Source organism: Congzhengia minquanensis (genome assembly GCF_014384785.1).
GTDB classification, from domain to species: domain Bacteria; phylum Bacillota; class Clostridia; order UBA1381; family UBA9506; genus Congzhengia; species Congzhengia minquanensis.
This window is the reverse complement of sequence record NZ_JACRSU010000004.1, coordinates 57,672-114,590: the sequence shown is the minus strand read 5'-3', so window position 1 is coordinate 114,590 and position 56,919 is coordinate 57,672. Positions and strand designations below refer to the sequence as shown.

Annotated in this window: 59 protein-coding genes, 2 tRNA genes, 1 other RNA gene and 1 other annotated feature (2 of these 63 running past the window's edge); of the genes, 30 read left to right on the top strand and 32 right to left on the bottom strand. The window is 47.0% G+C overall.

Going from position 1 to position 56,919, the window contains the following annotated elements:
- The 8 genes from H8698_RS10790 to H8698_RS10755 form a co-directional block, all read left to right on the top strand.
- Positions 1–234, top strand: partial view of a folate family ECF transporter S component gene (locus tag H8698_RS10790; RefSeq protein WP_249313497.1) — the 3' portion only. 276 nt of this gene lie to the left of the window's left edge; only the last 234 of its 510 coding nucleotides appear in the window; its start codon lies off the left edge, out of view; the stop codon is at positions 232–234.
- Positions 235–249: 15 nt separating this feature from the next.
- Entirely contained in the window at positions 250–1,398 is a 1,149-nt protein-coding gene (locus H8698_RS10785) for a cysteine desulfurase family protein (protein WP_249313496.1), read from the top strand.
- A gap of 11 nt (positions 1,399–1,409) precedes the next feature.
- Positions 1,410–2,192 (top strand): TIGR00282 family metallophosphoesterase, encoded by a 783-nt coding sequence (locus H8698_RS10780; RefSeq protein ID WP_249313495.1) that lies wholly within the window; start codon positions 1,410–1,412, stop codon positions 2,190–2,192.
- Entirely contained in the window at positions 2,189–2,731 is a 543-nt protein-coding gene (locus H8698_RS10775; protein ID WP_249313494.1) for a 5-formyltetrahydrofolate cyclo-ligase, read from the top strand. The genes H8698_RS10780 and H8698_RS10775 overlap by 4 nt, the downstream gene beginning before the upstream one ends.
- Before the next feature lie 27 nt (positions 2,732–2,758).
- Positions 2,759–3,259 carry a DUF6106 family protein gene (locus H8698_RS10770; RefSeq protein ID WP_249313493.1) on the top strand — a complete coding sequence of 167 codons (501 nt, stop codon included), beginning with the start codon at positions 2,759–2,761 and terminating at the stop codon, positions 3,257–3,259.
- A gap of 69 nt (positions 3,260–3,328) precedes the next feature.
- Positions 3,329–4,555: a competence/damage-inducible protein A gene (locus H8698_RS10765; RefSeq protein ID WP_249313492.1), complete on the top strand. Its 1,227-nt coding sequence runs from the start codon at positions 3,329–3,331 to the stop codon at positions 4,553–4,555.
- A gap of 125 nt (positions 4,556–4,680) precedes the next feature.
- The gene (recA, locus tag H8698_RS10760) at positions 4,681–5,691 is read left to right on the top strand and encodes a recombinase RecA (RefSeq protein ID WP_249313647.1); all 1,011 of its coding nucleotides are present in this window, start codon (positions 4,681–4,683) and stop codon (positions 5,689–5,691) included.
- Positions 5,692–5,709: 18 nt separating this feature from the next.
- Positions 5,710–8,760, top strand: a complete 3,051-nt coding sequence (locus H8698_RS10755) for an alpha-mannosidase (protein WP_249313491.1) — start codon at positions 5,710–5,712, stop codon at positions 8,758–8,760.
- Between the two features lie 48 nt (positions 8,761–8,808).
- Here the strand turns inward: H8698_RS10755 and mltG are convergent, their stop codons facing one another.
- The 4 genes from mltG to H8698_RS10735 are packed head-to-tail and all read right to left on the bottom strand — an operon-like array spanning position 8,809 to position 12,636.
- The gene (mltG, locus tag H8698_RS10750; RefSeq protein WP_249313490.1) at positions 8,809–10,137 is read right to left on the bottom strand and encodes an endolytic transglycosylase MltG; all 1,329 of its coding nucleotides are present in this window, start codon (positions 10,135–10,137) and stop codon (positions 8,809–8,811) included.
- A 29-nt stretch (positions 10,138–10,166) separates the two neighbouring features.
- Positions 10,167–11,174, bottom strand: a complete 1,008-nt coding sequence (gene tsaD / locus H8698_RS10745) for a tRNA (adenosine(37)-N6)-threonylcarbamoyltransferase complex transferase subunit TsaD (protein WP_249313489.1) — start codon at positions 11,172–11,174, stop codon at positions 10,167–10,169.
- On the bottom strand, positions 11,162–11,623 hold the full coding sequence (rimI, locus tag H8698_RS10740; protein WP_249313488.1) for a ribosomal protein S18-alanine N-acetyltransferase: 462 nt from the start codon (positions 11,621–11,623) through the stop codon (positions 11,162–11,164). The genes tsaD and rimI overlap by 13 nt, the downstream gene beginning before the upstream one ends.
- On the bottom strand, positions 11,611–12,636 hold the full coding sequence (locus H8698_RS10735) for an L-threonylcarbamoyladenylate synthase (protein ID WP_249313487.1): 1,026 nt from the start codon (positions 12,634–12,636) through the stop codon (positions 11,611–11,613). The genes rimI and H8698_RS10735 overlap by 13 nt, the downstream gene beginning before the upstream one ends.
- A 137-nt stretch (positions 12,637–12,773) precedes the next feature.
- On the opposite strand from H8698_RS10735, the gene H8698_RS10730 reads away from it, so the two are divergent.
- The 4 genes from H8698_RS10730 to H8698_RS10715 all read left to right on the top strand — a co-directional run bounded on the left by H8698_RS10730 (position 12,774) and on the right by H8698_RS10715 (position 17,407).
- Positions 12,774–13,868: a 6-phosphofructokinase gene (locus H8698_RS10730; protein ID WP_249313486.1), complete on the top strand. Its 1,095-nt coding sequence runs from the start codon at positions 12,774–12,776 to the stop codon at positions 13,866–13,868.
- Positions 13,869–13,902: 34 nt separating this feature from the next.
- Positions 13,903–15,429: a WG repeat-containing protein gene (locus H8698_RS10725; RefSeq protein WP_249313485.1), complete on the top strand. Its 1,527-nt coding sequence runs from the start codon at positions 13,903–13,905 to the stop codon at positions 15,427–15,429.
- 29 nt (positions 15,430–15,458) lie between these two features.
- Complete coding sequence (galE, locus tag H8698_RS10720) at positions 15,459–16,466, top strand: UDP-glucose 4-epimerase GalE (protein ID WP_249313484.1); 1,008 nt, start codon at positions 15,459–15,461, stop codon at positions 16,464–16,466.
- Positions 16,467–16,528: 62 nt separating this feature from the next.
- A complete protein-coding gene (locus H8698_RS10715) occupies positions 16,529–17,407 on the top strand; it encodes a choline/ethanolamine kinase family protein (RefSeq protein ID WP_249313483.1) in 879 nt (292 codons plus the stop codon).
- Between the two features lie 53 nt (positions 17,408–17,460).
- On the opposite strand, the gene H8698_RS10710 is transcribed toward H8698_RS10715, so the two are convergent.
- Both H8698_RS10710 and H8698_RS10705 read right to left on the bottom strand, forming a co-directional pair.
- Positions 17,461–18,117, bottom strand: a complete 657-nt coding sequence (locus H8698_RS10710; RefSeq protein ID WP_249313482.1) for a hypothetical protein — start codon at positions 18,115–18,117, stop codon at positions 17,461–17,463.
- 206 nt (positions 18,118–18,323) lie between these two features.
- A complete protein-coding gene (locus H8698_RS10705; RefSeq protein ID WP_249313481.1) occupies positions 18,324–20,018 on the bottom strand; it encodes a glycoside hydrolase in 1,695 nt (564 codons plus the stop codon).
- A gap of 117 nt (positions 20,019–20,135) precedes the next feature.
- Between H8698_RS10705 and H8698_RS10700 the strand changes: the two genes are divergently transcribed.
- On the top strand, positions 20,136–20,957 hold the full coding sequence (locus H8698_RS10700) for an AraC family transcriptional regulator (RefSeq protein ID WP_249313480.1): 822 nt from the start codon (positions 20,136–20,138) through the stop codon (positions 20,955–20,957).
- Positions 20,958–20,980: 23 nt separating this feature from the next.
- On the opposite strand, the gene H8698_RS10695 is transcribed toward H8698_RS10700, so the two are convergent.
- The 12 genes from H8698_RS10695 to H8698_RS10640 all read right to left on the bottom strand — a co-directional run bounded on the left by H8698_RS10695 (position 20,981) and on the right by H8698_RS10640 (position 30,377).
- Positions 20,981–21,301: a hypothetical protein gene (locus H8698_RS10695; protein ID WP_249313479.1), complete on the bottom strand. Its 321-nt coding sequence runs from the start codon at positions 21,299–21,301 to the stop codon at positions 20,981–20,983.
- Positions 21,302–21,333: 32 nt separating this feature from the next.
- Positions 21,334–22,218, bottom strand: coding sequence for a PSP1 domain-containing protein (locus H8698_RS10690; protein WP_249313478.1), 885 nt, complete (start codon positions 22,216–22,218; stop codon positions 21,334–21,336).
- Positions 22,190–23,206 carry a DNA polymerase III subunit gene (locus H8698_RS10685; RefSeq protein WP_249313477.1) on the bottom strand — a complete coding sequence of 339 codons (1,017 nt, stop codon included), beginning with the start codon at positions 23,204–23,206 and terminating at the stop codon, positions 22,190–22,192. The genes H8698_RS10690 and H8698_RS10685 overlap by 29 nt, the downstream gene beginning before the upstream one ends.
- Positions 23,207–23,208: 2 nt before the next feature.
- Entirely contained in the window at positions 23,209–23,538 is a 330-nt protein-coding gene (locus tag H8698_RS10680) for a cyclic-di-AMP receptor (protein WP_177680755.1), read from the bottom strand.
- 78 nt (positions 23,539–23,616) lie between these two features.
- The gene (locus H8698_RS10675; protein ID WP_249313476.1) at positions 23,617–24,741 is read right to left on the bottom strand and encodes an MGDG synthase family glycosyltransferase; all 1,125 of its coding nucleotides are present in this window, start codon (positions 24,739–24,741) and stop codon (positions 23,617–23,619) included.
- Positions 24,742–24,762: 21 nt separating this feature from the next.
- The gene (locus H8698_RS10670; RefSeq protein WP_177680750.1) at positions 24,763–25,107 is read right to left on the bottom strand and encodes a YbaB/EbfC family nucleoid-associated protein; all 345 of its coding nucleotides are present in this window, start codon (positions 25,105–25,107) and stop codon (positions 24,763–24,765) included.
- A gap of 21 nt (positions 25,108–25,128) precedes the next feature.
- The gene (gene dnaX / locus H8698_RS10665; protein ID WP_249313475.1) at positions 25,129–26,919 is read right to left on the bottom strand and encodes a DNA polymerase III subunit gamma/tau; all 1,791 of its coding nucleotides are present in this window, start codon (positions 26,917–26,919) and stop codon (positions 25,129–25,131) included.
- Positions 26,916–27,015: signal recognition particle sRNA small type (gene ffs / locus H8698_RS10660), an RNA gene on the bottom strand. The genes dnaX and ffs overlap by 4 nt, the downstream gene beginning before the upstream one ends.
- Before the next feature lie 139 nt (positions 27,016–27,154).
- Entirely contained in the window at positions 27,155–27,574 is a 420-nt protein-coding gene (locus H8698_RS10655; RefSeq protein WP_249313474.1) for a VOC family protein, read from the bottom strand.
- Positions 27,575–27,645: 71 nt separating this feature from the next.
- A complete protein-coding gene (gene aac(6') / locus H8698_RS10650) occupies positions 27,646–28,083 on the bottom strand; it encodes an aminoglycoside 6'-N-acetyltransferase (protein ID WP_249313473.1) in 438 nt (145 codons plus the stop codon).
- A 51-nt stretch (positions 28,084–28,134) separates the two neighbouring features.
- Positions 28,135–29,532 carry an NADPH-dependent glutamate synthase gene (gltA, locus tag H8698_RS10645; protein WP_249313472.1) on the bottom strand — a complete coding sequence of 466 codons (1,398 nt, stop codon included), beginning with the start codon at positions 29,530–29,532 and terminating at the stop codon, positions 28,135–28,137.
- Positions 29,533–29,534: 2 nt separating this feature from the next.
- The gene (locus H8698_RS10640) at positions 29,535–30,377 is read right to left on the bottom strand and encodes a sulfide/dihydroorotate dehydrogenase-like FAD/NAD-binding protein (RefSeq protein ID WP_177680740.1); all 843 of its coding nucleotides are present in this window, start codon (positions 30,375–30,377) and stop codon (positions 29,535–29,537) included.
- 230 nt (positions 30,378–30,607) lie between these two features.
- Here H8698_RS10640 and H8698_RS10635 point away from each other — a divergent pair, with 230 nt between their 5' ends.
- From H8698_RS10635 to H8698_RS10605, 7 genes are all read left to right on the top strand, one after another.
- Positions 30,608–31,345 (top strand): sugar phosphate isomerase/epimerase family protein, encoded by a 738-nt coding sequence (locus H8698_RS10635; protein WP_249313471.1) that lies wholly within the window; start codon positions 30,608–30,610, stop codon positions 31,343–31,345.
- Between the two features lie 32 nt (positions 31,346–31,377).
- On the top strand, positions 31,378–32,493 hold the full coding sequence (locus tag H8698_RS10630; RefSeq protein ID WP_249313470.1) for a Gfo/Idh/MocA family protein: 1,116 nt from the start codon (positions 31,378–31,380) through the stop codon (positions 32,491–32,493).
- Positions 32,494–32,628: 135 nt separating this feature from the next.
- Positions 32,629–33,534 carry a hypothetical protein gene (locus tag H8698_RS10625; RefSeq protein ID WP_177680734.1) on the top strand — a complete coding sequence of 302 codons (906 nt, stop codon included), beginning with the start codon at positions 32,629–32,631 and terminating at the stop codon, positions 33,532–33,534.
- Between the two features lie 125 nt (positions 33,535–33,659).
- Positions 33,660–33,736, top strand: a tRNA-Met gene (locus H8698_RS10620).
- Between the two features lie 28 nt (positions 33,737–33,764).
- Positions 33,765–33,839, top strand: a tRNA-Glu gene (locus H8698_RS10615).
- A gap of 181 nt (positions 33,840–34,020) precedes the next feature.
- Positions 34,021–34,548 carry a GNAT family N-acetyltransferase gene (locus H8698_RS10610; protein ID WP_249313469.1) on the top strand — a complete coding sequence of 176 codons (528 nt, stop codon included), beginning with the start codon at positions 34,021–34,023 and terminating at the stop codon, positions 34,546–34,548.
- Positions 34,549–34,562: 14 nt separating this feature from the next.
- Positions 34,563–35,258: a DNA alkylation repair protein gene (locus H8698_RS10605; RefSeq protein WP_249313468.1), complete on the top strand. Its 696-nt coding sequence runs from the start codon at positions 34,563–34,565 to the stop codon at positions 35,256–35,258.
- Positions 35,259–35,299: 41 nt separating this feature from the next.
- On the opposite strand, the gene H8698_RS10600 is transcribed toward H8698_RS10605, so the two are convergent.
- From H8698_RS10600 to H8698_RS10545, 12 genes are all read right to left on the bottom strand, one after another.
- The gene (locus H8698_RS10600) at positions 35,300–37,429 is read right to left on the bottom strand and encodes a right-handed parallel beta-helix repeat-containing protein (RefSeq protein WP_249313467.1); all 2,130 of its coding nucleotides are present in this window, start codon (positions 37,427–37,429) and stop codon (positions 35,300–35,302) included.
- A 103-nt stretch (positions 37,430–37,532) separates the two neighbouring features.
- Positions 37,533–38,159 (bottom strand): V-type ATP synthase subunit D, encoded by a 627-nt coding sequence (locus H8698_RS10595; RefSeq protein ID WP_249313466.1) that lies wholly within the window; start codon positions 38,157–38,159, stop codon positions 37,533–37,535.
- Positions 38,160–38,183: 24 nt separating this feature from the next.
- Positions 38,184–39,560: a V-type ATP synthase subunit B gene (locus H8698_RS10590; protein ID WP_249313465.1), complete on the bottom strand. Its 1,377-nt coding sequence runs from the start codon at positions 39,558–39,560 to the stop codon at positions 38,184–38,186.
- 13 nt (positions 39,561–39,573) lie between these two features.
- Positions 39,574–41,343 (bottom strand): V-type ATP synthase subunit A, encoded by a 1,770-nt coding sequence (locus H8698_RS10585; protein ID WP_249313464.1) that lies wholly within the window; start codon positions 41,341–41,343, stop codon positions 39,574–39,576.
- An 18-nt stretch (positions 41,344–41,361) separates the two neighbouring features.
- Entirely contained in the window at positions 41,362–41,952 is a 591-nt protein-coding gene (locus H8698_RS10580; RefSeq protein WP_249313463.1) for a V-type ATP synthase subunit E, read from the bottom strand.
- 17 nt (positions 41,953–41,969) lie between these two features.
- The gene (locus H8698_RS10575) at positions 41,970–42,278 is read right to left on the bottom strand and encodes a V-type ATP synthase subunit F (protein ID WP_177680717.1); all 309 of its coding nucleotides are present in this window, start codon (positions 42,276–42,278) and stop codon (positions 41,970–41,972) included.
- 13 nt (positions 42,279–42,291) lie between these two features.
- Positions 42,292–42,714 (bottom strand): ATP synthase subunit C, encoded by a 423-nt coding sequence (locus H8698_RS10570; protein ID WP_177680715.1) that lies wholly within the window; start codon positions 42,712–42,714, stop codon positions 42,292–42,294.
- Positions 42,715–42,743: 29 nt separating this feature from the next.
- The gene (locus H8698_RS10565) at positions 42,744–44,678 is read right to left on the bottom strand and encodes a V-type ATP synthase subunit I (RefSeq protein ID WP_249313462.1); all 1,935 of its coding nucleotides are present in this window, start codon (positions 44,676–44,678) and stop codon (positions 42,744–42,746) included.
- Between the two features lie 18 nt (positions 44,679–44,696).
- Complete coding sequence (locus H8698_RS10560) at positions 44,697–45,749, bottom strand: V-type ATPase subunit (protein WP_249313646.1); 1,053 nt, start codon at positions 45,747–45,749, stop codon at positions 44,697–44,699.
- Between the two features lie 14 nt (positions 45,750–45,763).
- Positions 45,764–46,075: a hypothetical protein gene (locus H8698_RS10555; RefSeq protein WP_249313461.1), complete on the bottom strand. Its 312-nt coding sequence runs from the start codon at positions 46,073–46,075 to the stop codon at positions 45,764–45,766.
- Between the two features lie 27 nt (positions 46,076–46,102).
- On the bottom strand, positions 46,103–47,461 hold the full coding sequence (locus H8698_RS10550; protein WP_249313460.1) for a PFL family protein: 1,359 nt from the start codon (positions 47,459–47,461) through the stop codon (positions 46,103–46,105).
- An 11-nt stretch (positions 47,462–47,472) separates the two neighbouring features.
- Positions 47,473–47,742, bottom strand: a complete 270-nt coding sequence (locus H8698_RS10545; RefSeq protein WP_177680704.1) for an ACT domain-containing protein — start codon at positions 47,740–47,742, stop codon at positions 47,473–47,475.
- Positions 47,743–48,134: 392 nt separating this feature from the next.
- Between H8698_RS10545 and hprK the strand changes: the two genes are divergently transcribed.
- From hprK to rplL, 9 genes are all read left to right on the top strand, one after another.
- On the top strand, positions 48,135–49,058 hold the full coding sequence (hprK, locus tag H8698_RS10540) for an HPr(Ser) kinase/phosphatase (protein ID WP_249313459.1): 924 nt from the start codon (positions 48,135–48,137) through the stop codon (positions 49,056–49,058).
- 27 nt (positions 49,059–49,085) lie between these two features.
- A complete protein-coding gene (gene murB / locus H8698_RS10535; RefSeq protein WP_249313458.1) occupies positions 49,086–49,994 on the top strand; it encodes a UDP-N-acetylmuramate dehydrogenase in 909 nt (302 codons plus the stop codon).
- A 252-nt stretch (positions 49,995–50,246) separates the two neighbouring features.
- Positions 50,247–50,396 (top strand): 50S ribosomal protein L33, encoded by a 150-nt coding sequence (rpmG, locus tag H8698_RS10530; RefSeq protein WP_177677587.1) that lies wholly within the window; start codon positions 50,247–50,249, stop codon positions 50,394–50,396.
- A gap of 36 nt (positions 50,397–50,432) precedes the next feature.
- Positions 50,433–50,645 (top strand): preprotein translocase subunit SecE, encoded by a 213-nt coding sequence (gene secE, locus H8698_RS10525; protein ID WP_177677585.1) that lies wholly within the window; start codon positions 50,433–50,435, stop codon positions 50,643–50,645.
- An 88-nt stretch (positions 50,646–50,733) separates the two neighbouring features.
- A complete protein-coding gene (nusG, locus tag H8698_RS10520) occupies positions 50,734–51,255 on the top strand; it encodes a transcription termination/antitermination protein NusG (RefSeq protein WP_249313645.1) in 522 nt (173 codons plus the stop codon).
- A gap of 179 nt (positions 51,256–51,434) precedes the next feature.
- The gene (rplK, locus tag H8698_RS10515; protein ID WP_249313457.1) at positions 51,435–51,860 is read left to right on the top strand and encodes a 50S ribosomal protein L11; all 426 of its coding nucleotides are present in this window, start codon (positions 51,435–51,437) and stop codon (positions 51,858–51,860) included.
- 64 nt (positions 51,861–51,924) lie between these two features.
- The gene (gene rplA, locus H8698_RS10510; RefSeq protein WP_177677581.1) at positions 51,925–52,620 is read left to right on the top strand and encodes a 50S ribosomal protein L1; all 696 of its coding nucleotides are present in this window, start codon (positions 51,925–51,927) and stop codon (positions 52,618–52,620) included.
- Positions 52,621–52,656: 36 nt separating this feature from the next.
- Positions 52,657–52,785, top strand: a sequence feature (ribosomal protein L10 leader region).
- Positions 52,786–52,804: 19 nt separating this feature from the next.
- Positions 52,805–53,305, top strand: coding sequence for a 50S ribosomal protein L10 (gene rplJ, locus H8698_RS10505; protein ID WP_177677579.1), 501 nt, complete (start codon positions 52,805–52,807; stop codon positions 53,303–53,305).
- Positions 53,306–53,359: 54 nt separating this feature from the next.
- A complete protein-coding gene (gene rplL / locus H8698_RS10500) occupies positions 53,360–53,734 on the top strand; it encodes a 50S ribosomal protein L7/L12 (protein ID WP_249313456.1) in 375 nt (124 codons plus the stop codon).
- Between the two features lie 45 nt (positions 53,735–53,779).
- Here the strand turns inward: rplL and H8698_RS10495 are convergent, their stop codons facing one another.
- Positions 53,780–54,589, bottom strand: coding sequence for a helix-turn-helix domain-containing protein (locus tag H8698_RS10495; protein WP_249313455.1), 810 nt, complete (start codon positions 54,587–54,589; stop codon positions 53,780–53,782).
- A gap of 103 nt (positions 54,590–54,692) precedes the next feature.
- Here H8698_RS10495 and H8698_RS10490 point away from each other — a divergent pair, with 103 nt between their 5' ends.
- A complete protein-coding gene (locus H8698_RS10490; protein ID WP_249313454.1) occupies positions 54,693–56,471 on the top strand; it encodes a glycoside hydrolase family 88 protein in 1,779 nt (592 codons plus the stop codon).
- Between the two features lie 42 nt (positions 56,472–56,513).
- On the opposite strand, the gene H8698_RS10485 is transcribed toward H8698_RS10490, so the two are convergent.
- On the bottom strand, positions 56,514–56,919 hold the 3' portion of the coding sequence (locus tag H8698_RS10485; RefSeq protein ID WP_249313453.1) for an aldo/keto reductase. 536 nt of this gene lie beyond the right edge of the window; the window shows 406 of its 942 coding nt (coding positions 537–942); the start codon falls outside the window, past its right edge — the gene reads right to left on this strand; it ends in the stop codon at positions 56,514–56,516.

Sequence of the window (56,919 nt, the reverse complement as noted above, 5' to 3'; positions counted from 1 at the left end):
CTGTACGGTCGGAAAAAAAGCTGCAAAAACATTGCGGCATGTGTCATTCTGCAGGCAATTGTAATTGACGCATTTCTAGGCGCGCTGTGGTATTATATTTATACCAGTATGACGTTCCCGGTTGCACTGACCGGCCGAAGCATTAATGCGCTTGTGATGATTCCGGTAAAAATTGTTATGATTCAATATCTGTGGAAATATGTCGGCGCAAGAGTTGAAAAAATTAGAAATTAACATTGGGTGAAACGAATGATTTATTTGGACAATGCGGCCACCACGCGGCCCTTTGACGAAGTGATACACGAAACAGAAGCAATAAACAAGGAATTTTTTGCCAATCCCTCCTCCATGCACACCGCAGGATACCTTGCCGAAAAGAAAATTAACGCGGCGGCCAAAACCGCTATGGAAGCTGTCGGTGCAAAGGACGGCACCTTTTTGTTCACTTCGGGAGGGACCGAGAGCAACAACTTAGCCTTTTTCGGAACGCTTCAAAACGCCATAAAGCGCAGACCGCACATCATCACCACAAAGATTGAACACCCGTCGGTTTTAGAGCCGATTCGCTTTCTGGAGGGGCTGGGTGCGGAAGTCACCTACATCGGAACGGACGAAAACGGTTTTGTTCATCCAGACGAGGTAGCCAGCGCCATTCGGGAAAACACAAAACTCGTTTCCGTTATGTATGTAAATAATGAAACCGGAGCAGTTCAGCCAATTTCAGAAATTGCAAAAAAAATAAAACAAGCAAACTCTGACATTCTTTTTCATGCGGACTGTGTGCAGGCCATGGGCAACGCGGATATCGACGTCGGCAGGCTCGGCGTGGACATGCTGTCTTTCAGCGGGCACAAAATTAACGGCCCCAAGGGCGTGGGTGGTTTTTATTGTTCCAAAAGAGTGCGTGTTAAGCCTATGATTTTAGGCGGACACCAGCAGATGGACTTGCGTTCCGGCACGCTGAACACCCCCGGTATTTGCGGTTTTGCAAAAGCACTGGAGCTGACGGTGCAGAACAGGAAAGAAAAACATGCGCACCTTGCCCGTTTAAAACACAGACTGATTGCGCAGCTTGCAGGCGATGCGGCGTTTTTTGTGAACAATGCAGAGGGAAACTATGCGCCCCATATCATCAGCCTCCGTGTGAACAATGTGCGGGCAGAGGTACTGCTGCACGCATTGGAGGCCCACGGGATATGCATTTCCGCCGGCTCCGCCTGCTCCTCTAACAGGCCGGCGCCGTCGCATGTTTTGGCGGCAATGGGGTATGATAAAAAAAGGATTGAAGAAACCATTCGGGTGAGCACAGGCGCATTCAGCACCGAGCAGGACATCGACACATTCTGCACCGTCTTGAAGGAAGAAGCGGCCGCCCTTTCCAAATTTACAAGAAATTAGGAGTTCGTTTCATGAAAATTTTAACAATCGGCGACGTGGTGGGCGACAGCGGAACAGCAGCCGTCTGTGAGCGTTTGGGCGAAATTAAGGAAAAATATGCGGCAGATTTTTGTGTTGTAAACGGAGAAAACGCCTGCAGCGCCAACGGTATTTCCAGAAGAAAGGCCGAAATGCTGCTTCACGCCGGGGCGGACGTTTTAACCCTGGGCAACCACACCTTTCGCCAAAAGGACGCGCCGGCACTTTTGCAGCACAACCAAAACATTATCCGGCCAATTAACTATCCCCCTGAAACTGTGGGGCGCGGCTTTTGCACGGTAGAAAAAAACGGTGTTCGGATTGGCGTTTTTAACGCGCTGGGCAGAATCTATTTAGAAAATGTGGACTGTCCGTTCAGAGCGCTGAACAAGGCGCTGTCGGAAATGAAAGCGGACATTAAAATTGTCGACTTTCATGCAGAGGCCACCAGCGAAAAGCGGGCCATGGGTTTTTATTTAGACGGGAAGGCCAGCGTAGTGTTCGGAACCCACACCCATGTGCAGACCTCTGACATTCAGGTGCTGCCAAGGGGTACGGGATATGTCACCGATATTGGCATGTCCGGCCCGCACCACTCCTGTTTGGGGGTAGACAAGGAAATTGTGATTGACCGGTTTGTTGGCTGCATACCCAGGCGGTTTGAGCTGGCGGACTCCCCTGCAAGAATTGACGGAGCGGTGTTTACCGTGGACGAAACCACCGGAAAATGCACGGGAGGCGAAATTTTTTCCGTTCTGCCGGGGGAAACGATATGACAAAACAGCAGCTTCGGGCGGAAAACCTGAAAAAGCGTGCGCTGATAGAAAACAAAGCGGCTTTCGATAAGGCCATTTGCCAAACGCTTTTTGCCCAGCCGTTTTACAAAAATGCAAAAACGGTGATGACCTATCTTTCCTACAACGGCGAGCCGGACACCTTGAACCTGGCTACCGTCATGCTTGCCGGGGGAAAAACCGTCTGCGCACCAGTGTGCCGGGGCGAAGGGCAAATGGACGCTTATTTGTTCCGCTCGTTTGCGGAGCTGAAGCCGTCAAAAATGGGCATTTTAGAGCCTTTTGGAACAGCGTTTGTGCCGCCGGAACAAATTGATTTAGTTCTTGTGCCCGGCTGCGGCTTTAACAGCCGCGGGCACAGGCTTGGCTACGGCGGGGGATATTACGACCGGTTTCTGCTCCGCACAGGCGCGGTTACCTGCGGGCTGTTTTATGGTCTGCTGAAAACAGACTTTCAAGAAGAACCTACAGATATTCCTCTTAACGTTATTATTACAGAAGAAGCATTGTATGCATTTTAAGGTACATAGAAAGGCGGCAAACGATAAATGGATTTGTTCTGCGAATATTTAGTGAAAAAGAAAAGCATGTCTGACAATTTAAAGCGTGCCGGACTGATTCTGGCCTGCGCAGCAGTGTGCTTTGCCATCATTTATTTCAGCCTGTTTGTAAAGCGGGCGTTTATTTCCGCCATGCCCATTTTAGTAGCGGCGGCGATTTACGGAACAGTTATTTTCGGGCGCAATTTTTCACTGGAATATGAATATATTTTTACCAACGGCGTTTTAGACATTGACGTAATTAAGGGCCGCGCCCGCCGGGCAAAGCTGATATCCGTGCCCTGCAGAAAAATTGAGTATATGGGCCCTGTGAAGGAAAAACGCGACTCGCAGAACAAGGTGGTTGACGCCGTTTATGACGAAAAACGCCCGGGAAAATATGTGGTTACGTTTTCAGACCGCGGCGAAAAAACAGACCTTTATTTTCAGCCGCCGGAAAAACTTCTTTTAAATATGAAAAAATATAATCCCAGAAACATTAATATTTAATACATACCGGACCGGCTTTTTCGTGTGCCGGTCCGGTTTATTATCCTTTTAGAATATGCAGGTGAAACCATGACGGCAGAAATTATTGCAGTGGGAACAGAGCTCCTGTTAGGAGACATTTTAAACACAAACGCCCAGTTTTTGTCAAAGGAACTGGCGCAGCTGGGAATTGGCGTATATGCGCAGACCGTGGTGGGCGACAACGCCGGGCGGTTAAAAGATGCGCTCAACGCCGCCCTGAAACGGGCAGACATCATGATTCTGTCCGGCGGATTGGGGCCGACTGACGACGATATTACCAAAGAAACAGCGGCTGAGGTTTTCGGACAAAATTTAATTTTTCATCAGGAAATTTATGATAAAATTTTGTCACGCATTTCAAAAAATGCACCAGAAACCAATAAAAAGCAGGCATATGTGCCGGAGGACGCGTATATTTTAACCAACGACAACGGAACCGCTCCCGGCATTGTAATGGAAAAAGACGAAAAAATGCTGATTTTGCTGCCCGGCCCGCCGGCGGAACTGGAGCCCATGTTTTTAAACTTTTGTCTGCCGGTGCTAAAACAAAAAACAAATTGTGTGATTGTTTCTGAAACCATTCGGCTGTTCGGCATTGGCGAGGCGCAGGTGGGTGAAACGGTGCGCGATTTGGCCGTCTGTGACAATCCCACCGTTGCCCCTTATGTGAAAAACGGCGACGTAACCCTGCGCATCACGGCCAGGGCGGAAAGCGAAGCGGCCTGCGCCGGGCTCATTGCGCCGGCGGCAGAGGAAATCCGCTCCCGGTTCGGCGATTTTGTCTACGGCACAGGCGAAACAGATTTAAAAACAAAAGTTGTGCAATATTTGATTGACAACCGCCTCACCGTTGCCACGGCGGAATCTTGCACGGCAGGTATGATTGCCGCCGCCATTGGCGACATTCCCGGCGTGTCGGACATTTTTTGCGAGGGGTTTGTAACCTACAGCAACGACGCGAAGGAAAAAAATCTGGGCGTGCCCGGTAAGATTTTAAAATCTTTCGGAGCCGTAAGCGCGGAAACCGCAAGGGCAATGGCAGAGGGCGTATGCAACAGAACCAATGCTAAAATCGGCATTTCCGCCACCGGAATTGCCGGCCCCGGCGGAGGAACAAAAGACAAACCCGTGGGGCTGGTTTACATTGGCGTTTGCGTAGACGGCGAAACCAGCGTAAGAAAATGCGAGCTGAAAGGAAACAGGGATCGCGTCCGTTTTATGACGGTGCTGAACGCCTTTGACGAACTGAGAAAAAGACTGAATATTTCGTCTTGACAAAGGAAAAAGAAACGGTTATAATGAATATCGAACAAATGTTCTTTAAGGAGGAATATCAATTGGCAAAAACAACGCAAAGCAAAGAAATTGGAATTTCAAAAGATAAGAAAGAAGCCATTGAAATGGCGCTTTTGCAAATTGAAAAAAGCTATGGCAAAGGCGCGGTGATGAAACTGGGCGACAAACAGCATTTAAATGTTGAGTCGCTGCCCACAGGGGCGTTAAGCTTAGACATTGCCTTAGGAATCGGCGGCCTGCCAAAGGGCAGAATTGTGGAGATTTACGGGCCGGAATCCTCCGGTAAAACCACCGTTGCGCTCCATGTGATTGCCGAGGCGCAGAAGCGGGGCGGCGAGGTGGCCTTTGTAGATGCGGAGCACGCGTTAGACCCGGTTTATGCACAAAAGCTGGGGGTGAATGTTGAAGACCTAATCGTTTCTCAGCCGGACACAGGAGAACAGGCTTTAGAAATTGCGGAAATGCTGGTGCGAAGCAACGCCATTGACGTTATTGTAATCGACTCAGTTGCCGCGCTGGTTCCGAAGTCGGAAATTGAAGGCGAAATGGGCGACTCCCACGTAGGCCTGCACGCGAGGCTTATGAGCCAGGCTCTCCGCAAGCTGGCAGGCGTAATCAACCGCACTAACACCATTGCGATTTTTATTAACCAGCTGCGCGAAAAAGTTGGTGTGGTCTACGGCAATCCCGAGGTGACCACCGGCGGACGGGCGCTGAAATTTTACGCCAGTGTTCGGCTCGACATCAGAAAACAAGAGCTTATAAAACAGGGCACAGAGGTGATCGGCGCCAGAACAAAGGCAAAGGTTGTGAAAAACAAGGTTGCCCCCCCGTTTAAGGAAGCGGAGTTCGACATTATGTATGGCGAGGGGATTTCCAAAGAGGGCTGTATCTTGGACATCGGCGTGGCCGCCGGCGTAATTTCCAAAAGCGGCACCTGGTATAATTACGGAGAGGACAGAATCGGCCAGGGCAGGGAAAATGCGAAAAAATATTTGCGGGATAACCCGGAGGTCCGGGATAAAGTTGAGTCTGAAATCCGCGATATTCTTTTTGATAATGACGAAACAGAATCAGATGAGGCAAAAGCAGACAGCGCCCCCATTGAGGAATAAAACAAAAGGAGATTGTTTATGGAACATTTTTCAGATGCATTGCTGGTGAAAAAAATCAATAAAATTATTTCGGTTTTAGAAGAAAAACTTGTTGTCAGTTCGCAAAAAATTAAAAATGTTACATATACCGAAAGCGGTTACACGAAAGATAATCTGCCGCCTGAAGGGGCAGAGTGGAAGCAGATGGAGGACAATACGGAATTTGTCTGCCACGACCGTCACTACTGGTTCCATTTTTCGCTGAAAACGCCTGAACTTTCGCCGGAGGAGGCGGTTTATCTCTCCTTTCAAACGGGCAGAGAGGGCCAGTGGGACGCGGTAAATCCGCAAATGCTTTTGTTTTTAAACGGCGAAATTGTTCAGGGGTTGGACACCAACCACACAGAAGTGAAGGTTGCCCCCAACACAGACTATGAAGCATATGGCTACTTTTATGCAGGTCTTTCCGGCGACACCGTTCGCTTTATTCCCAGAATTATCGTAAAAAACACCGCGGTGGAAGCGCTGTATTACGACATAAAGGTGCCCTTTGAGGCTGCAAAACTTTATGACGTTGACAGCCTGACCAACATAACCATAATGCGTGCGTTAGACAACGCCGTGCGCAAACTCGACATGCGCGATCTTGCTGCGCCGGCATTTTATCAAAGCGTTCAGGCGGCATCCGCCTATCTTGCCGACTCCTTTTATAACGGCGTTTGCGGAAAAGACGACGGCGTTACCATCTCCTGTATCGGCCACACCCACATTGACGTGGCCTGGCAGTGGAGGCTGGCGCAAACGGTGGAAAAAGCCCAGAGAAGCTTTGCCACGGTGCTGAAACTGATGGAGGAGTATCCGGAATATAAATTCATGTCTTCCCAGCCCCAGCTTTATCAATATGTGAAAGAACATGCGCCGGCGGTTTATGAAAAAATGAAACAACGCATTGCCGAGGGACGGTTTGAGCCGGAAGGCGGCATGTGGCTGGAGGCCGACTGCAACATTACCGGCGGCGAGAGCTTAGTGCGCCAGCTCCTTTTAGGAAAACGGTTTATGAAAGAGGAATTTGGAGTTGACAGCAAAATCGTCTGGCTGCCGGACGTGTTCGGCTACAGCGCAGCACTGCCGCAGATTATGAAAAAAAGCGGCATTGAAACGTTTGTCACCTCAAAAATCAGCTGGAACGACACCAACCGCATGCCCTATGACGCATTTATGTGGGAAGGCATTGACGGAACGGAAATCTTCACATACTTTATTACGGCGCAGAATACGGAACACGCAAACAGCCAACCGGAAAATTATTCAACATATGTGGGTACAATTACGCCTTCCATGGTGCTGGGCACCTGGAAACGCTTTGAACACAAGGGTTACAGCAGCGAAGCCTGCATCACCTATGGCTATGGCGACGGGGGCGGCGGCCCCACCAGGGAAATGTTAGAATATCAGCGGCGGCTTTCCTTTGGTCTGCCGGGTATTCCCAAAACCAAAACCGACACCGCCGGAGCGTTTTTAGACAGGGTGAAAAAAAGCTTTGACCAAAATGCGGAGGAAACAGGCAGAACGCCAAGATGGTGCGGCGAGCTATACTTAGAGTTTCACCGGGGAACCTACACCACCATGGCGGCCAACAAAAACTATAACCGCCGGTCGGAATTTTTATACCGCCAAACAGAGGCGCTGGCTGCGACAGCCATGAAGCTGACGGGCGCGTCTTATCCGGGAAAAGAAATTTACAACGCCTGGGAAATCATCTGCTTAAACCAGTTCCACGATATTATTCCCGGCTCCTCCATCCGCGAGGTGTATGAGGACTCGAAACAACAGTATGAAACGATTTTAAGCACGGCGAAAACCCTCTCTAGCACTGCCATGGATGCTCTTTGTGCGAACATTAACAGCACGAAAAGCGGAGTTCTTGTGTATAACCCCCACTCCTTTGCGTTCAGCGGCACGGTGGACCTTGGCGGCAGACAACAGACCGTGTACAACATTCCGCCTTTCGGCTGGAAAGTGGTTGCGGCAAAAGAGGAACCCTGCACGGTTTCCGTTACCGAAAACTCCATCAGCAACCAATATTACACCATTACCTTTGAAAACGGCGACATTATTTCGTTCGTTGACAAACGCGCCGGACGGGAGCTGGTGAAGGCAGGCTGCAAGCTAAACCGGTTTAACTTCCACGAAGATTTCCCCTTCTGCTATGACGCGTGGGAAATCAGCAAATATTATGAAGACAAAACCTATGGCGCAGATGAGGTGCTTTCGCCGGAAATTATCTGCGAGGGTGCCCGGGCAGGTTTAAAATTTACAAAACGGTTTGGAAAATCCACCATCTGCCAGACGATTTTTCTCTATAATGAGGAGGAGCGGATTGATTTTGTAACTTCTGCCGACTGGAACGAAGAACACATGATGTTAAAAGCGGAATTTCCTTTTGACCTTCACGCAAACGAGGCCACCTACGAAATTCAGTATGGCAGCGTGAAGCGCCCCACCCACACCAACACCAGCTGGGACGATGCGCGGTTTGAGGTATGCGCCCAGAAATGGATGGACGTTTCAGAAGAGAACTATGGCGTCAGCATTTTAAACGACTGCAAATATGGCTACGGCGCCAACGGTTCCGATATCACCATCACGCTGTTGCGCTCTCCCACAGAGCCCAATCCAGTGGCGGACAAGGGGCACCACGAATTTACATATTCCCTGCTTCCGCACAACTGTTCGCTTTCTGAAAGCCATACCGTGCAGGAGAGCTACAAACTCAATGCAAAACCTGTATGCCGTGAAATAACTGCCCAAAGCGGCAGTCTGCCGGAGGAATTTTCATTGGTTTCCGTAAACAGTGAAAATGTTATTATTGAAACAGTGAAAAAGGCAGAAGACGACGACGGGATCATCATTCGGCTTTACGAGCACGGCAACCGCCGTGAAACGGTTTGTCTCACCTTTGGTTTTCCTGCTGCAGAGGCTTTTGTGTGCGATTTAATGGAAACGGAACAAGGCACGTTAGCTGTAGCGGATAACACCGTTTCTTTTGAAGTGAAACCCTTTGAAATTGTAACATTAAAAATAAAATAACAAAAGACGCCCGCCGAAAATCGGCGGGCGTCTTTTGTTTGCGGCCAATCAGCCGTTTTTATTTTGCATGTGTTCTTCATAGGTCTTAGAAAAATGGTGTTTGTTGTCGCTGCCCAAAACAAAGAACAAATAATCCGTTTCTTCAGGATACAGCGCTGCCTCAATGGATTTTTCCCCCGGTGATGCAATGGGCCCTATGGGCAGGCCCTTGTTAATATAGGTGTTATAGGGGCTGTCAATTTTTGTGTCCTCAACTGAAAGCACCGGCTTGCGCTCCTTTAAAACATACTGCACTGTTGCGCAGGACTGCAGGTAAGGGTAGTTTGAGCTGTCCATCCTGTTGTGGAACACGCTTGAAACCAGCTTCCTATCCTCATCCCCCAGCGCCTCGCGCTCAATGATAGACGCCAGCGTCACCGCTTCGTCCATGGTCATGTTCATTTCTTTAGCGCGGCCTTTGTATTTTTCGTACACCTTGTCGAACTGGGCCAGCATTTCATTTATAATTCCATACTCGTCCCCTGCTGTAAACTCATAGGTGCTGGGGAACAAATACCCCTCAAGGCGGTTGTCCCGCTCCGGAATGTCCTTTACGAAATCATAGTCAAAATCGCCGTAATCCACCAAATAGTAGAACTTGTCCTTGTCGATTAATCCCTTTTCTGCCAGGGTGTCGGCAATTTTATAAATTTCATACCCCTCCGGAATGGTAATCTTCACCGCATCCACATTCACGCCGGACTGGGTCAGAGCTTTAAAAATGTCCTCATATCCTGCGTTTTTGTTTAGCTTAAATTTGCCAAAGTTATATTTTCCATCCACGCCGCGGACTTTGGACATTAGTCGGTAAAAGCCCTTTGAATTTACCAATCCATTTTTGTTTAAAATTTTTGCTATCTGTACGGTTCCTGCGCCCTCGGGGATGGTAACCACCACTTCGCCGTTCTGGCCGCCGGGCATATAGTCTGCATAAAAATATCCGCCCGCCACAACAACTGCCACAATCAGCGCCGCAAAGAATATTTTCAGCGCAAGCCGCTTGTTTTTCCGTTTTTTTGCTGCCTGTCTTTTTCGTTCTATGGCCCTTTTCTGCTGGGAGGTGGGCTTTCTCACCGTCATCAGCTCAATTTCGGCCTGATTGCTTTCAGGTTCGGCTTCGTCCTCATCTTCCGGAGCCGGCCCTGGCTGAGTTGCGGTTTCCGGTTCCGGCCTGTTTTGCGAAACGCTTTTAAAAATGTTTTCCATCTTTTCCTGGGCTTCTAATTCGCCCGGGCTGGGTGTTTCACGATTTTCTTCTGTCTGTCCTAAATCTGCATGGAACGGTTCGCCGCCTGTCAATTCTTCTTTGCGGCTATCGTATTTTTCCTTTTCGTCCAAACAAAACACTTCCTTTCCCTTGCCAAAACTTACAATTTTAAGTTCGCTACAGCGTTTAATGAGCTATCGGCAAAGTCGTTGCTTTTATATTTATAAAAACCGGCGCAACCAATCATTGCGGCATTGTCCGTGCATAAAACCGGCTGCGGGTAGAATAATTGTAACTGTTTATCGCGGGCGGCCGCTTCAAACGAGGCGCGCAGTGCGCCGTTTGCGCTGACGCCGCCGGCCAGAACAAGCTTGTCCGCCCCCATATTCTCTGCGGCACGCAATGTATGCTTTGTCAGCGCCTCCACCACCGCTTTTTGAAATCCTGCGGCAATGTCCGCCCGGTTCACTTCCTCCTGCTTTTGTTCTTTCGTGTGGAGATAGTTGATAACCGAGGTTTTCACCCCGCTGAAACTGAAATCGTAAGGGTTGTCTGAAAATTCCACCTGGGGGAATGTCACCGCGTCTATGCTGCCCTCTTTTGCTAAAGCCTCAACTTTCGGCCCGCCGGGATAGCCCAGCCCAATGACCCGGGCGATTTTATCAAATGCCTCGCCCGCCGCGTCGTCCCGCGTGCGTCCCAAAATTTCAAATTCCGTATAGGTTTTAACATGAAGAATATGGCTGTGGCCGCCGGAGGCTACCAGGCAAACAAAGGGCGGCTCTAAATCGGGGTGCGTAATATAATTTGCGGCAATGTGCCCATGAATGTGGTTTACGGCAATCAGCGGAATATTTTTTGCCGCACTGACCGCCTTTGCGTAGGAAACACCCACCAAAAGCGCACCGATAAGGCCCGGCCCGTAGGTTACAGCCACAGCGCTTAGGTCGTCATAACTTACTGCCGCTGTTTCCATTGCCTCAGCCACTACGGTGGATATATTTAAAACATGGTTGCGGGAGGCTACCTCAGGCACCACGCCGCCAAATTTTTTGTGTATGTCAATCTGCGACGAAATGATGTTAGACAGCACCTGCCTGCCGTTTTTTACCACAGCAGCGGAGGTCTCGTCGCAGGACGATTCAATCGCTAAAATTAAATTCTCCATTTTGTTCCCTCTGTTATTGAAAAATATTTTGTCATAATCAGCGCGTCTTCCGTGTTGTCGTAATAGTTTTTTCTCCGGCCCACTTCTTCAAACCCCTTTTTCTCATACAGCGCAATCGCGCCTGTATTCGATTCGCGGACCTCCAGTGTCATTAGGGTTAAAGACTGTTGTTCTGCAAGAGAGATGAAATCGTCCATCAGCGCCGAACCCAAACCACGGCAGCGAAAATTCTTTGCCACGGCAATGTTGGTTATGTGCCCCTCTCCGGCCAAAAGCCACATGCCCATGTAGCCTACGGCCCGGCCGTCTTCCACCGCTGCGCGGTAAACGGAAAACTTGCCCGATAGTTCTTCTAAAAACATTTTTTCAGTCCATGGGTGGGGAAAGGACTCCGCCTCCACCGTTAAAATATCAGCAAGGTGCTCCGCCGTCATATCTACGATTTGCACGTTATCACATTCCCTCCGCAGGATTTATAAATTCTGTTTTTTAAGGCGGTTACAATGCCGCCGGGCGCAAACGGAAGCTCTGCAAAAATTACGTCCGCCCCAAGGGCGTCTGCCTCGCGCAGTGCGCCAAACAACGCTTTTGCATATTCTACCGGCTCTTTGCCGCAGTCAATCACATCACAGTCATACAAATCCGTCTGTCCGGCAGTTAAAACGCAAACCTTTTTGTTCTTACAAGCCGTTACCTGCTTCAGGATTGCGTCCCGGCAGGTTTTGCCTTCAAACACAACCATTTCTGCCTTCGGCGCATAGTGCTTATATTTCATTCCGGGACTTTTGGGAGACGTTGTGTCCTCGTCCCGGGGCGCATAGCCCGTAACCTCTCCCAAAAGGGCCGCTAACGTCTCCTGGGATACGCCGCCGGGCCGCAAAATCCGCGGCGGGGTGACGGTTAGATCAATCACTGTGGACTCAAGCCCCACGCGGCATGACCCGCCGTCTATAATATAATCAATTTTATCTGACAAATCCTCCGCCACATGAGCTGCGGTGGTCGGGCTGGGCCGTCCTGACAGGTTCGCCGAGGGCGCTGCCACCGGCACCCCGCTTTTTTTAATGAGTTCCCGGGCAATTTCATTTTCAGGGAAGCGGATTGCGACAGTTTTTCCGCCTGCTGTGACCACATCTGGGACAAGATTGCTTTTGTTTAGTATAATCGTTATGGGACCTGGGCAAAGTATGTCCAGGATTTTTTCTGCATTCTCCGGCACGGTTTCCGCTAAACTGTACACATCTTCCTTAGAAGACACATGCACAATTAAGGGGTTGTCAGAGGGCCGCCCCTTTGCACCATAAATTTTTTTTACCGTCTGTGCATCAAGCGCATTGCCGCCCAGGCCGTAAACCGTTTCTGTGGGAAAGGCAACAAGCTTCCCTTCTGCCAGTGCCTTTGCAGGCTCGCTCAGCTTTTCAAAGTCAGCTGTTGATTCAATTTTAATCATTTTTGAGGTCATACATAGTCACCCAGTATTTCATTATACCATTGTTTTTGAAAAAAAAATAGTTTTTTTTCATATTTTATTGAAATTTACTTAAATATAGGTTAAAATAGAAGTAATTATCAGAAAATTTTTTACATCAGGGAGGCACTATGCAGAGAGAAATTAAAAAAATTGGAATTTTAACGGCGGGAGGGGACTGTCCGGGTTTAAACCCCGTTATCCGTTCCGTTGTCAGAACTGCAATTTTAAAATACGGCCTGGAGGTTGTGGGCTTTAACCACGGCTACAAGGGGCTGTATCACAACGACGTAACAGAACTAACCTTAGATTCCGTTTCGGGCATTCTGCCAATTGGCGGAACCATGCTCTATTCTTCGAACAAGGATAATCTTTTTGACTACACCGTAGAAGAAAACGGAAAAATGGTGCAGAAAGACGTGTCCGACGTTGGCGTGGAGAACATGAAGAAAAATGGCATTGACGCAATGGTAATCATCGGCGGCGACGGAACGCTGACCAGCGGGCGCGATTTTGCACGCAAGGGCGTAAAGGTTGTCGGCGTGCCAAAAACCATTGACAACGATTTAAGCTGCACAGACTATACCTTCGGGTTCGACACCGCGGTGAGCGTTGCCTGCGAAGCGGCAGACCGGCTTCATTCCACAGCGCTTTCCCACAGCAGGATTATGGTTTTGGAGGTTATGGGAAGATATGCCGGTTGGATTGCTTTGGCAGCCGGAATTTCCGGCGGCGCCGACGCGATTTTAATTCCGGAAATCCCCTACGATATTCAAAAAGTGGCCGATTCGTTAAAGGAACGCGCCAGCCGCGGCAAAAACTTTGCGGTTGTGGTGGTTGCAGAGGGCGCAAAATCTGTTTCCGGCGAGCTTCATGTGAGCAAGGTGATTGAAGGCAGCCCCGACCCCATTCGTCTGGGCGGCATCGGCAACAAAATTGCCGAAGAGCTGGAGAGCCTGGTGGGGCTTGAAGCGCGGTCCACCATTTTGGGGCACATTCAGCGGGGCGGCTCTCCTACGGCTCACGACCGCATTTTATCCACCCGATACGGCGCCGCGGCAGTTGAGCTTTTGATGCAGGGAAAATTCGGCATGATGGTGACCTTAAAGGGCGACGACATGGGATATGCCTCTTTAGAAGACGTTATCGGAAAAAATAAGGCGGTTGATCCCAGCGGCGAGCTGGTCAGCATTGCGAAAGGCATTGGCATTTCGTTCGGCGACTGATTGCGCAAAAGTAGAATACAAAGGTGTGAGGTTTATGAAAAAAACAATAACAGTATTGCTTGTGTTACTGCTGGTTTTCGCAGCAGGCCTGTCTGCGTCTGCAGCCGGCTACACGGTGGTATGCAGCCCACAATACAACATGGCGGAATCCTTTGAAAGCAGCGTTACAAAGGTTTCAAAAAATTCAAAATGGGCGTTGGCCGACACCAACGGCACCGCCATTACAGGCTACAACTGGGAGGCAATGGGAGACATCACATCTGAATATATTCCGGCAAAAAAGGGCGGCAAGTGGGGTTACATCACTCCCGCCGGAGCAGAGCTGATTCCATATCAATATACTACGGCGGGCTGTTTTAAAAACGGCGTTGCAATGGTGCAGAAATCAGACGGCAAGTATGCATATATCAATATTTACGGCGACGTGATTTTTCATTCGCCGTTTACATATTCTTTCTCACCGTCTGAGGGTGCTATCTGCGGCATGATAAACGGTCTTTATGGTTACAGCGACACGGAGGGAAACATTATTATTCATCCCCAGTTTGAAATGGCGTTCGACTTTCACGAAGGTTACGCTGCTGTGAAGTTCGGCGGCAAATGGGGATTTATCACCAGCTACGGCGCATATTCCGTGAAGCCTGCTTACGACTATGCAAGTGATTTTAAAAACGGTTATGCGGTGTGCCGCTTAAACGGCAAATATGGCATTATAGACACTGCGGGAACGCGCACCTCCTCTTTCGATTTCGATTATATCGGCCCGCCGGACAACAGCAATCGGTATCCGGCCAAGGCTGGCACGGTCAGCGGCTTTATTCATGCCAACGGCGAATGGCTTTTAAAAACGCAGTATGATTTTTGCTATCAATATACTGACGGCGTGGCAAGGGTTTATAAAGACGGCAAATGGGGCTACATAGATGAAACGGGAACCGAGCTGGTGCCCCCCACCTTTGCAGACTGCGGGGAATATCACAACGGCAGAGCGCCATATTCGTTAGACGGCGTGCTTTGGGGCTATCTCACATTAAACGTGAAACCGGCAGAAACCACTCCGCCGGCAGTTGACACGCCCACCCCCACGGTTACCCCTACACCAGACAATACAACCTCACCAAACACAGACGGGCCAACCATTCAAAATCCCGCGTCTGACAGTACGCGCCCCTTAACTCCCGATAGGGAAAATTGCATTTCCATGAAAATTGGCTCTAAAATTGCGCTGAAAGGTATTGATGAGCGGACGTTGTCTGCCCCGCCTGTTTTAATTGACGGCACGACAATGATTCCCGTTCGCGACGTAGTGGAACTGTTAGGCGGCAGCATCGCCTGGAACGCGGAAAACCAGAGAATTAATATCAGCTTGAACTACATCACCATTTCCATGACAGTGGGAAGCAAGATTGGATATGTAGCAGGAATACCCACGCCGATGCAGCAGGCCCCCGTTCTTTTAAATGGTTCTACTTTGGTGCCGCTAAGAAATGTGGTCGATGGATTGAACTGCGAATTAAAATGGATTGATACACAGCAGAATATTTACATATATTATAAATAGACATTGATTAGAAAGGTTGAAACTTGAATATGGCAATTTTAGTTACCGGCGGAGCCGGATTTATTGGAAGCCACACCTGCGTGGAGCTGTTGGAAAACGGCTATGAGGTTGTGATTGTTGATAACTTTATCAACTCCAAACCAGAAGCTTTAAACCGGATAAAACAGATTACAGGCAAGGATTTTAAATTTTACGAAGCGGATTTGCTGGATAAAGCAGCCGTGGAAACTATTTTTATAGAAAACAAAATTGATGCTGTCATCCACTTTGCGGGCCTGAAGGCCGTAGGCGAATCGGTTGCCCAACCAATCCGCTACTATCACAACAATATCTCGGGCACGCTGATTCTCTGCCAGGTTATGCAGGAAGCCGGCGTGAAAAAAATTGTGTTCAGCTCTTCAGCCACAGTTTATGGAAGTCCTAAAACCGTTCCCATCCGCGAGGATTTCCCGTTACATACGACGAATCCTTACGGCAGCACCAAACTGATGATTGAAAACATTTTGCAGGATATTTTTGTGGCGGACAACGAGTGGAGCATTGCGCTTTTGCGCTACTTTAACCCCATCGGCGCTCATAAAAGCGGCTTAATCGGCGAAGACCCCAACGGGATTCCCAACAACCTGATGCCATACATTGCCCAGGTTGCAGCCGGAAAACTGGAAGTTTTAAGTGTTTTTGGGGATGACTATGATACGAAAGACGGCACCGGTGTACGGGATTATATTCATGTGGTTGACCTAGCGCAAGGCCACATTAAGGCTGTGGAAAAGGTCCTCGGCGGCTCCGGCGTTGACGCATATAACCTGGGAACAGGCATTGGCTACAGCGTTTTAGATATGGTACACGCTTTTGAAACGGCAAACAATGTAAAGGTGAACTACAAAATTGCGCCCCGCAGACCCGGCGACATTGCCGTGTGCTTTGCAGATCCGAAAAAGGCAAAAGAGCTTTTGGGCTGGCAGGCGCAGTTCGGCATTGAGGACATGTGCCGCGACAGCTGGAAATTTGTGAAACAAAACCCCAACGGATTATGATTATAAATAAAAAGCCCGCCAACCGGCAGGCTTTTTTGTTCTACGAATTGAGGTGATAAACCATGTCCTTACCCGAGCAACGCATTTGCCAGCTTTTAGGCCGTTTGGGCTGGAACCGTTCAGAATGCACAATTGCACCACAGCCAATGGGCAGCACCAACGAAAGCTATAAATGTTCCTACCGCGATGAAGAATTTGTTTTGCGGCTCGGCACTCGTCAGGCAGGCATATTATCCATCAACCGCCATGCCGAGGAGGCTGCGTTAAATCTTGTTTCAAAGCTTTCCTGCGGTGCAAACCTGGTTTATTACGATTTGGAAACAGGCAATATGGTGACCAAATACATTTATGGCAGAGAGCTGGCAGCTGATGACTTGAACGACCCGAAACGGCTTGCGCAAATGGTTCAGGTTCTAAAAACCGTGCACACGCAAAAAACTGCATTTGCATTTGATTTTTATGGCGACGTGGAACGCAGGCTGGAAGTGTTAAAAGAACACAATATTTCCCTTCACCCGGAGTTTTCCCGCGCTTATGAAATATATAGGATTTGCAGGGAGCGCAACAGCATCGATTCCAAACTCCATTTTGGGCTTTGCCACGGCGATCCCTTTGTAAACAACTTTGTTCTGTCAAACAGCGGGCAGCTGTTTTTGCTTGATTATGAATATGCCGGCATGGGCGACGTGTTCTTTGATTTGTCCTGCATTGCACCAGGCTTAACGCCTGAAAAGCAAAAAGAACTTCTGCGCCTCTATTTCGGTGAATGCACGCCGTTTCTTTTGGAAAAGCTGTATGACTTTTTTATCATTAACCTGATGTGGAACGGTACCTGGGCGTATGTGAAAAGCTGTGACGTGCCAAAAGAGGTGTTCGATTATATTCAGTTTGGCGATTTTCATATGGATAGCATTTTAAAGTCCGGAAGGCCGAAGAAATGAGTGAAAAGGCTGCGGAGAAACAATTGTTTCTCCGCAGCCTTTTACCTTTGAATTTATACCGGAATACTCATTAATACAATTGCTATAATTCCTGTTCCGGTGCCAATCCACCGGCGTTTATCCAGCCTTTCACAAAACAGCAATACCCCAATAATTGTTAAAAGCAGGGTAACACCCCCGTTATAAGCCGGAAAAAGCAGTGTTCCGTCAATTACGCCAGCAGCATAAGTGTTTAGCGCCTGAAAAAGCCCTAAAATTATACCAATAAGCGCAGCAGAAGCAATAATTTTTGGCTTTATTCGAAACGTCTTTTTTTGGCCTGATATACTTAGTCCCAAATAAATTAACCCAGACAGTACTGTTGCCGCGAAATATGCACTACATACAAATCCGCCGATTTCATTTGCAACGCCCACTACGGTATAAACCTTTTGTGTAACAGAAAGCAAGCCGTTTGCCGTAAAGGTTGCAAATGCAGGAACCAGCCATCTTTTGTCTATACCGCCGCTTCCCGTCATTTCGACATTGAACAAAAAAGATATCCCCGTAAGTACGGTTCCTGCAATTCGCCACCCGGTAAACGGCTCTTTAAAAACCAGGGCTGATACAAAAACCGGAATCAGCATTCCAAAATTATTAATTAAAACAGTAAGTGAAACCGGCCCTTTAGACAACGCCTGTATGTATGTCATCTGAAAAAGTACACTCAACCCTCCGAAAAACGAACCGAACAAAAATGTATTCCATGAAATACGGTACCGTACGGAAGGAAGAAACATAAAAAATGCCGCCATAAAAATAAAGCCGTTATATAAAATTCCATCCGTATTTGTGCAAGCCACATGTTTGGCAAACATGCTTTGCAATGTTATTTTTAATGCGGCAATTACGCAGAGGATGAAAATGAGCAAAAATGTCATTTGGTGTCACCCTCAATAAACGTTTTATTGTGCGCTTTCACCACCACACCCTTATATTCAAAATCTTTTTCTGAAAAGTTTGCCACTACGGTATAACGTCCACCAAAGACGGTTTTCTGAACAGTGAAATCCTTGGTCAGATATACAAAATCTGTCATTGGCAGTGTAGTAACTTTTTCTGTGACTTCCGCAATCATATGGTATGTCCTGACAATTTCCTCCTCTAACGCATCAAAGTTTCCGGCGAAAAAAGAATATAGCGGTGGGCAGCCGTATAGGCAGGAAAACAGCGCCTTGTCCTGCATGGTTTCGCGGCATGAATTAATCGCGTCGCCCCAGTAGGGGAACGAAATAACACAGTCATGATAGACCAAATGCCAGAGCGGCACACGGCACGCGGGATTCAGCATATATTTTTTCTGGAACGCCGCACCCTCTTCCCCATAATCCTGTGCTTTGCGTCTGCCGCAGTCCATTTTATCAAACCGAAAATGGAACGGACTGTTCATGCCCTCGTTGTAAAGAATGCTGCCGATAATGTCTTCAAAACCATCTTCCGTTCCGGTGATAAGTCCGAGGTCTGAAACAAACCGAAACGCTTTATTTTTAATTTGAATACATTCTCCCCGCGTTACAGGGTGTTTTTTACTGCTGCACGAAGCAATTCCGCCACCATATACATCTATAAAACGTCCTTCATATGCGGGGAATTCCTCCCATTGGGCAGGGATTTCCTCTTTCATTCTTTGGGCTGCAACCTTTGGGCAAAGGGTATTCTGGTCATGCATCTTTCCGTCATAACCTCTCAGCGCCCAGGCTTTGGTTAATTCTCCGTTGGCATCGGTTTGAACACCGTCTGGATAATCTTTTATGCGCCGTTGGGAATAATCACAGTTTAAAATTCGGTTTTTAGGAATAAATTTCAGCATATCCGGCCGGGGCACATCGTTATAGTTGTCATATTTCGTACTGATATATCCAAACTTGTTATAAAGCGGAGCTGCCGCCCTGCCGTCCGGACCGAAAAAAATACCAAAAAGTGCCTTTTTAACACCTCTTGCATAAAGTTTTTCTGCAGCCTGAAGCATAAACTCCGCCGCGCAGGGTGAAATATCCGGATTTTCGTCAGAGTACATCACTCGTTCATAATCATCATTCCAAACCCAAAATATTGCGCCGCCTATGAGCTTCTCTGACTCAGGCAAAGCTGAAATTTTGTTTTCAAGAAAGCTAAGCAAATGCGCCTTTAACCGCCGGTAATACCGACATGCTTCTGCCAATGTACTGCAAATAATATATTGAACCTCACAGGGTTCTGTGCAGTACATAGACAACTGGTACAGGCCGCTTTCCTTAATTAGCTCATAACGTGCATACGCACCGGTGTCTAAGGCGCACAGCAAATATTGACCGTTTCTTTCAATAATAATCATACTCATGGTACCGCCACGGCTACAAAAATCTGACGAAATATTTCCGAACTCATATTCCCCCTCAGCTACAAGGGCAATTCCCTCGTCTACCGGGAGCAAAATCCTGTCGCCTGAAATGATTTTCGGCACCGGAATTGTGCCCCTTACGGTAAGTTTTACAAAATCTTCACAACAAGTAGGTATTTTCTTTACGGAAAATGTAAATGAAGTGCCATTTCTTTCTAAACGAAATCCATTTTCTGTGCTTACAAAATGCATTTAAACCACCTCTTAACCATTAGTATACATGTAAGAACCAAAATTGAAAATAAACAAATGATACATGTTTATGGATTTTTTTGATATTTCATGATATAATCATTTTGGTGATAAAAAATGATTGACACAACAATTTTTGAAAAACAGCTTGAACTTGACATTCCGTCTGATCTGGGAATTTACTACAGCGGAAAAAGAATTAACACAAAAAATCATGTGTATGGGCCGGAAATCAGAAATCACTATCTGTTTGTGCTTGTCAACAACGGAAACGCATGCCTATATGGAGAAAAAAATATTTTTTTGAAGCCTCACGACCTTTTAGTTATGTTCCCGGGACAGCGGATTCATTATAAAGCCAGCGGCCTTTGGAGCATTCAGTGGGTTGGCGTTTATGGAAATGGCGCGGACCGCCTTACTGAAAAGCTTGGTGTAACGCGGAAATTCCCCGTTATGAACGTACATTGCTATAGAGAAGTGGAAACAGCACTCGAAAGCATTTATGCATCAGCAGGAGATCTTACATTATCAGGAAAGTTAAACAGCCTGTCTCTGCTTTACGAGTTTTTTTCTATTTTGTTTCAAAACGCAAATTCTGATCAACAGGATGACATTGTTCAATCCGCAATAAAAATTATTCGATATAATTACAGCCAGCAAATTACAGTTTCCTCTATTGCAAACAGTCTGCATTTAAATTCGGCATACTTTTCCAGACTGTTTGCATCAAAAACCGGCATATCGCCAAAGCAGTTTATACTGTCTTTGCGGCTTGAACGTGCCAAGGAGCTTTTACAACAGCAAGCTATTCCCGTTGCCGAGGTTTCCAGGTCTGCCGGCTTTTCAGATCAATTATACTTTTCCAGGCTTTTTCGTCAAAAAATAGGACTAAGCCCCAGCCAGTTTCGAAATTTGCAAAAAGAAAGCCCCCAGCGGTAATTCCGCCGGGGGCCTTCCTATCCTTATGCCTGTGACTTTAAAAATTCCTTTTCCATTTCCAAAATATCTTCCAGCCAGTAAACGCCAATGTCTAAAGCTGCCCACATGCTTGTGCGCTCTGCTTTTTTCGTTAGCTTTGCGGTGGAAATATCGCTTCCGTGCTTTTCCAACAACTCAATGGTAATCTTTCTCGCCATGTCAAGGTCGTTCACCTTTTCCGAATCTAAAATGGTGAACCTAGTAATAAAATTTTCGTTAAAGTCTCCAAAATAAAGAACATTGCCGTCTCTAATCAGCGGTTTCCCGCGGTATATCAGGCTTTCTCTTTCCGTTACTGCTGCCATTTTTCTGCCTCCTATTTCTTGTTGTAAAAAAATCAGTCTTTTTCCAGTTCCTTGAGTGTTTTTATATCGACGGGTTCGTCATCATTATGTTTTTGTGAACGCGATGCGTTCTTAATAATCACAATGTCGTCCACTTTAAATTCGTTCACCACAGCGTCGTTGTCCGCGTTCATTTTTACCTGCACAACGCCGCGCAGCAGGTGTGTGCTGAGAACTGTTCCCCGGCCCATGGGCGTGTCTACCACTGCGCCTACGTTAGGCGTGCGGTGAATTAATGTTTCATAGGCCTCCTGCTCATATTTTAAGCAGCACATGAGCCTTCCGCAGGTCCCCGAAATTTTGGTGGGGTTTAAAGACAGCGACTGTTCCTTAGCCATTTTAATGGAAACCGGCTCAAAATCGCCCAGAAACTGGGAACAGCAAAGAGGTCTGCCGCAAATCCCCAAACCGCCCAAAAGCTTTGCTTCGTCGCGCACACCAATTTGCCGAAGCTCAATTCTGGTTCTGAACACAGCCGCCAAATCCTTCACCAGCTGGCGGAAATCCACCCTGCCGTCTGCGGTGAAATAAAACAAAACCTTGCTTCTATCAAATGTATATTCCGCATCAATTAAATTCATGTCCAAACCGTTTGCCGCAATTTTTTCAAGACATATGTCAAACGCTTCTTTTGTGCGGGCACGGTTGTCCGCAACCTGGGCAATGTCTTCCTCTGTGGCCTTGCGCAAAATGCTTTTAATCGGCATGTTGAATTTCTCCTCGTCTACTTCCTTGCCCACCAAAACCACTTCGCCGAATTCCACACCGCGGGTTGTTTCAACAATCACGCCGTCGCCCACTGAGAGCGCACAATCTTCCGGATTAAAATAATAAATCTTACCAACGGGCTTAAACCTGATGCCCACTACCTTTGTCATGGAAATCCTCCCAAATACGCATCATGGTTTCAGAAACCGACGCGTTGTAATTTAAATTCTGTTTTAGCCTCAGTTTAAAATCGGTCAGTCGGTCAAAGGCCAAAACCAATCCTTTTTTACTGACCCCTTCTGTAAAAACCCTCATCTGCGACAGCTTGTTGTCGTAAATCACCCGGTTTTCAAGGCCGGATTTCACAAAAACGCAGTCCCTAAGAAAGGTTAACATAAAATCGGTAATTTCTCCGATGTTTTCTTTTTCCTCGATCAAAAAGTCCGCTGTTTCGCGCACCTTTGCCGCATCGCGGTTGAGTGCAATAACGTGCTCTACGCTGCCTTCAAAAAGTTTTCCTGCACTGTCATCAGACAAAAATGCAACCGCCGCACCAATGCTGCCCTGGGATAGCCGCGCCGCCAGCTGCACAGTTTCGCCGCCGCCAAACCGCATCGCTAAATAGCGATTGACTTCTTCAACCGGCAACGGAAAAAACGACATAATACAGCTGCGGGACAGCACCGTGGAAAGCAGTTTGTCCTGCTTGGTGACACAGATGAGAAATGTTACATACTCCGGCGGCTCCTCCAGCACCTTTAATAGGGCATTTTGCGCCTCGGGACTTAACACATCGCCGTCGCCAATGATAAACACCCTGCGGCTTGCAAGATAGGGTTTTAAAAAAACCTCGCTTAAAATCTGTTCCCTGACATCGTCCACCCCAATAGACGCTTTTTGTGCCGCCTGCTCAAGACGGATAATGTCAGGGTGGTTTCTTGACCTGGCCTTCACACAGGCGGGGCAAGTGCCGCAGGGCCGGTCTTTCGGGAATTCCCCCTCGCAGACCAGCGCCTGGGCAAAAAGATCTGCACAAAGCCGTTTGCCCACGCCGGCCATGCCTTCAAACACGTAAGAATTTGAAACATGCCCGGTTTCCAGTGTTTTTTTCAGGCTTTTTTTCACCGGTTCATTGCCGTAAAGCTCGTCGAAACCCATAATCAGACTTTTTCAAACCTTTCCACATCTACAACAAAAATTGTTGCGCCGCCCACTTCAATTTCTGCGGGGAAAGAGGTGTAGCCAGCTGCTCCGCCGATATACGGTTCGGGCGAGAACACAACCTGTTTCCTTTTTGCGCTGTATTTGGAGATGACATCAATCACAGACTGTATTTTTTCCTCGTCTGTCCCCACCAAAAGCGTTGTGTTGCCGGCCCGCAGAAATCCGCCTGTAGACGCCATTTTTGTTACTGAAAACCCTGCTTTGTTCAGTTCCCTCATTACGGTGTTGCCGTCGTCGTTGCTCACAATTGCAAATACAAGTTTCATTACAACTCCTCCTTTATTTTATTTGATAAAAATCATCTGAAATATCCTTATGTTAAAAACCAAACAAAAATGCAAGTTTCATTCTTCACTGCTGCAAATTTCAAGCATAAACTCCCCTAAGTCCCGGGCGGCATGCGGTTTTGCAAAATGCTGTGTATTTTCTGAAAGGCGCATTGCCTTAAACGGATAATGAATGAGCTGGTAAACCGCTTCATCTGCGCCAAATGTTTCGCTTAAATTTAGCGCAATGCCGTTGTTTAGCATAAACTCCTTGTTTCTGTTCTCCTGACCCGGAATGGGGTCGAGCATTAAAATCGGCAGCCGTTTGGCCAGCGCTTCGGAAGTGGAAAGCCCGCCCGGTTTTGTAATAATACAGTTGCAGGCGTCCATCAAAACGTCCACATTGTTCACAAAACCATAGGTAAGAATATCCTTCCGGCGCTTCATTTTGTCGACCTTGGCTTTAAGTTTGTCGTTGCTTCCGCAAACCACAAGAATTTGAAAATCTTCTTCTAAACTATCCAGCTTTTTCAGCATGTCGAGGGTGTGGGTGCCATAACCCATAGAGCCCATCATAACAAGCACTGTGAACTTGTCAGCAATGCCAAGCGCTTTTCTTGCTTCTGCCGGCGGCACCTTTTTTGAAAACTTCGGGCTGATGGGAATTCCTAAAGGCAAAACGTTTTCAACGGCGCCCCACTTTTTAATTGCCTGGTAGGACAAAAGTTCCGACGCGGTAATATAATAATCCGATTTTGCCTGCTCCCACATAGGATGTATGGTAAAATCCGTTACAATTGAAATCAGCTTTGCCGTTATGGGGTGGTGTGTTGCAATCCTGTTTATTGTGATGGTAGCAAAAAGATGGGTACTCACAATCACATCCGGCCGGAACGCCTCAATATAAGCATACAGCTTTTTCCGGAACGCCGTAGACAAAAATTTAATTGTTTTAGACACCTCTCCCTGGGGGCTTGTTCTCATGTCTAAAAGGTCATACAGCGACCCATAAATTTTCGGCGTAATGGTGGTGGAAAGAATGTACCCTTTCGAGACCGCTTCCGCCAGGGTACTATTTACGTTTTCCGCTATGTCTAACATTCTGCACTCCACATCGTTGCGGCCTGCAAAATAGCTTTCCATTGCTTTTGCGGCCTGGTGGTGGCCGCCGCCTGTCGGAACGGATAGAAAAAGTATTTTCATTTTTGCCTCACACGCCTTAAATTAAAATAAACCGGGGATATTCATCCCGCCGGTTATGGAGTTCATTCCTTCCTCCATCATTTCCTCTATCTGGCGGATCGCGTCGTTCACCGCCACTGTAACCAAATCTTCTAACATTTCCGTATCTTCCGGATCTACGATTTCCGGGTCTATTTTCAGGGACGTAATTTCCTTTGTTCCCTTCATAACCACTTTTACCTTGCCGCCTCCGGCTGCGGTTTCAATAGTTTTTTCCTCCAGCTCCTCCTGCACGCGGTTCATTTCTTCCTGCATCATCTGAGCCTGTTTGATAACGGTGTTCATTTTATGATTTCCGCCGCCTGTAAATTTATTTCCCTGTGCCATGAAAAATTCCTCCAAATTGTTTTAAATAAATTCTATTTCTGAATGAGTTTTACTCAATTCTTCCAGCTTTTTCAGCGGGTCGTCGCCCTCAATTCCGATTTCACGGGACGTTACGCAGGCAACAGGAATGTCCTCCCCCGTAACGCTTTTCGCCGCTTCTTCAATCAGTTTCACATTTGCCGGCTTTGAAATTACGCTTTTCGACACCAGCGCATTATCGCCAAACACAACACACAGCTTTCCGTTTACCATTTTGGCCTGAACCAATGCCAGGTGCGGAAAAATCGGCATGCCGCCGTGAGATTTTACATAATTCATAATTTCCGGCCAGCGGGAAGCTGCATCTGTTCCCCCTGCCGCCGGAGCGGCTGGTTGGTCTGTGTGTTCCTCTGCCGGTTTTGCTTTTTCCTTTTTCACCGGCAAAGCCGTGTCTGCCCTTTGGTTCACTTTTAAATCTTCTTGCGTATCCCATGGCGGCGCATCGGCCGCCTGGCGTGGGCCGCCGTCAGCAGGCGCGGCCGAAATTGGAATAACGCCTTCTTTCACCTTCTGTTCTAAAACAGAAATCCTGTCTAACAGGGCCTCTTCCGTTTCCTCCATTTCCGGTTCACACATTTTCACCAGCGCCATCTCATAAAGGGTGCGCGGAAAGCCGGAATATCTGGCTTGGGCCGAAGCCGCACACAAAAGGTCGATTGCGCGAATCAGCCGCTCTTTTGAAAACTGCTCGGTCAGCTCTTCTATTTTGTTTCTATTTTCCGCCGATGTGTTTAGAAACTCCTCGGCGTTTCCTGTAATTTTTACCACTAGAACGTCCCGCAGATATTTCATCAGCCGTTCTGCAAACAGGCCCAGCTCCTTGCCCTTTTCAATCACTTCATCAATCTTTTCAAGGGCCGCCTTTGTGTCCCCTGATGCAATGCACACAGACAGGGAATAAAGCGCATCATTGTCTGCAATTCCCACAATCTTTACCACGTCGTCATAGGCAAGCTTGCCGTCTGACGCGCCGACGCACTTGTCTAAAACGCTTAAAGAATCGCGCATGGATCCGTCTCCCAGCTCAGCAATTAAGGAAAGGGCCGCGCCTTCTGCCTCATAGCCGTCTGCGGCTAAAATTTTCTCCATCCGCCCGGATATGTCTTTATTCGTAATCCGGCGAAACTCAAACTGCTGGCATCTGGAAAGCACTGTAATGGGCACCTTGTTTAATTCTGTGGTGGCAAGAATGAACATCACATGCTCCGGCGGCTCCTCCAGCGTTTTTAAGAGGGCGTTAAAGGCCTGCTGCGTCACCATGTGCACCTCGTCAATAATATAGACCTTTTTACGCGCCACAGAGGGAAGGAACATCACGTCGTCAATAATATCGCGGATGTTTTCCACCTTGTTTTTCGAAGCGCCGTCGAGTTCAGTTACGTCTAAAATAGACTCGTCCAGCAGGCCGCGGCAAACACTGCATTCGTTGCAGGGATTTCCGTCTTTCGGGTTTAAACAGTTCACCGCCCTTGCCAGAATTTTAGCTGTGGAGGTTTTTCCTGTTCCCCTGGTTCCGCAAAAAAGGTATGCGTGCGCTGTGGAGTTGTTCATAATCTGGTTTTTCAAGGTTTTTGTAATATGCTCCTGACCCACAACATCGTCAAACACTGTCGGCCGCCACCGTCTGTATATGGCCTGATATGCCACACGCCCACCTCCGCAAAACAAATTTGCTTCTAAACTGAAAAAAGCCGCGTCAATTCTGCGCGGTTTTATTGGCACAAAGCCTGCCGCTTTGTGTAACATCATACACTTTTTTAAATCTGCGTTCACGCCGGGAGAATCCGCAACACACCCAAGGCACCGCTTATCGCTGCTTGGTTCCCCACCTGACGAGGTTCGCGGGCTCAAGTTGTGCGGGTCCCGGCAGACAACGCTTACGCGCTGAACGCAAAATTGATTTCCGCAGTGCTGAAAAGCCTGCGGCAGGAATGATTTCTCATTCCTTAGGTTTATATTATATCATAATTTTAAAAACTATTCAACTGTTTTTTTCAAATTCCCGAATTTAAGCGTTTTCCTGGAAAAATTCAATCTGTTCGCCGTCCGGCCCCTTGACAAAGGACAGAGAGGCAGTGATTTCGCCGTGCTCACCTAAAACCGCGTCTTTCGGTTCCACGTGAGGAATCCCTCCATGCTCAACCGCACGTTCAAACGCAGCGCGGGTGTCGTTTACGCGAAGTGCCAGGTGGAAAAAGCTGCCCGCCTTCGGCTCAGATTCTTCTCCTGCTTCGCCGTCTGAAAACAACTCAAAATAGTTTCCGTCTCCAATATCAATTAACGCCAGCTGCTTTCCTGTGCCGGACGTCCATTTGGTGCGGAGCTGAAAGCCCAGCCCCTCAATGTAAAACGTCAACGATCTTTCAAAACTTGATGTTTGCAGTGCCACATGGTGAAACCCGCAGCCTGCAATTTTGCCGTTCGCCATAAATATCCGCCTTTCAAATAAAGAAGTGTTTTCCTTAGTATAACAAACACCACACGCAAAGTCAAGGCAGGTTACAGTTGTTTTGTAAAGCAGATAATTCTGTTTGCTTCGCGGAAGCCCGAATGGATGTGAAATTGAAAACTGCCATTGTTATCAAGTTCACAGTCGCTGGCAAACTCTTTGCATCCCCGCTGCCTTGCCCAGTTTTCGCACATTTCAAGCAGTGTTCTGGCAACGCCCATCCCGCGGCAGGCGTCCTCCACATAAACGCCCTCTAAATATCCCACCGGCGAAAATGATGTGCCCTCCACATAGTCATGCCGCAGCTGGCACTGGGCAAACCCCAAAAGGGGACCCTGCCCGGCGGCCACAAAAACAGCAGCTTCTCCGGAATTTAAAATCTCGCTCAATTCTTTCTCCAGTTCCTCTGTGGTGTGGCTGTTCCACAATGCAGATGCCAGGCGCGCAAGTTCTGTGATGTCCTCCGGCCCTGCCTTTCTAAAATCCATGTTCCGTCCTCCTAAGCAAAAACGGGCGCGGAAACCCGCGCCCGAATTTTTTTATTCCTTGTTTTTCGACTGAATATATTCGTCGATGGCTTTTGCCGCATCTTTTCCCGCGCCCATTGCCAAAATCACCGTTGCCGCGCCTGTTACCGCATCGCCGCCGGCATAAACCCCCTCGCGGGAGGTTTTACCCGTTTCCTCGTCGGCAATAATGCCGCCCCATTTGTGAACGGCCAAACCCTCCGTAGTGGATTTAATCAGCGGGTTGGGCGACGTGCCGATAGACATAATTACGCAGTCTACATCCAGCACAAATTCAGACCCCTCTTTCACCACTGGTCTGCGTCGGCCGGAGGCATCGGGTTCGCCCAGTTCCATTTCAACGCATTTCATGCCGCCCACAAACCTATTTTCATCGGGAAGAATTTCTGTGGGGTTGGTCAGCAGTTTAAAGATAATGCCTTCCTCCTGCGCGTGCTCAACCTCTTCCGCTCTTGCAGGCAGCTCTTCCATGGAGCGCCGATATACAATATATACATCCTTTGCCCCAAGCCGTTTGGCGCACCGCGCGGCGTCCATTGCAACGTTGCCGCCGCCCACAACCGCAACCTTGCTTGCGTGCATAATCGGTGTGGAAGGTTCGTCTTTATAAGCCTTCATTAAATTAACGCGGGTTAAAAACTCATTGGCGGAATAAACGCCCTTTAAGTTCTCGCCGGGAATTCCCATAAACCGGGGAAGGCCCGCGCCAGAACCAATGAACACCGCCTCGAAGCCGCTTTCCATCAGCTCGTCAATTGAGGTAGATTTTCCTATAACCACATTGGTTTCAACCGTTACGCCAAGCTCTTTTAAGGTGTCGATTTCCTTTTGCACAATTGCCTTCGGCAGACGGAATTCCGGAATTCCGTAAACCAAAACACCGCCGGCCAAATGCAGTGCTTCAAACACCGTAACCTCATAGCCTGCCTTTGCCAAATCTCCGGCGCAGGTAAGGCCAGACGGGCCGGAACCGATAACCGCAACCTTATGCCCGTTGCTTTCCGGCTTTTGGGGCGCAGTTTTACAGTTTGCGTTGTGGTAATCTGCCGCAAACCGCTCTAATCGTCCAATGGCCACAGGCTCGCCTTTAATACCGCGAACGCACTTTTGCTCACACTGGGTTTCCTGGGGACAAACGCGCCCGCAAACTGCAGGCAATGAGCTGGATTGGGCAATAATCTCATATGCCCCTTCGAAATCTCCCTGGGCCATTTTTTCAATGAATGCAGGAATATGAATTTTCACCGGGCAGCCGGCAACACAGGGCTTGTGCTTACAGTTTAAGCAGCGTTTTGCTTCGTCTATTGCTGTTTCCGGCATATATCCCAGCGCCACTTCTTTAAAATTTTTATTTCTAACGTCCGGTGCCTGGGTTGGCATCTCGTTTTTCTTCGGCGACATGTTCGGCATGTTTATTTTACCTCCTTCTGAAACAGGTTGCATTCGGCGTCATATGCGTGCTTTTCAAAGTCTTTATACATGGAGGCGCGCTCCATTGCCTCGTCAAAGTCCACCAGGTGTCCGTCAAAATCCGGACCATCCACACAGGCAAATTTCATTTCCCCGCCGACAGACAGCCTGCACCCGCCGCACATTCCTGTGCCGTCAATCATAATGGGATTCATGCTGACAACCGTTTTGATGCCATATTCTTTTGTGAGTTTCGCAACAAATTTCATCATAACAAGCGGGCCGATTGCGATAACCTCGTCATATTGTTCTCCGCTGTCAATCAGTTTTTTCAGCGCGTCGGTAACAAGACCTTTTTCGCCTACGCTGCCGTCGTCTGACATGATAACCAGTTTGTTGGAAGCCGCGCGGAATTCGTCTTCTAATATTAACAAATCCTTGCTGCGAAAGCCCACAATTGCGTGAACCTCGCACCCCAGATTGTGAAGCTTTTTCGTCACGGGATATGCAATGGCGCAGCCAACGCCGCCGCCTACAACGGCAACTTTTTTCAAACCCTCTGTGTGGGTCGCCTGACCCAACGGCCCTACAAAATCTGTTAAGCTGTCGCCAACATTTAAGCTGTTTAAATGCTTTGTGGTAGCGCCCACAATTTGATATATAATCGTAACCGTGCCTTTGTCCCGGTCAAAATCTGCAATGGTGAGGGGAATCCGTTCACCAGCCGCATCTGCCCTTAAAATAATAAACTGTCCCGGCTCCGCTTTTTTTGCCACCAACGGCGCCTCAATCTCCATTAATGTAACGGTGGGATTGAGTTCTTTCTTTTTTACAATTTTAAACACTGTAACCATCCCTTTTTAATAAACTCTTATAACGGCCCTGCGGGGCACAACTATCTTCTTTTATATAATATAGTATATTATATCACATCAGCACGGTTTTTGTAAATACTAAGTTTTTGCCAAGATTAACGAAAAAAACGCGGAAACTGTATTGACTTTTGCTGTGAGTGTAGTATAATAAACGCGAAAAACAAAAATATATGCACCTTGTGCAGAAGGGACATGAAAAAATGAAAGAAATTTCTTTACAGCTCTATTCTATCAGAGACGCCATCACCGAACTGGGGTTTGAAAAAGTGCTGGACGAAGTGGCAAAAATGGGATATACCGGCGTGGAATTTGCAGGCCGGGGGGACGTATCTGCAAAAGACATGAAAAAATATTTAGACAATGCGGGGCTTAAGGCTGTCAGCTCCCATACGGGATATGCTATTTTAAAAGACGAGCTTGACGCTGAAATGGAATATATGGGTTATCTCGGCGCAAAATACATCACCTGCCCCTCCGCCCCCATGGGCACTCTGTCTCAGGTGGAGGAAACCGCCGAGGTCTTAAACATTGTAGGTAAAAAAATGAAGGAAAACGGCTTTACGTTAAGCTATCACAACCATGCGCCGGAGCTTTGGCTTACAGTAAATGGCAAACGGTCGCTTGACTACCTTTATGAAATTACCGACCCGGAATATGTGAAGGCCCAGCTGGACGTGTTCCACGTGCTCCGCGCAGATGTAGACCCCTACGAATATGTGAAGCAGTTTGCACACAGAATGCCCACCATCCACTTAAAACAAATGCTGTCCTGCGAGTCGAAAGAAGATGCACGGGCAGGGGACGGCGTTATCGATTTCCGGAAAATTATTGACATCACCTCAAAAACAGGCACGGTAGAATATATTTATGAGGACGAGGGCCGCGGCGACCAGCTTGAAATGGCGCGCGTTTCCGCAGAATTCCTTCTCACCATTTAAACAGCCAAAAGGCGGAAAAGAGGTTTTTTATCATGAATGACAGAAAATTAAGGGTCGGCATTATTGGAACCGGCGGCATTGCCCACTCCCACATGAACCAGTATGTGAAAATGGACGATGTGGAAATTGTGGCCGGCGCAGATTTAGTTCCAGGAAAAGCAAAAGCATTTTTTGAAGAATATGGTCTGGATAACGTAAAATGCGACTACAAAGACCACGCAGAGCTTTTGGACGACGAAAGCTTAAAATTAGACGCAGTAAGCATTTGTACATACAACAGAATGCACAAGCCCTGCACGGTTTATGCGCTGAAAAAAGGCGTAAATGTTCTTTTGGAAAAGCCCATGTGCGTAGAGCTTGAAGAGGGTCTGGAAATTATGAAGGCGGAAAAGGAAAGCGGAAAAATTGTTTCCATTGGTTTTCAGCCCAGGTTCGATCCCAGCATGCAGCTTGTGAAAAAAATTATTCAGTCCGGCGTTTTGGGCAAAATTTATTATATTCAAACCGGCGGCGGCAGACGCAGGGGTATTCCTGCCAGCGCTCAAAAAACCACGTTCATTGAAGACGCAACCGGCGGCATTGGCGCCCTGGGCGACATCGGGTGCTATTCGTTAGACATGGTATTGAATGCGCTGGGATATCCCAAACCCCTAACCGTTACGGGCTACACGTCAAACTTCTTCGGCACCAATCCGAAAACATTTGAAGGCCGCGGCGGCGCTGAGGTTGCGAAAAAATTTGAGGTTGACGACTTTGCGGCGGCTTTTGTCCGTTTAGAAGACGATTTAATTTTAGATTTTCGTATCTCCTGGGCAATCAACATCGACACGCCGGGAGACACGCTGGTTATCGGCACGGAGGGCGGCTTGAGAATTCCGTCTACCGACTGCTGGAACGGCCGTGTGGGCGGGCCTTTAAAAATTTACCATGAGCTTGCCGGCGAACAGACCGTGACAGAAATTCCGCTGCCGAAAAACGACGTGAACTGTGTGGAACTGAAAGTCCGTTCTTTCTTAGACGCAATTAAAACAGGCGGAAAGGCGCCGGTTCCCACAAGCCAGATTATTTATAACCAGGCAATTTTGTCCGGCATTAAAAAATCTGCGGAATTAAAACACGAAATTAAAATTGAAGTTCCTGAAATTTAAATTTGTTTTCAAAAAGGCATGGAAAAATTCCATGCCTTTTTTATTTTGTATAAACTGTAAATTTTTGACCTGTGCATTCATTTTATGTATATTTTCACGCGGAAAATATAAAACTGGTTTCAGGAGGGTGTGAAAATGAAAAAAATTGCAATTTGTTTAACTTTCGTCATGCTTTGTCTCACAGGGTGCGGCACAACAGACCAAATGGACGCAAACCAGTCGGAATCGCAGCAGGCCAACGCAAAAAGCGGCAGCGACCAGGCGGTTTTAAACGAATATAATAACTTAATTTTCGGAAAAGACGCCGACGGAAAAGCCATCGCTTCGTTTATCAAAAACAACGCAGATGTGGTTTCAGAAGAAGCTTCATCTCAAATGGTTTTGCAGTTTGAAGAGTTTCAAAAAAACAAGCTGCCACTGTTTGAGGACAAGTTTAACACCGGCTCCGTACAAAAGGAACTCATGGAGCTGTATATGCAAGGCGGGGACATAAATGACCCGGTCGGTGTATCGCGGCCGGAAGTTGCGGCTTTGGTAGAAGAAGCCAAAAACAGCGGATATAAACTCATTCAGGCGGACGGCGCTTGCTTCCCTGTAATTGACTATACGTTTTATAAAAATTTTGGGGAAAATATTACGCCGGAGGTGTCTGAATATATCAGCATTTTAGAGCTGAATTCCAATCAGCCGCCCCTGCATAATGCCAGTCTGGCCATAAGCTGGGACGAGCTGATTGAACGCGCCGTAAGGCAGGAACGTTTTTTAACAGATTATGACGACACAAAAACCGCAGAAAAATTAACCCCCCTTTATCAGTCCTTTACGCAAATGATTTTTTTTGGAAGCGACAACACGCCATTATTTGACACAGACACAGGCATTTTAAAGGATGAAGTGAAAACGGCCTTTGAAAATGCGGTGAAGTCTAATAAAAACAGCGCGCTTATAAAGAAAATAAAAGGCTTTTTAAAGGCCTTAAAAAAAGACGATTACCGCTATTCGGAAGACGCAGAACAGTATCGGGAAGACATAAAATTCTAAAATCCGTTCATACTAATATAGCAGAGGAACCAAATGCCGCTGCCCATTTCTGAAAAAGATAAAAAAAGTCTTGACAAATGGTACTTTTTAGTGTAAAATACAACTTGTTGGTTTTTTAAGACTATGGCGGCATAGCTCAGCTGGCTAGAGCAAACGGTTCATACCCGTTAGGTCGGTGGTTCAAGTCCACTTGCCGCTACCACTAAAAAGACTGCAAAACAGTCTTTTTCGGCCCGTTGGTCAAGCGGTTAAGACACCGCCCTTTCACGGCGGTAACACGAGTTCGATTCTCGTACGGGTCACCAGTCGGAGTAAGCTTTGCTTGCTCCGATTTTTTATATAAAATAAAAAATCAGTCGCGTGCGACGCTACTCCTCCTTTTTCCCACAAAACGCACTTCGTTGGCGTTTTGCAGGAGCCCTGCCGCTTCGCGTCTTTGTAAGCTTTGCTTGCTCCGTTTTTCTTTATAGAAAGAAGGTTTATGTTATGGAGGACTTAAGTTTAATTAGACCCACTTCTGCACTGAAAAGCAAAGCAAACGATTTTAAGCAGGAGTTTTTTGACTTTGGCGAACCTGTAATAAACGGCAGCGCCCTGTTCGATCAATTGGAGTTTGACGACTGGCTGATACATATACAAAAAAGCAGCCGCCCCGAAACCGTTCAGCCGGACTGGGTGGTGGCAGACACCTTTTTTGCAGTTCGTCCGCAAGACAATCGACTAATTGGAATGATTGACATTCGCCACAATTTAAACAACGCGTTTTTGTCGGAATACGGCGGGCATATTGGCTATGCCGTTCGGCCGTCTGAGCGCCGCAAAGGGTATGCCACGCAAATGCTGAAGCTGGCGCTTGCCTACGCAAAATCCATTGGGCTTAAAAAAGTAATGCTGGGATGTTATGCAGATAACACCGCGTCTTATAAAACCATTTTAAAATGCGGAGGAATTTTAACCGAGACAAAACCTTATGCCGACGGAAAACCCATGCACATCTGCTGGATTACACTTTAACGGGGGCGCCATTTATGAACACAAAACTGGAACAGGACATTCAGGCGCAGCTGTTTGCCCTGCAGGACTTAAAATACCGGGACTTTCATGCAAAACTGGTTCCAACTGTTGATAAAGACTGCTACATCGGTGTGCGCACGCCTGTTTTGCGGAAATTTGCGAAAGACTTTTCTAAACAGCCGGAGGCAATGGAATTTTTAGAAATGCTTCCTCACAAGTATATTGAAGAAAACAACCTTCATGCCTTTTTAATTGAAACAGTTAAGGATTTTGACACGGCTCTTATCTATACGGAAAAGTTTCTGCCCTTTATTAACAACTGGGCCACCTGCGATTTGTTTTCTCCAAAGCTGTTTAAAAAGCACCCAAACGAGGTGTATGAAAAAATAAAGCTTTGGCTGAAAAGCGGCCACACCTATACTGTGCGGTATGGGATTGTAACCCTGCTTGCAAATTATTTAGACAGCGAATTTCGTCCCGAAATGCTGGATTTGGTTGCCGATATCCGGTCGGAGGAATATTACATAAACATGGCAATCGCCTGGTATTTCAGCATTGCGCTAATCAAACAGTATGACCACGCCCTCCCGTACCTGAAAAACAAACGGCTGGACAAATGGGTGCACAACAAGGCCATTCAAAAGGCTGTGGAAAGCTACCGCATTCCTTTAGAAACGAAACAATATTTAAAAAGCTTAAAAGAGAAGTAAAAGGCGGCGCGGATTTTTGAAGAATCCGCGCCGCTTAACTTTTATTTCCTGCCGATTTTATTAAAGTCAACAATGTGAAAAGACACAATGTCTTCCTCTACGCCCATTAAAATATCGTAAACATAGCGATACTGATAAACACTCAGCCTGTCGTCTTTTAACGTCAAATCAAGATTTTGAATGTCTTTAAACGGCTCGTAATTACCGTTGATGATGATGTTGCTCCAAATCACAGGATTATCCTGATAGGTTCCTATAAACATCTCATATACATACGGATATTTGCGCCGATAAACCTCGCTTGTCACATCAACGCCCGAAAAATCGTCTTTGTCCTTGGTGGCCACACGCTTGTATTGCAGCGCATCGCTTTGCAGCATTTTGTGAACGCCGCGCATACCGCTGTCTTTCGGCGACAGCGCCAGCGTGCAGTCTAAAAAAATATTATTGTTTACCGACGACTGACCCCCGCAGTTCCAGAACACAACGCCGAAGGGGGAAATGGTCTTTTTTTGCTTGATATTATAAAAATAATTTTCATACACCGCATTAAACGAGCAGAAATCATCAAAATAGACCGCGCAAACGCCGTTTGCCTCTGTGTCAAGGCCGGTAATGTTATAAATAAAGTTATATCTGATAACGTTTCCAACCTCGCTCAAATCCCGCCCCATATAAATTGCGCCGGCATCTGCAACGTTTTTCACAACATCATGAATTTTGTTGTATTCAATGATATGATCGTTTCCGTGAAGATAAATGGCGAAGCCCGGCAAATCGTAAATTTCGCAGTTTGCAATACGGTTTCCCACGCCGGAGATATTAATGCCCGCCTTATAGGTTTGGTCTAACCGGTTTACATCGTGAATTTCGCAGTTTTCAACATAATTGTTTGCAGGGGTGAGGCTTTTTCTGTCACCGCCGCCAAGCATAATTCCGCCGGTTCCGCAGTTATAAATTTCACAGTTCACCACGCCGTGGTTTTTACCGCCCTCGTTGTTCCACGCCGCATACTGGTAAAGCATTTCGTGCCACGAACCGATGATGCGGCTTGCGCCCTCAGGCGGATTTACGCCTTTGTCAAATTCACCGTGGGCGGTGTGGCGCCCTTCGGGAAGCGGGGTTGCGCCCCGGCCAATCTGCACCGCAACCATGCCCAAATTTCTGAATACCGAATTGCGGACTGCGCAGTTCTGGCCCCGCTCTATGTAAACGCCAGTGCCCCGGGCGTTTTCAAACACAATTCCGTCAAATTCAATGAACGATGTGTTTTCCATCACCACCATTGGTTCTGCCAGCACGGAAATTTGAATTAAGGAATTGGTAATGTCCTTTTTGGGATAAAAATACACCTTTTTCGTTTCCCTGTCAACATAATATTCACCGGGAACATCAATTTCCTCCAACAAATTTACTGCATACCAGCTGGTGTAGTCCCGCGCCACCATGCTGGGAAGGTGAGGCAGCTCAGTTGTCATGGTCTTTGCTTCCGTATCAATTTTTGCAATTTTCATGGTATCGTCTGCAAAGCACCAGTTAAAAATGCCGGAAATATAAAAGTTTTTGGCTTTCCCCCATAAATCGCACCGGCTGTCTTCATAAACAAAAGTAGCGGGACGCATGTCAAATTCCTTGTCACACGGGCTGCTGCCGCTGTCAATTACCGTTTTAAGGGGGATTTCCTTCTCGCCCTTATTGGGATATCTTGCCGTATCGTAGCTTTCCCCGTCAATAAACAGCTCGTTTTGCGCAGGAACGTAAGGGCGCCGGAACCCCCGTGTGCCGTAGTCAGCAAACTCGCTGATTACGCCGGACAAATCCAGCTCCAAAATGTTGTTTAACGCGCTTTTATTAATAATCCTGTTTCTAATTTCTTCATCCTTCACAGGCACCGCCCGCTTTGCGTCTAACACAGCGCCGCCGTCAAAATATACCGTTTCGTTTTCGTATGCCTGATATGAGATTTTGCAGGACGCAGTTCCGCTGTCGCCCTCGTCAAACGTGAGGGACTCTTTAAAAAAATATCGTCCCCCGCGGATAAAAACGGTAATGTCACTGTCCTTTTTTAACATTTTTACAAGTTCTTTGGCCCTTTCCAAGGTTTTCACCGGCTGCTCAATGGTGCCGGGGTTATTGTCGTTTCCTGAATTTGAAACATAAAGTTTATACATGGTTTCAGCACTCCTCTTTTTTCAGTTTCCTGTTTAATGTATCACATTTGAAACCGCCTGTCAACCACATAAAAAGCGGCGCAGCCAAAAAGCTGCGCCAATGTTACTCCATTCTATTTTCTTTTTGTTTTTTTATAATTTTCAGGCGGGAAAACTCCTCGCGCTCCTTTTCGTCCAGCACGTCCTGAATGTTTTTCACGATTCCCTCATACTTGGGAATCATAATATTTTTTAACGAGTTTGCCCGCTTTTGGGTTTTTCCAATGTTCACCGCCAGCCGGTAAACCGAGGTTTCAATTTCTGCCAGCTCCAGCGTCAGTTCTTTCACCTTCATAAACTTTGCCACAGCCTCGTCTAAGGCGGAATTGGTCATGGCAAGCCCATACATGGGCGCCGTTTCGCTTTCCTTTTTAGAAACCACGGGAAGCTCCACGCCCATAACGCTTCTGAACTTAATTTTAATGTTCTCGTCCACCGGAATGGCGAAGCCTATGTCCTCAACGGTGTTAATGCCAATAGACACGTTGGCGGATTCCAATGCGCGGTATGCGTCGGAAAAAATAACTTCAATTCGGGAATGAAGCGCCTTTGCTTTGTCAATTAAGGCCATCATTTCGCGCATGAGTATATTTCGTTTTTTATCCAAAAGCTCATACCCCTGCTTAGACAGCGCTAAAGTATTCTGCGCCAGCATGAGGTTTCCTTTTGTGGGAAACAATGTAATATCCATCTATCTTCCCTGCCTTTAAAAAGTTTACGCGTTTTTGGGATAATACTTTTCCAAAATCTCGGGGCTGACTCTGTCCAGTTCCTCTTTGGGGAGAAGTCCCAAAAGCTGCCAGCCTAACGAGAGGGTAGCGGAAATGGTTCTGTTTTCGTTCTTGCCCTGGTTTAAAAACTGGTTTTCAAACGCGTTTCCAAATTTTAAATATTCCTTGTCAATGGCGGAAAGCTCATCTTCGCCGATAACCGAAGCAAGAGACCGTACCTCCTGCACCTTGGCATAGGACGCAAACAACTGGTTTGACAAATCCGGGTGGTCCTCTCCGGTAAAGCCTTCTCCAATGCCGTCCTTCATCAGACGGGAAAGCGACGGCAAAATTGCCACCGGCGGATAGATTCCCTTTAGGTTCAGCCCGCGGTCTAAGGCAATCTGCCCCTCTGTGATGTATCCGGTAAGGTCGGGAATGGGGTGGGTAATATCGTCGTTGGGCATGGTTAAAATGGGAATTTGCGTAACCGAACCCTGAGACGTGTTAATAATGCCCGCCCGTTCAAACAGGGAGGCCAAATCGCTGTAAAGATAGCCCGGAAAGCCCTTTCTGGAAGGGATTTCGCCCTTTGAAGACGAAATTTCACGCAAGGCTTCGGCATATGCCGTCATATCGGTTAAAATAACCAAAATGTGCATATTATGCTCAAACGCCAGATATTCCGCCGCGGTAAGCGCCGCACGGGGCGTAATAATCCGCTCTGCCACCGGGTCGTTGGAAAGGTTTAAAAACATAACAACCCTGTCTAACACGCCGCTTTCTTCAAAAGAGCGCTTAAAATAGTCCGCCACGTCGTTTTTCACGCCCATGGCCGCAAATACTACGGCAAATTCCGTGCCGTCCTCCTCCGCCAGCTGCGCCTGGCGCACAATCTGCACCGCCAAATCGTCGTGGGGCAGGCCGTTGCCTGAAAAAATCGGCAGCTTTTGCCCGCGGATTAAGGTGCATAGACAGTCAATAGAAGAAATGCCCGTCTGAATAAAGTTTCTGGGATAGTGCCTTGAAACCGGATTAATGGGCTTTCCGTTTACATCCTCCTGTTTTTCCGGAAACACATCGCCCAGCCCGTCGATGGGTCTGCCGCTTCCGTTAAAGGTTCTGCCTAAAATTTCTTTGGCCAGAGGCATCATCAAAGGTTTTTCCAAAAGCCGTGTTCTGGTATTGGTCAGCGAGAACTGGTCGGTGTTTTCAAACACCTGAACAATCACCGTTTCACCTGTAATTTCAATGATTCTTCCCGTACGGATTTTCCTATTTACCTTTATTTCAACAATTTCTTCAAAGAAGGCGTCTTTTACGCCGTCTAACACCACAAGCGGGCCGCGAATTTCGCTCAGGCCCATATATTCAACTGACATAAAGATGCCTCCCTTATATATTTTCTTTCACGACGCGCCGGCAAATGTCGTCAATTTTCTGCTTATACTCATCGAATTTATAGAGCTCATTGTTGGCAATGTCATATTTCATTCGAATCACGTCCTCAAAAATGTGGGTTTCCGTGAGGCGTGAAAACGGAATTTGTTTCGACACAACCTCTTTCGCCTTATCGTTTAGGTAGAGAACAAGCTCCATCATATCAAACTGTTTCTCTAAAGGCACATAGGTGTCGTCTTTATGAAACGCATTCTGCTGCAAAATGCCCAGACGAATGGTTTTTGCAACCTCTAAAACCAGCTTCTGCTCGTCGTGCAGCACGTCTGAGCCAATGAGCTTTACAATTTCCATCAGCTTGCTTTCGTCCTGCAAAATGGCTGCCAGGCGGCTTCTGTATTCTAAAAACCGTTCGTCTACGTTATCCTCATACCACTGTGATAGGTCGCTTAAATACTCGCTGTAGCTGGTGAGCCAATTAATGGCCGGATAGTGCCGCGCGTAAGCAAGCTGTTTGTCTAAAGCCCAAAAACAGCGCACAAACCGCTTGGTGTTTTGGGTAACCGGCTCGGAAAAGTCGCCGCCCTGGGGCGAAACCGCACCGATAATGGTAACAGATCCTTCGGTTCCATTTAAGTTTTCCACATAGCCCGCCCGCTCGTAAAAACCGGAAAGCCGGGAGGAAAGATACGCCGGGAAGCCCTCCTCTGCCGGCATTTCTTCCAGTCTGCCGGAAATTTCACGCAGGGCTTCTGCCCAGCGGGAGGTAGAGTCTGCCATAATAGCCACGTGGTAACCCATGTCCCGGAAGTATTCCGCAATGGTGATACCCGTGTAGATAGACGCCTCACGGGCCGCAACCGGCATGTTGGAGGTGTTGGCAATTAAAATGGTTCTGTCCATCAACGGTTTTCCAGATTTTGGGTCAATGAGCTTTGAAAAGTCCTGCAGCACCTGGGTCATTTCATTTCCGCGCTCGCCGCAGCCAATGTACACAATCAAGTCCGCGTCGCACCACTTTGCAAGCTGGTGCTGAGTCATGGTTTTTCCTGTTCCAAATCCGCCGGGCACTGCCGCCGTTCCGCCCTTTGCCACCGGAAGCAGCGTGTCGATTACTCTCTGTCCCGTAATTAACGGCTTTGAAATGGGCTTACGTTCCTTAGACGGCCGCGCCGTTCGGATGGGCCACGTTTGGCACATGGTAAGCTCTGTTTGTTTTCCGCCGGCGTCTTCAATTACGGCCAAAACATCACAAACCGCATGTTTTCCGCTCTCCGCCGTTTTGATTATCTTGCCGGTCACGCCGTTCGGCACCATAATTTTGTGGATAATCAGTGTGGTTTCCGGAACCTTTGCAATTATTGTGCCGGCGGACACGTTGTCACCTTTTTGCACACAAATTTCTGTGTCCCACTGCCGCTCCATGTCTACCGCAGAGATGTTTAAACCGCGCTCAATAAACGCGCCGCTTTTCTCTTCCAGCACCTTTAGGGGACGTTCAATTCCGTCAAAAATGTTGCCCACTAAGCCCGGAGCAAGGGTTACGGACATGGGAACTCCGGTTGACACAACCGGCTCGCCCGGGGCGAGACCCGTTGTGGACTCGTAAACCTGAACGATTGTATGTTCTTTGTCAATCCTGATAACCTCTCCGATTAGCCCTTCGTTTCCCACTTTCACCATTTGAAGCATTCCGAAGTCCGGACTTCCGGAAACCTTTACCACAGGACCGTTAATTCCATATATATAGCCTTTCGCTGTTTCCAAATCACTCACACCTTCCTGTTAAAGCGTCAGCCCGCTGGATTTTAAAAACTCCTCCCTGGCCTCACTGAGTCTCATTGCAAAGGATAAGTCAAACACCTTGTTGGTGTTATTTACCAACACACAAATGCCGCCAATCAAATCGTCTGTGTCGGAAACAACGGTTTTCACACCGCAAGCCTCCTCAATCCGGGGCGCAAACTGCGCGTCGGATAACGTGAGGTACACGGTTATGCCGTTTTCCCCGCCTAAATTCTTTGCTTTTTCTGCCGCGTCTAAAAGGTAATTTTCATAGTCCTTTGTCTGTTTCCATGCGGAAATTTTTTGAAGCACGCCTGTAAACACTTCTTTCATAATTTCCTCACGTTTTAAAAGGAGGGCGCTTTTTGACTCGATTTCTGCTTTCGACACCTTTTCGTTTGCAGTTCTTAAAATAACCGACATCTGTTTTTTAATTGTTTTATAAGCTGCCTCCAGGCATTCTGTTTCAAAGATATCGGTTTCGGCGCTAGCCTTTTTTTTCGCCTCTTCTATCAGTGCGTTACACTGGTTTTGCGCATCTTGATACACCGATTCGGAAAACCGCTGGAGTTTTTCCTCGGACGATAACATAAATCCGCCTCCCAACCTTAAATTTGAATTCCCGTCGCTTCCTTTATGTAGGCGGCGATTGCGTTCCCGCTGCCCTCGGCCCCGTGACGGTCCGGGATTTGCACAATGAGCGGAGTGGAGTGCTCCGCCAATATTTCCAATAATTTTTCGCTGAATTCCAAATACAATTTTTTTGTAACCAGCAAAATGCCGATACTGCTGTCTTCTAACACATGTTTCATGGCAGAGAGCACCTCGTCTGCCGTGTGAGCCACAATGCCGTCCACGCCGGCTAGTCTCATGCCGGTTAACGTATCAACATTGTCGCTTAACAGATATAGTTTCATAAACGAACACTCCTTAGAGTCTTGCCAAAATACTGAACGAAACCAACAGGCCGTAAAGCGCAATACCTTCTGCCAGCGCAACGAAAATTAAGGATTTACCCATCAGCTTCGGGTCTTCGCTGATGGCGCCGATGGCCGTAGAAGCTGCGGCGGCAACCGCAATGCCTGCACCCACAGAGGAAAGGCCGGTGGCTAAACCTGCGGCAAGGTAGCCTAAGCCGGCGCCTGTGCCGATACCTGCGGCAGCTGTGCCCTCAGCGAAAACCGTGCCGGAGAACATCATAAACGTAGAAGCGGCAAGCGTTGTGAAAAAAGTTGCAATATTCGTCAGCATACACCGTTTTCCCTTTTTATAAGTCTTTTCTCCCATAAAGTACACGGCGAAAGGAACAAGAATACTGAGCACTAAGATTGCTGTAATAATTTTAATAGCCATTTTAAATTCCTCCATTTTAAATAAAATAATTACTTTTTATTGACTGACAGCGCATAGCTGTCTTTCACACTGACAAACTCCCTGCCGTCGCCGGTGTAGTAACGGGAGAACATTTCATAAAACTCAAGCCTCAGCGCCTGAATTCCAACAATCAAGCCCTCAAGACCCATTACAAGGGCATTGCCCAAAATCATAACAATTGCATATCCCACGCCGGGACCCGCCATGTTTCCAATGATAAACACAACGCTCATCATGCTGGCGTGAGCCATTGCAAAAGCGCCGAGACGGACGTAGGAAATGGTGTTTGTTGCAAAGGAGAGGATAATTTCAAACAACTCGAAAAACGACTCTAACAAAAACTCCCCAACGCTTTCCGGCTTCCAGTTCTTTTTCCCCTCCGAAAGCTTAATAAGCGGCTCCTTTAAGAAAATGATGATAAGCGTCACAGCAATTAATATTTCAGGCACCAGCCCAGCCGATTTTCCCATCAGCATGTTTACCGCCAGCACCAGGACGGAAACATAAAACACCAGTCCCGCAATGCCGTTCTGGCCGAACAGAGCGGCGCCGGGTTCTCCCCGCTTAAAGCTGTTGATAATGCCCAATGTCATGGAAAACAAAATAATAACTACGCCCAGCGCCACTGCGCCGATTAGAATTGTATTAATGTCCTTCATGGGTTCAAGCAATGCAAAACGGGCGGTTACGGGGTTGGCCCGCAAAATTTCTTCGTTGCCGAACAGCGCGCCGTAAATAAATCCAAAAACAGTTGAAACCGCACCGGCGGCTGCCATAATGCCCGCAAGGTCCATTTTTTTCACCTTATACAAAATAAACCCGCCAACGGCTAAAATGAATCCATGCCCCACGTCGCCAAACATAATGCCGAACATTAAAATATAGGTCAGCGCAACAATTTTTGTGGGGTCAATTTCGGTGTACGACGGCAGGCCATACATTTTGATAAATAGTTCAAAGGGCTTAAAAAACCTGCTGTTTTTCAGCTTAATCGGCGGGGTAGAGCGGTTTACAATCTCCGGGTCTTCCTCTACTACCATTACTTTTGGCTCTTTGTCCAGTTTTGCCTCAATGGCCCTTAAGTCCCTTTTCGACACCCAGCCCATGACGTAAAACGATTCCTTTGTATGGGCGGAAAGCCGTTTCACACCCTCTGCCGCGGAATATTTTTTTAAACTTAGATAGACCTTTGCAAGGTCGGGCAAGTGGCCGTCAATCAAAGCGGCTATGTTTTTCTTCTCGTTCTCCTGCTTTCGCCTCAGCGTTTCCAGCTCCTGTTTAAAGTAGGCGAACGCCTCGTCTGGCTTTCCGCTTGCCTCGCCGGTTATCATAATTCTTTCATAATAAAGCGATGAAAAAATTGCGTCGATCTTCTCCTCGCTGGCCGCCGGCATGAAATATACGCCGTAGACATAGGTTTCGTCTGTGCTGCCCTCAATAAAGAACGCGTCAATATCGTTTAAATAGGCCAGCATTTTTTTATAGCTTGCCTTGGGCATTCTGCCAAACCGGAACTTTACGAACCGGAAATCGAACACATCTTCTAAGTTCACGTCCAAATTGAGCAGATGCTCCAGCTGCTGAATGTTTGTTTCGCAGTCTGCAATTCTTTTGTCCATTTCGGCGATTGCACTCTGTTTATCAGAAAGCTCCGACAAAACCGTGTCAATCGTATCGCTGATGGCCTGTTCGGAAAGCGTTGCCCCATCATCATTGCCGTTTGGAATGTCAACCCCCGCGCTGGAAAATATCTCTTCCGTTTTCGCAATATAGTTGTTCCATTCGTTCTCCTCTGAAAATGGATAAATCCCCTTCGTTTTGTTCAAAAGGGTGACGGCGTTTTCCAAATGAATATCGAAGCTTAATATGTGCTCCGACACGACGCGGTCAAACTCCTGAATCGGACCGACCACGCTGATGAGCTTCATTTTCTCAACCGACAAAAGTCTTCCCTCCCTTATCTATTCCACGCCTAAATAGCCGACCACATAACGTTTCATTCGGTCCGGGGGAAGCCCGTATCGGATCCCTTCGGCAATTGACGTAATATTTTTTATCTCCTGTTCTTTAAAGTGCAGATAGGAAACCTCTGTCGTCAGCGTAAACGGATGTTCCATCTGCAGCTTTCTGTGAAGATTATATACAAAATTTTTATACCTGTGTCCTAAAAAAACGTCCTCTGCGCCGCCGCTGAAAAGTCCTCCATAAGGAGTTTTTGCTGCAAGCGCAAGAAAATCTGCCACAGTTTCCGTCTGAACGAATTCAATAATTTCACTTTTTTTCAGCCGGAACTTGTTTGGAATCAAAAAGGCATAGGTCAAATCCTTGTTTGTGCCGAAATATTTTTTCAGTCTGTAAATCCACATCAGGTTCAGCGCGTCAATCTCTGCGCCGACGGCTTGTGCAATCACGTTTTTGTCCGCCTTGTTTGTAAGCTCGTCGGTCAGTTTTCTGATTTGCGTGTAGTAATACATATCCAAGGCCGACTCCACGCTGAAAATGTTTTGATGCTCCTCCATAGTGAGGTGCGGCCGGATTTGCATTTCATAGCGCGAGCCGCTTAAATTCTCCAAAAACTCCCGAACACTTTTTGACTTTGCTAATTTTTCCACATCAATGGAATAGTGCCGGCGGTAAAACGAAGGAACAGAGATGGTAATATCCGGCCGCCCGTTTTCTATCCGTCTTAAAATATTTTTTAAAACTTCCACTTCAGACCGGATAAACACATACGACAAAAACTTTTTGTTGCCCGCATCCTCTAAGCTGTAAATCTTTTCAAAATCCACCGCGAACGCATCGTTTAAGCGTTCCTCCAACTCCTCACGGTGCATGAGCGACTCGTTGCTGCCAGCTAAAACCACGGAATAAACCGTTTGGTTTTTTAAAAATGACGCAACCTCGGAAACGCTGGTTTTGTTCATCAGTTCCTCATAGTCGGCACTTTTAAGCAAACCGCGGTTCAGCACGCTCACCTTCGCCAGCATTGGGCCATATTTCGTCAGGTTTTTCATTTTCAGCAAATTCCTCACCGCCCAGTTACTTTTTCAAAAATGCTTTCGATCCAGAACTCTTTTTTCTCTTCGTAAATTGCATTGATCTTTTCAAGCTCCCTGCGGCTCTGCGCGGTAATTTTATCTCGTTTGGCGCTGGCATGGTCTTCTTCATATGCTTTAATCTTTTCCAGTCTGGCGTTTTGCCGCTTTACAATGTCCTGTTTGATGGTTTCTCTTTCTTTTTTTGCGTCTTCAAAAATAGATTCACACTCTCTTTGGGCGTCTTCCACCATCTCCTGTGCTTTTTTCTCAATGAAAAAGATGCTGTTTAAAACCTTTTGCAAACCGTCCACCTCCTATGGATCATTGCCTTAATTTCTAAAGCTGTGCAGCGGAGCCGGAATTCTTCCGCCCCGTTTAATAAAGTCTGCGCTTTTTTTATCGTTCACAGCCATCACGGGCCCGGTGCCCAAAAGGCCGCCGAACTCCACAATGTCTCCCACCTTTTTGCCGGGAGCCGGAATAATCCGCACTGCGGTTGTTTTGCTGTTCACCATTCCAATTGCCGCCTCGTCTGCAATGATTGCGGAAATTGTTTCGGCGCTTGTTTCGCCGGGAATACAAATCATGTCAAGCCCCACGCTGCAAACGCAGGTCATGGCCTCTAACTTTTCTAAAGACAGGGTTCCTGCTTTGGCCGCCTCAATCATACCTGCGTCTTCACTGACGGGAATAAACGCGCCGGAAAGGCCCCCAACAAAGGAAGAAGCCATAATGCCGCCCTTTTTCACTGCGTCGTTTAAAAGTGCCAAAGCCGCAGTTGTGCCATGGGTGCCGCACTGTTCCAAACCCATTTCCTCTAAAATATATGCTACGCTGTCGCCAACGGCCGGCGTGGGCGCTAAGGACAAATCCACAATGCCAAAGGGAACGCCTAACATGCGTGAGGCCTCCCGGGCTACCAGCTGGCCCATTCTGGTAATTTTAAACGCCGTGCGTTTAATGGTTTCCGCCACAATCTCAAAGTCTGCGCCCTTCACCTTTTCTAACGCACACTTTACCACGCCGGGGCCGCTTACGCCAACATTTATAATATATTCTGCTTCTCCTACACCGTGATATGCGCCGGCCATAAACGGATTGTCCTCTACGCTGTTGCAGAACACAACCAGTTTTGCGCAGCCGAACCCGTCGGTGTCAGTTGTGAACGCAGCGGTTTGTTTTATAATTTTACCCATCAGCGCAACCGCGTCCATGTTAATGCCCGCCTTGGTGGTGCCCACGTTTACGCTGGAGCAAACCAGCTCTGTTTGGGAAAGTGCCTCAGGAATTGCGGAAATTAAGGCCTGCTCGCTTTTCGTCATTCCCTTGTGCACAAGGGCGGAAAACCCGCCGATGAAGTTAACACCGGTGGTCTTTGCCGCCCGGTCTAACGCTTTGGCCAGCTTTACATAATCCGCCGGGTTTTCAGACTGCAGCACCAAAGACACCGGCGTAACGGAAATCCGTTTATTAATAATCGGAATTCCGTAGCGGACGGAAATGTCCTCTGCAACCGCCACCAAATCTTTTGCTGCATTTGTAATTTTTTCATATACTTTTTCGCACACAGCGTCGGCGTCGCTTCCGGCGCAGCTTAAAAGGGAAATTCCCATTGTGACGGTTCTAATATCAAGATGTTCTTCCGAAATCATCTTGATGGTTTCCATAATATCGTTTCTGTCAAGCATTGGTCTCCTCCTTACACCCTGTGCATGGAGGTAAACAAACCTTCATGCTGAATGTTGATGGTAAGGGAAAGCTCCTCGCCGATTTTCTTTAAATCAGCGCTCAGCTCCTTTGCCTGAATACCCGACTCCTGCGTGTCCACGAGCATTATCATAGTGAACAAATCCTGCATAATTGTCTGTGAGATATCAAGGATATTGATACTGCGGTCTGCCAAATAACCGCTCACTTTGGCAATAATTCCTGTGCGGTCTTTTCCTACTACGGTAATAACTGCTTTCATTGTTTACTCCTAACTTCGCTAAAATGCGTAATTTTATTATTTTCTTCCTATGTTAATTAATACATTTTATAATACTACTTTTAAAATTAAAAGTCCAGTTAAATTTCTAACAAAGTATCAAAACCATCTTTTTGTTTTTTATGCACTTTTTACCATCTTTTTCTTTCTTAATTATAACAGTCATTTCTCTTTGCGGCAACAGACAAAGAACCAGCTTTTGTCTGTTTTTTGGTCATTTAGAGCTGTTTGCCTAAATTTAAGGCACCTAATGCCATATGTCTGTTTTTTATGTTGATACATAAATAAAATTTTCTCTTTTAAAATGTTTTAATTTAGTGTATAATGATAGATAAGTGAGCATTTGCAAAATGCAAAGAAAGGATTTGATTTTTATGGCACATTCTGTGAAGCTGTCCGCAATTATTCAAGAATATGGTTTAGATTTAATCTGTACGCCGGAAGGGTATGAAAATGTGGAGATTACCGTTGCCGACGTAAACCGCCCCAGCCTGCAGCTGGCCGGATTTTATGAATATTTTGACCCCAACAGGATTCAGCTCATTGGCAAGGTTGAATATACATATTTGGAATCCCTTTCCTCTGAGGAACGGTTTTCCGCACTGGAAAGTTTAATGAAAGAGCCCATTCCCGTGGTAATTTTAACCCGGAATTTAGAGCCGTTTCCGGAGCTGATTGCCTGCGCGGAGAAATACCGCCGTCCGGTAATGCGCACAAAATCCAGCACATCCCGGTTTATGAGCGCCATCATTCTCTATTTAAACGTGGCCTTGGCCCCAATGACACAGCTCCACGGCGTTTTGGTGGAGGTTTACGGCGAGGGGATTTTGCTTTTGGGAGAAAGCGGCGTTGGAAAATCGGAAACCGCCATGGAGCTGGTGAAAAGGGGACACAGGCTGGTTGCCGACGACGCGGTGGAAATTAAACGGGTGTCGAACAAATCGCTGGTGGGCAGCGCACCAGAAATTATCAGGCATTTTATTGAGCTTCGCGGCATAGGAATTGTGGATGTAAAGCGTATTTTTGGTATGGGTTCTGTAAAAGATACGGAAAACATTGATTTGGTCATTAACCTGGAAAACTGGCAGAACGGCAAAGCCTATGACAGGCTGGGAATTGAAACAGAGCACACCGATATTTTAGGCATAAAAGTGCCGTCGCTTACCATTCCCATTAAGCCCGGCCGGAACCTGGCCATTATCGTGGAGGTTGCCGCCATGAACCAGAGGCAGCGCAAAATGGGCTATAACGCCGCACAGGAATTAAACGACAGGCTTTTAGACCAGATGGGCGTATAAGTTATATAACATAGAAAGGAATTTTTTATGGTCACAGAATCGTTTGTTCAGGAAGTTTTGGCAATTCAGCCGGTAAATGTGGAACGAAACGTTCCTATGTCCCGATATACCACCTTTCAAATCGGCGGTCCGGCGGACCTATTTGTGGAACCGGCGGGGGAGGAAGCATTTTCCCGCCTTGTAAAGCTGTGCAGGAGCAAAAACGTGCCGTTTCTGCTGATTGGCGCAGGCTCCAACCTTTTGGTCAGCGACGCTGGGATTGACGGCGTGGTGTTCCGGCTGTCCGGCGCGTTTGACTATGCCAAGGCTTCCGGCACCGAACTGGAAGCCGGCGCGGCTACATCCTTGGCAAAGCTTGCAAAAACCGCGCAGCGGGCCGCTCTTTCCGGGCTGGAGTTTGCCTCGGGAATTCCGGGCAGCTTAGGCGGCGCTGTCTTTATGAACGCCGGGGCCTATGGCGGGGAAATGAAAGATGTTGTGACTCAGACAAGGTTTTTAGATGAAAACGGCGATATGCAAACCGTTTCCCGCAGCGAGCACGATTTTTCTTACCGGCACAGCGTGTTTTCCGCCGGCGGAAAATTCATTCTGTCTGCCAAAATGAGCCTGTCGCCTAAAAATCCGGACGAGATTTTGGCTTCCATGCGGGATTTAAACGCCCGAAGGAAAGAGAAACAGCCGCTGGAAAAACCCAGCGCCGGCAGCACCTTCAAGCGGCCGGAGGGCTTTTTTGCCGCGAAGCTCATTGAAGACGCGGGACTGAAAGGAGCAGGCGTAGGCGGCGCAGGTGTTTCAGAAAAGCATGCGGGCTTTATTGTGAACAACGGCGGCGCAACCTGTGAAGATGTGGTGCGGCTGATTGCAAAAGTGCAGGAAACTGTGTTTTCAAAGTTTGGTGTGACGCTGGAGCCGGAAGTAAAAGTGATTGGAAGATAGAGAATTCCGTGCGGAATTTTATTTAATTCCGCACGGCTTCCACACAACATCTTGAAGGCGGCCTGCAACTTGCCACAACACCTGGAAAAGCGCAAAAATATCTGGTTTTTTGCAAAAAAACACTTGACTTAAACCTGTGTTTATGGTATAGTATAGGGTGCTTGAAGTGGATAGGTTCTTTTTTTTTTTTGCTCACAAAAAAAAACACCTATAACGGATCAGAATAACAAAAATGCTTAGGAGGCGTTCCATATGAGAACAAGAATTACTCTTGCATGTTCAGAGTGCAAACAGAGAAATTACGACACCATGAAGGAAAAAAAGAATACACCCGACAGACTGGAGCTTAACAAATACTGCAGATTCTGCAAAAAGCACACGCTGCACAGGGAAACAAAATAGGTTTCCGTTTAAACTAATTGTAAGGATGTGAACGATATGGCAGAAGCTACACAGAAAGCAAAAAAGGGCCCCGGCAAAGTTGCAACCTATTTTCGTGAAATGAAGTCTGAATTCAAAAAAATCGTTTGGCCAAGCTTTAAACAAGTTAGAAATAACACCGGCGTTGTAATTACATTCATTATTTTGCTGGGCGTATTTATTTCTTTAATTGACCTCGGGTTCACGTATCTGCTCTCATTTATGAAGTAGACAGCTGTTTTAATAACACATGACGCTGTGAAGAAAAAAGCGCATGGGAAAAGGAGGCAAAAAGAGGCTTTGCTTCTTTTGGACAAATATGGCTGAAGACGCAAAATGGTATGTTATTCATACATTTTCAGGATATGAAAAAAAAGTTCAGACGGATTTGGAAAAAACCATTGAAAACCGCGGCCTACAGGATTTGATTTTAGAGGTGCAGGTTCCGATGGAAGAGGTTGTGGAGCAGAAGGGCAACGAACAAAAGGTTGTGCAAAGAAAGCTCTTGCCCGGCTATGTCATGGTGAAAATGATTATGACAGACGACAGCTGGTATGTAATCCGCAACACACGCGGCGTTACGGGGTTTGTTGGCCCCGGCTCGAAACCCGTTCCTTTAACCGAGGAAGAGGTTCATTCCATGGGAATTGAACGCAGGGTTGTTGAGGTTAATTTCAGCGCAGGCTCGTCTGTCCGCGTTACCGACGGTGCATTTGCCGACTTTGTTGGCGTGGTGGACGAAATTAACACCGAAAAACAAACCGTTCGCGTTATCGTTTCCATGTTCGGCCGCGAAACGCCAGTTGAACTTGACTTTTCACAAATTGAAGTGTTAAACTAATGTTGTTAAAAACGCAGGCGGGCTTCCGCCGGCTTTTATAAAGGCGGTCTGCTTTCGGGCAAATGCCTTTTCGGGCAGTATATTTGCTGCCCTGCGCGGGGTTTTCCGCGTGTGGGAGGACGGGAAATTTAAAAATCCTGTTCGCCATTACCACATTTGTTAAAGAGGAGGTGCACAAAATGGCACAGAAAATCACAGGTTACATCAAGCTGCAGATTCCGGCAGGCAAAGCTACTCCGGCTCCCCCGGTTGGTCCTGCTTTGGGTCAGCACGGTGTAAACATCGTTCAGTTCACGAAGGAGTTTAATGAAAAAACAGCAAAGGACGCAGGATTAATTATCCCTGTTGTTATCACAGTTTATGCTGACAGGTCTTTCACATTCATCACAAAAACTCCCCCGGCGGCTGTACTGTTAAAGAAAGCCGCTAAAATCGACAAGGCTTCGGGTACGCCCAACAAAACAAAGGTTGCTACGGTCAGCAAAGACGCTGTAAAACAGATTGCTGAACAGAAAATGCCTGACTTAAACGCAGCATCCATTGAAGCTGCCATGAGCATGATTGCAGGAACTGCAAGAAGCATGGGCATTACTGTCGAAGACTAATTCGATTTTTAATTAAGTGGGAGAGCGAACATTCGCTTGTTTGACCACAGAAGGAGGAAACAGAATGTTTAGAGGAAAAAATTATAAAGAGAGCGCGAAGCTCATCGAAAAATCAAAGCTCTATGACTCTGACGAAGCTTTGGACCTGGTTGTAAAAGCTTCTAAAGCAAAATTTGACGAAACCGTTGAGGTTCACGTTCGTTTGGGCGTTGACTCAAGACACGCAGACCAGCAGGTTCGCGGCGCCATTGTTTTGCCTCACGGCACAGGTAAGGTTGCCCGTGTTTTGGTGTTTGCCAAAGGTGAGAAAGCTGACGAGGCACAGGCCGCAGGCGCAGACTTTGTAGGCGCTGAGGAACTGATTCCCAGAATTCAGAACGAGAACTGGTTTGATTACGACGTTGTTGTTGCAACACCCGATATGATGGGCGTTGTAGGCCGTTTAGGTAAGGTTTTGGGCCCGAAAGGCTTAATGCCCAGCCCGAAAGCCGGCACGGTTACAATGGACGTTACAAAGGCCGTTAACGAGATTAAATCCGGTAAAGTGGAATACCGTTTGGACAAAACCAACATCATCCACTGCCCGGTGGGTAAGGTTTCGTTTGGCAAAGAAAAGCTTTGCGAAAACTTTAACGCTCTTCTTTCTGCCATCATTAAGGCAAAGCCGGCGGCAGCAAAGGGCCAGTATATTAAAAGCTGTGTCGTAGCTTCTACCATGGGCCCCGGCGTTAAAATTAACCAGACAAAACTGTCTGACTAATTTTGCTTGACACAGAAACAAATTTCTGGTATACTTGATTTAGTAAAATATTTTCCGCAGACAGCAGGCGCCGTTATCGGCTTAAATTTGCCCGCCGAGGAAACGCTTTAAAGGTGATTTAGGGCTTTTCTTCGTTTGCGGAGAAAAGCCTTTTATTTTTTATTACACAGTGAGGTGAAAAATCATGCCAAGTGAAAAAGTTTTACAGCAGAAACAGCAAATGGTTGCTGACCTTTCTGAAAAGCTGAAAACAGCGGCTGCCGGCGTTTTTGTCGACTACTGCGGTTTAACGGTTGAGGAAGACACACAGCTTAGAAACAAGCTGCGTGAAGCAAACATTGAATATGCGGTTGTGAAAAACACCCTGACAAAACGTGCGGCAAACGACGCGGGCTTTAACGAATTCGACGAAATTTTAAACGGCCCCACGGCTTTGGCCCTCAGTTTTGAAGATGTTGTCGCTCCGGCGCGCGTTTTAGCTGAATTTGCAAAAGATAACGAAGTGTTTGAAATTAAAGCCGGCTTTATGGAAGGCAGGGCAATGTCGTTAGAAGAGATTGACGCATTGAGCAAAATCCCCTCGAAAGACACGCTTTATGCTATGCTGGCAGGTGGCTTGAACGCAACAATCGCAGGCCTTGCAAGGGCAATCGACGCTGTTCGTGAACAGAAAGAAACAGCTTAAACGAAAAAACAATTTAACGTATTTTTACGAATTTAAATTAGGAGGAAAATTAAAATGAGCGAAAAGATTACTGCTATGATTGAAGAAATTAAGGCGCTTTCCGTTCTGGAATTATCAGAACTGGTGAAAGCAATTGAAGAGGAATTCGGCGTTAGCGCGGCTGCTCCTGTAGCTGTTGCCGGTGCAGCTGCTCCCGGAGCTGCTGCTGCAGAAGAAAAATCTGAATTCGACGTTGAGCTGACAGAAGTTGGCGGCGAAAAGGTTAAGGTTATTAAGGTTGTTCGTGAAGTTACCGGCCTTGGCTTAAAAGAAGCAAAAGAAATGGTTGACGGCGCTCCGAAAGTAATTAAGGAAGCTGCAAGTAAAGAAACAGCTGACGAAATCAAAGCAAAACTTGAAGAAGTTGGCGCAAAAGTTACATTGAAATAATTTTATTACATCTAAAAACCGTGCGGCAGCAAAAAGCCGCACGGTTTATTTTTGCCTGTCTTTTCTGTATCTGCCGGGTGTCGTTCCCATGTGCCGTTTAAAAAATGTAATTAGATGACTCGCATCATAAAGTCCCGTTTTTTCTGCAATTTGCGCAAGGGGCATGTCAGACCACCGAAGCAATGTACAGATTTCATTCATCCTGATATTGTTGATATATTCCATCATGCCACAGCCCAATTCCCTATTCGAAATCCGCTCAATCTGGCTTTTGGAATAATTTAAAAGCCGGCAAATGTCCGTCACCGTTAAACGAAATGGGTCACGCTCCTGCAAAATTTTTGTAACTTTTTCTGAAAATGACTCTTTCTTTTGGTTTAATACTGCCTCCATGGTATCAATTACAATCCGTTCTGCAAAATTTAATAAATTTAGCAAATTCAGCGGCATGGGATTCCGCATTTTCTCTTCAAGAGATGAAAAACGTTCCGTTACAGACCGAACCGGCGTAACGGTAAACTGATTTTCAAATGCTCCCCTGGCAAGAACGGCAAGTTCTTCTTGCTTATGTTCCAGCGTCAAATCAATTCCGAATTGTCTGTATCCGCCGTTTGACTGAAGCTTGTGAATAAGCCCCGGAGGCACTACAAAAACCTGGTTTTGGTGTATGTTTGCCGTTTCATTTTTACAGATTACCCGAACCTCCCCTGACAGCACCAAATTAACATGGTAAAATGTTTCATGCTGGTGAAAGTCCATCTCATAGTGCGGCTTGCGCTCAAATAAATGGAACATCCGAAAAGGCGTTGGCAGCTCTCTTTCAAGCATTACATCTACATTTTTTGTTTTTTCCATACTGCATCTCCTTCTATGGGTCTATTATACAATTTTATGATACTGCTGTCAATTGTACTTTTTCGTATTTTAAAGTATAATTGACCTTAAGGAGTGATATTACATGAATTATGAAAAAAACGACTATTTTAAGATTTTAAAAACCTGGTGTGACACTCTTATAAAATTACAAATGAAAGAGCCGCAATCCCCTGCCATTTACGGCGGTATTTTTTGTCCTGCCTGCGGCAGAATTCACGGAAGAATTAACGATTGCATGTACCCTCTTATTTATCTATATAAAAAAACAGGGGATAAAAAATATTACGAAGCGGCAAAGGACGTGTATTGCTGGACAAAACACAACACCCACAGACCGGGAGGCTTCTTTTTAAACGACCCCAATTGTCTTTGGTTTGCAACCACCGTCTTTTTTAACATACAGCTGGGCGAGCTTCTTTATCATTGTAAGGATGTAATTTGCCCTATCGAATGGGAGGAATGGAATGCATCATATTGTGAAACCTTAGATTTTATTTATAAAAATTTTAACGAAAATCTAAGCTGCAACATCAATTACCGGATTGCGGCTGCCGCCGCAATGGCTGTTGCATGGGCAGTGAAAGGTGAGGAAAAATATAAACAAAGGGCACGCGAGCTGGCGCTTTATGCCATAAACCATATTGGGGAGGACGGTTTAATTTTCGGCGAAACCCAGGGGCTTGATTCTTACGGCATCACTCCGCGGGGCTGCCGGGGTGTGGACTTAGGCTACAATGTGGAGGAATCGCTGCCAAACCTTGCGGTATATTTAAAATATATTGGTGAAGACCGAACTGTGGAGCAAGCCTTACTTCGCTCCATGGACGCGCATCTGTCCTTTATGCTGCCAGACGGCGCATGGGACAACAGCTGGGGATCACGCAGCGCCAAATGGACCTATTACGGCAGCAGAACCTCTGATGGCTGTCAGGGCGCCTACGCTTATTTGTCAGACCGCAATGCGCTGTATGCAGAAGCTGCACACAGAAACTTTTTACTTTATAAAAAAAGTACCCATAATGGCCTGCTGACCGGCGGGCCACACTATGCAGACGCGCGGCTTCCGACGTGCATTCACCACACCTTCTGCCATGCCAAGTCGCTGATTCCGCTGATTGAATCAAAAATGAAGCGGGATAAAGACCTACTGCTGCCCAGAGAAACCAGCAAGGGGATGAAAACGTTTTCTTCTGTGAATGTAACGCTGGCCGCGAAAGGCCATTTTAAAGCGTCCTTTTCCTGTTATGATTTTAATGCATTAAATGCATCAACAACACCCACAGGAGGCGCCCTGACCATGCTTTGGAATGATAAGGCAGGCGTAATTTTAGCGGCCAGTATAAACGAATATGATTTGGTTGAGAACTTGAATATGCAAGTCCCGCCATATTTTAACGATATTTGTCAAACTCCGAGATTAGAACTGAAGCGCGGAAAAGAAGTGTTTAGAAACACCCTGGACACCACTGCAAATATTACAGCGTTAGAGGATAAAACTACCCTGGTTTACAACGCGCAAGGCGTTTTAAAAAATTTTCTTCTGCGCGGAACGGAACGGTTTCAGATTACATATAAGCTTGGCGACAGTATATTTGAAATTTGTGCGGCAACCACAGCAGAGGACGCGGTTTATATTCTTCCGCTGATTGCAAGAAATACCGAAGCTTTAACGGTATGCGGCCCTGCAGCACAGTTAAAACGCGAAAATGCCGTTATTACCATTACATGTTCTCAGCCTATCACACACGACACCTCCATTGGCAAGCGGATTTTCCACCCCTGCGGCGGCTTTTTGTCCGCACATTTACGTGTTCCTATTCCTAAAAATCAGCAGGTCACACTTAAAATTAAGGTGCAATAAAAAAAAGCGGCATAGAAAAATCTATGCCGCTTTTTTTTATGTTCAGCCCTTTTCTAAATATGCCACTGTTTTTTCATCCAGCTTTGCATTCATTGCCGTTAACGTGTCTTTCATTTGCTCCTGTGTTCTGCAGGAAAACACAGCCGATATGGGCAGGGGATTGCAGGTAAGAAAGCTCAGCGCCACCGCAGACGGCGACAGACCCGTTTGTGCTGCCACTTCTTTTACCCGCTCAAACCGCTTTAAGTTTTCCTCTGTTAAAAACCGTTCTATTGCTTTGCTTTTTAAATCCTCCCCAGCAGCAAGCTTTGCAAAAAAGCCCTTTGCCTGGGAAGAAAACGCCATAACCGGAAGCTTCATTTCCATATAGGCATTGAATTCTGCATCGGTCATGCACACTAAGGTATCGTCTCCCAATCGCTCCGGCGTGGTTTCTGCCAGGGAATAG

What these genes read in the sequence shown, in the direction of transcription:
- H8698_RS10575 (WP_177680717.1), bottom strand. Translation starts at nt 42,278, where the DNA reads ATGAAACTATATCTGTTAAGCGACAATGTTGATACGTTAACCGGCATG.
- rplA (WP_177677581.1), top strand. Translation starts at nt 51,925, where the DNA reads ATGTTTAGAGGAAAAAATTATAAAGAGAGCGCGAAGCTCATCGAAAAA.
- H8698_RS10725 (WP_249313485.1), top strand. Translation starts at nt 13,903, where the DNA reads ATGAAAAAAACAATAACAGTATTGCTTGTGTTACTGCTGGTTTTCGCA.
- H8698_RS10735 (WP_249313487.1), bottom strand. Translation starts at nt 12,636, where the DNA reads ATGACCTCAAAAATGATTAAAATTGAATCAACAGCTGACTTTGAAAAG.
- H8698_RS10675 (WP_249313476.1), bottom strand. Translation starts at nt 24,741, where the DNA reads ATGAAAATACTTTTTCTATCCGTTCCGACAGGCGGCGGCCACCACCAG.
- H8698_RS10490 (WP_249313454.1), top strand. Translation starts at nt 54,693, where the DNA reads ATGAATTATGAAAAAAACGACTATTTTAAGATTTTAAAAACCTGGTGT.
- H8698_RS10705 (WP_249313481.1), bottom strand. Translation starts at nt 20,018, where the DNA reads ATGCATTTTGTAAGCACAGAAAATGGATTTCGTTTAGAAAGAAATGGC.
- H8698_RS10630 (WP_249313470.1), top strand. Translation starts at nt 31,378, where the DNA reads ATGAATGACAGAAAATTAAGGGTCGGCATTATTGGAACCGGCGGCATT.
- hprK (WP_249313459.1), top strand. Translation starts at nt 48,135, where the DNA reads ATGGCACATTCTGTGAAGCTGTCCGCAATTATTCAAGAATATGGTTTA.
- H8698_RS10770 (WP_249313493.1), top strand. Translation starts at nt 2,759, where the DNA reads ATGGATTTGTTCTGCGAATATTTAGTGAAAAAGAAAAGCATGTCTGAC.
- rpmG (WP_177677587.1), top strand. Translation starts at nt 50,247, where the DNA reads ATGAGAACAAGAATTACTCTTGCATGTTCAGAGTGCAAACAGAGAAAT.
- H8698_RS10670 (WP_177680750.1), bottom strand. Translation starts at nt 25,107, where the DNA reads ATGGCACAGGGAAATAAATTTACAGGCGGCGGAAATCATAAAATGAAC.
- H8698_RS10590 (WP_249313465.1), bottom strand. Translation starts at nt 39,560, where the DNA reads ATGTCAGTTGAATATATGGGCCTGAGCGAAATTCGCGGCCCGCTTGTG.
- H8698_RS10690 (WP_249313478.1), bottom strand. Translation starts at nt 22,218, where the DNA reads ATGACAAAGGTAGTGGGCATCAGGTTTAAGCCCGTTGGTAAGATTTAT.
- H8698_RS10785 (WP_249313496.1), top strand. Translation starts at nt 250, where the DNA reads ATGATTTATTTGGACAATGCGGCCACCACGCGGCCCTTTGACGAAGTG.
- H8698_RS10625 (WP_177680734.1), top strand. Translation starts at nt 32,629, where the DNA reads ATGAAAAAAATTGCAATTTGTTTAACTTTCGTCATGCTTTGTCTCACA.
- H8698_RS10755 (WP_249313491.1), top strand. Translation starts at nt 5,710, where the DNA reads ATGGAACATTTTTCAGATGCATTGCTGGTGAAAAAAATCAATAAAATT.
- H8698_RS10765 (WP_249313492.1), top strand. Translation starts at nt 3,329, where the DNA reads ATGACGGCAGAAATTATTGCAGTGGGAACAGAGCTCCTGTTAGGAGAC.
- H8698_RS10680 (WP_177680755.1), bottom strand. Translation starts at nt 23,538, where the DNA reads ATGAAACTTGTATTTGCAATTGTGAGCAACGACGACGGCAACACCGTA.
- H8698_RS10545 (WP_177680704.1), bottom strand. Translation starts at nt 47,742, where the DNA reads ATGAAAGCAGTTATTACCGTAGTAGGAAAAGACCGCACAGGAATTATT.
- murB (WP_249313458.1), top strand. Translation starts at nt 49,086, where the DNA reads ATGGTCACAGAATCGTTTGTTCAGGAAGTTTTGGCAATTCAGCCGGTA.
- H8698_RS10700 (WP_249313480.1), top strand. Translation starts at nt 20,136, where the DNA reads ATGATTGACACAACAATTTTTGAAAAACAGCTTGAACTTGACATTCCG.
- H8698_RS10775 (WP_249313494.1), top strand. Translation starts at nt 2,189, where the DNA reads ATGACAAAACAGCAGCTTCGGGCGGAAAACCTGAAAAAGCGTGCGCTG.
- secE (WP_177677585.1), top strand. Translation starts at nt 50,433, where the DNA reads ATGGCAGAAGCTACACAGAAAGCAAAAAAGGGCCCCGGCAAAGTTGCA.
- H8698_RS10580 (WP_249313463.1), bottom strand. Translation starts at nt 41,952, where the DNA reads ATGTTATCGTCCGAGGAAAAACTCCAGCGGTTTTCCGAATCGGTGTAT.
- rplL (WP_249313456.1), top strand. Translation starts at nt 53,360, where the DNA reads ATGAGCGAAAAGATTACTGCTATGATTGAAGAAATTAAGGCGCTTTCC.
- H8698_RS10600 (WP_249313467.1), bottom strand. Translation starts at nt 37,429, where the DNA reads ATGTATAAACTTTATGTTTCAAATTCAGGAAACGACAATAACCCCGGC.
- recA (WP_249313647.1), top strand. Translation starts at nt 4,681, where the DNA reads ATGGCGCTTTTGCAAATTGAAAAAAGCTATGGCAAAGGCGCGGTGATG.
- H8698_RS10550 (WP_249313460.1), bottom strand. Translation starts at nt 47,461, where the DNA reads ATGCTTGACAGAAACGATATTATGGAAACCATCAAGATGATTTCGGAA.
- H8698_RS10595 (WP_249313466.1), bottom strand. Translation starts at nt 38,159, where the DNA reads ATGGATATTACATTGTTTCCCACAAAAGGAAACCTCATGCTGGCGCAG.
- rplJ (WP_177677579.1), top strand. Translation starts at nt 52,805, where the DNA reads ATGCCAAGTGAAAAAGTTTTACAGCAGAAACAGCAAATGGTTGCTGAC.
- H8698_RS10695 (WP_249313479.1), bottom strand. Translation starts at nt 21,301, where the DNA reads ATGGCAGCAGTAACGGAAAGAGAAAGCCTGATATACCGCGGGAAACCG.
- H8698_RS10560 (WP_249313646.1), bottom strand. Translation starts at nt 45,749, where the DNA reads ATGAAAAACCTGACGAAATATGGCCCAATGCTGGCGAAGGTGAGCGTG.
- H8698_RS10655 (WP_249313474.1), bottom strand. Translation starts at nt 27,574, where the DNA reads ATGGCGAACGGCAAAATTGCAGGCTGCGGGTTTCACCATGTGGCACTG.
- H8698_RS10570 (WP_177680715.1), bottom strand. Translation starts at nt 42,714, where the DNA reads ATGGCTATTAAAATTATTACAGCAATCTTAGTGCTCAGTATTCTTGTT.
- H8698_RS10610 (WP_249313469.1), top strand. Translation starts at nt 34,021, where the DNA reads ATGGAGGACTTAAGTTTAATTAGACCCACTTCTGCACTGAAAAGCAAA.
- gltA (WP_249313472.1), bottom strand. Translation starts at nt 29,532, where the DNA reads ATGCCGAACATGTCGCCGAAGAAAAACGAGATGCCAACCCAGGCACCG.
- H8698_RS10715 (WP_249313483.1), top strand. Translation starts at nt 16,529, where the DNA reads ATGTCCTTACCCGAGCAACGCATTTGCCAGCTTTTAGGCCGTTTGGGC.
- tsaD (WP_249313489.1), bottom strand. Translation starts at nt 11,174, where the DNA reads ATGGAGAATTTAATTTTAGCGATTGAATCGTCCTGCGACGAGACCTCC.
- H8698_RS10495 (WP_249313455.1), bottom strand. Translation starts at nt 54,589, where the DNA reads ATGGAAAAAACAAAAAATGTAGATGTAATGCTTGAAAGAGAGCTGCCA.
- rplK (WP_249313457.1), top strand. Translation starts at nt 51,435, where the DNA reads ATGGCACAGAAAATCACAGGTTACATCAAGCTGCAGATTCCGGCAGGC.
- H8698_RS10685 (WP_249313477.1), bottom strand. Translation starts at nt 23,206, where the DNA reads ATGGGTTTCGACGAGCTTTACGGCAATGAACCGGTGAAAAAAAGCCTG.
- nusG (WP_249313645.1), top strand. Translation starts at nt 50,734, where the DNA reads ATGGCTGAAGACGCAAAATGGTATGTTATTCATACATTTTCAGGATAT.
- galE (WP_249313484.1), top strand. Translation starts at nt 15,459, where the DNA reads ATGGCAATTTTAGTTACCGGCGGAGCCGGATTTATTGGAAGCCACACC.
- H8698_RS10780 (WP_249313495.1), top strand. Translation starts at nt 1,410, where the DNA reads ATGAAAATTTTAACAATCGGCGACGTGGTGGGCGACAGCGGAACAGCA.
- H8698_RS10730 (WP_249313486.1), top strand. Translation starts at nt 12,774, where the DNA reads ATGCAGAGAGAAATTAAAAAAATTGGAATTTTAACGGCGGGAGGGGAC.
- H8698_RS10605 (WP_249313468.1), top strand. Translation starts at nt 34,563, where the DNA reads ATGAACACAAAACTGGAACAGGACATTCAGGCGCAGCTGTTTGCCCTG.
- H8698_RS10635 (WP_249313471.1), top strand. Translation starts at nt 30,608, where the DNA reads ATGAAAGAAATTTCTTTACAGCTCTATTCTATCAGAGACGCCATCACC.